The organism is Streptomyces sp. NPDC050732 (genome assembly GCF_040654255.1).
GTDB lineage: Bacteria > Actinomycetota > Actinomycetes > Streptomycetales > Streptomycetaceae > Streptomyces.
The window spans coordinates 56,092-113,762 of record NZ_JBFAHP010000026.1; the positions used below are offsets into that span (position 1 = coordinate 56,092).

The following is a 57,671-nucleotide window of genomic DNA, read 5'->3' on the forward strand; positions in this document are numbered from 1 at the left end:
AACGAGCTGGCGCTGAACCTCACCACCCAGGTCCGCGCCATCGCCGAGGTCGCCTCCGCCGTCGCCCAGGGCGACATGACCCGCGCCATCACGGTCGAGACGCGCGGCGAGGTCACCGACCTCAAGGACAACATCAACCTCATGGTGTCCAACCTCCGCGAGACCACCCGCGCGAAGGACTGGCTGGAGTCCAACCTCGCCCGTCTCGCGGGCCTGATGCAGGGCCACCGCGACCTGATGGAGGTCGCCGACCTGATCCTGCGCGAGCTGACCCCGCTGGTGAACGCGCAGTACGGCGCGTTCTTCCTCGCCGACCCGGACACCGCGGAGAGCCCGGCGCCCACCCAGGTCACCGCGAAGGGGCTCGCGTTCATCGCGGGGTACGGCGCGGCACAGGGATCGGTCGTCGACACCGGCGGGATGCCCGCGCAGGGCCTGGTGCGCCAGGCCGCGCTGGAGAAGAAGCGCATCCTCGTCGAGGAGGTCCCGCCGGACTACATCAAGATCCATTCGGGGCTCGGCGACGCGGCCCCGGCCACCGTCGTGATCATCCCGATCCTCTTCGAGGACAAGCTGCTCGGCGTGATCGAGCTGGCCACGTTCTCCCGCTTCTCCGACGTCCACCTGGCGTTCTTCGACCAGTTCGTGAACACCATCGGCGTCGCCATCAACACCATCATCGCCAACTCCCGTACGGAGTCGCTGCTCGGCGAGTCCCAGCGCCTGGCCACCCAGCTCCAGGAGCGGTCGGACGAACTCCAGCGGCAGCAGGCGGAGTTGCGCCGCTCGAACGCGGAGCTGGAGGAGAAGGCGGCCCTCCTCGCCACGAGCTCGCAGTACAAGTCGGAGTTCCTCGCGAACATGTCGCACGAGCTGCGCACCCCGCTCAACTCCCTGCTGATCCTGGCGCGGCTGCTCTCCGACAACCCCGACAACCACCTCTCCGACCAGGAGGTGCAGTTCGCGACGACCATCCACCGCTCCGGCTCCGACCTGCTCCAGCTCATCAACGACATCCTGGACCTGTCGAAGATCGAGGCAGGCCGGATGGACGTACGCCCCAAGAAGCTCCCGCTCATCAAGGTCCTCGACTACGTCCACGCCACGTTCCGCCCGCTCACCCTCGACCGGGGGCTCGCCTTCGACGTGTCGGTCGGCGAGGACGTGCCGCGCGAGATGTTCTCGGACGAGCAGCGCCTCCAGCAGATCCTGCGCAACCTCCTGTCGAACGCGGTGAAGTTCACCTCGGCGGGCAGCGTCGAGCTGCGGGTCAGCCGCGTCAAGGAGACCGCCCGCGACCGGCTGGTCCACGACAACGACGACCTGCTCTGCTTCGAGGTCAAGGACACCGGCATCGGCATCCCGCCCGAGCAACTCCCAGTCATCTTCGAGGCGTTCCAGCAGGCCGACGGCACCACCAACCGCAAGTACGGCGGCACCGGCCTCGGCCTCTCCATCAGCCGCGAGATCGCGGGCCTGCTCGGCGGCCGTATCACCGCGGAGAGCGCCCCCGGCCAGGGTTCGACCTTCTCGCTGTACGTTCCCGTGGTGCATCCGGGCCACGGCGCGGCCGCCGTCGCGTACGCGGCGACGCACACGCAACACCTGCCGGAGCCGATGGAGCAGGCCGCGCTGCGGCCGCACACCAGCCTGGAACCCGACGACAGCTGGCCCACGCCCACCAAGCTGGAGGAGTGGAAGGAGGGGCGCGCGGGCCGCATACTCCCGGGCCGCAGGGTGCTCATCGTCGACGACGACATCCGCAACGTCTTCGCGCTCACCCACGTACTGAGCCGCGTCGGCATGCCCGTCCTGTACGCGGAGAACGGCCGTGAGGGCATCGAGACGCTGGAACGCAATCCGGAGGTCGACATCGTCCTGATGGACATCATGATGCCGGAGATGGACGGCTACGAAACCATGGCCGCGATCCGGCGCAGTCCCCGCTGGCGGGGCCTGCCGATCGTCGCCCTCACCGCCAAGGCCATGCCCGGGGACCGCGAGAAGGCCATCGCCCAGGGCGCCACCGACTACGTACCGAAACCCGTGGACGTGGACCAGCTGCTCGGCGTCGTCTGTGCCCTCCTGGACCCCGCGGGCTCAGCGACCGCCGAGCGGCCCACCGCCGCCGAATCCCCCGATCCAGAGACCGTCGCTCCGGAACAGCCGAGCACCCAGGGAGAAAGCGCTGTTCCGCCGGCAACCGAGTGAGGCACCGTGACCATGAGTGCAGAGGCCACTACCGACAACCGCGCGAGCATCCTCCTGGTCGACGACATGGAGGACAACCTGATGGCGCTCGAAGCCGTCCTCGGATCACTGAACGAGCCGCTGGTGCGCGCCCGTTCGGGCGAGGAGGCCATGAAGGCGATTCTGAGGCAACGATTCGCCGTGATCCTCCTGGACGTCCGCATGCCCGGCATGGACGGCTTCGAGACCGCCTCGAACATCAAACGCCTCGACCAGACCAAGGATGTGCCCATCATCTTCCTGACGGGCACCGACAACGACGCGGGCTACGCCTTCCGTGGCTACGCGACGGGGGCGGCGGACTATCTCACCAAGCCGTTCGACCCCTGGGTGCTGCGCGCCAAGGTCACCGTCTTCCTCGAACTGCATCGTAAGAACCGGCAGTTGGAGCGGATACTGGCTCGCGAGCAGCGCCAGTTCGACGAGCTGGCCGCACGGCTCTCGGCGATCGAGACCCATATGGCCGCGAGCAGCCTCAAGGACGTCCTCGAACTGCGCCGCCATGTGACGCACATGGAGGAACTCGTGCAGGAGATGCGCCGCGGCCGGGACACCTAGGACCTCTGCGGGAAGCCCCGGCCGCGCACGACAGGCCCCCGGACCCCGGGCCGCGCGCCCCTCGCCTGCGCTCTGACTTCGCGCTCAGGCCTCGCGCGAACCCGCGTACATCTCCTCGATCAGGTGCTTGTACTCCCGCTCGACCACCGGACGCTTCAGCTTCAGACTGGGCGTCAGCTCGCCGTGCTCGACATCCAGGTCGCGCGGCAGGAGCCGGAACTTCTTGATGGTCTGCCAGCGCTGCAGGCCTTCGTTGAGCTGCCGCACATAGTCGTCGATGAGCTCGACCGTCGCGGGAGCCGCGCACACCTCGGCGTAGGACTTGCCCTCCAGGCCGTTCTCCTTGGCCCACTCCAGGATCGCGGGCTCGTCGAGGGCGATCAGGGCGGTACAGAAGTTCCGGTCGGCGCCGTGCACGAGAATGTTGGACACGTACGGACACACGGCCTTGAACTGGCCCTCCACCTCGGCGGGCGCGATGTACTTGCCGCCGGAGGTTTTGATCAGGTCCTTCTTGCGGTCCGTGATCCGCAGATAGCCGTCGACGGACAGCTCGCCGATGTCCCCGGTGTGGAACCACCCGTCGGACTCAAGGACCTCCGCGGTCTTGTCGGGGAGGCCGTGGTAGCCCTCCATGATGCCGGGGCCGCGCAGCAGGATCTCGCCGTCGTCCGCGATGCGCACCTCGGTGCCGGGCAGCGGCTTGCCGACCGTGCCGGTGCGGTAGGCCTCGCCGGGGTTCACGAAGGAGGCCGCGGAGGACTCGGTCAGGCCGTACCCCTCAAGGATGTGGATGCCGGCGCCCGCGAAGAAGTAGCCGATGTCGGGCGCGAGCGCGGCGGATCCTGAGACGGCGGCGCGCAGCCGGCCACCGAAGGCGTCGCGCAGCTTGGAGTAGACGAGGGTGTCGGCGGCCTTGTGCTTGGCGCGCAGTCCGAAGGGCACCGACGCGGTGCCGGTCCTGCGGAAGTTGTCCTGGCTGACCTTCGCGTACTCGCGGGCGACCTCGGCCGCCCACAGGAAGATCTTGTACTTGGCGCCGCCGCCCGCGCGCGCCTTGGCCGCGACACCGTTGTAGACCTTCTCGAAGATGCGGGGCACCGACGCCATGTACGTCGGCTGCACGACCGGCAGGTTCTCGATGATCTTGTCGACGCGGCCGTCGACGGCGGTGACGTGCCCGAGCTCGATCTGGCCCGAGGTCAGCACCTTGCCGAAGACGTGCGCGAGCGGCAGCCACAGGTACTGCACGTCGTCCGGGCCGAGGAGGCCGGTCGCCGCGATGGCCTTGGCCATGTACGACCAGTTGTCCTGCGGCAGGCGCACGCCCTTGGGGCGGCCGGTGGTGCCGGAGGTGTAGATGATCGTGGCGAGCTGATCCTTGCTGATCGCCGCGATCCGCTCCTTGATGAGCTCCGGGTTCTTCTCCAGGTGCGCGGCGCCGCGGGCCTCCAGGTCGGCGAGCGTGAGCACCCAGCCGTCGGGGTCGCCCTCGACGGGGTCCGCGCCCTTGGGGTCGAGCACCACGACGTGCCGCAGTTCGGGCAGGTCGGCCCGCTTCTCGCGGGCCTTGGCGAGCTGCGCGGCGTCCTCGGCGATCAGCACCCGGCTGCCGGAGTCGGCCAGGATGTACGCCGATTCCTCGGCGTTGGTCTGCGGGTAGACGGTCGTGGTGGCGGCGCCCGCACACATGATGCCGAGGTCGCAGAGGATCCACTCGACGCGCGTGGACGAGGCGAGCGCGACCCGGTCCTCCGAGCGCAGGCCGAGCTCGATGAGTCCGGCGGCGATGGCGTGGACGCGGTCGGCGGCCTGTGCCCAGCTGAGCGACTTCCAGTCGTCGGGGCCCTCACCGGAGGCCGCCGGGACGGGGTAGCGGTAGGCCTCGGCGTCCGGTGTGGCCGCCACGCGCTCCAGGAAGAGATGCGCCACGGAGGGCGGACGGTTCTCGATCAAGGTCTGTGTGTCGCTCACGACATCCTCCGGGCCCACGACGGTGCGGCGAACTGGCTGGCGGCCGCTTCTTACGTCTGCTGCTTACGGCTGCTGTTACGACTGCTTCTCATGTCCCTGCGGCTACTTGTTTAACTTGCGAGTAACCTACGAGTGGTGATCAGAGTAGAGCTCCGACGCCTCGTGCGTAAGGGGCAGCTGCCTGTCACTTCCTACAGACACCCAAACGGAATGAGCAGGCCCGCCGCAACGCGCCGCGGGCCCGGTGCGTGTGCGCACCGGGCCCGCGTGGCGGCCGCTCACCCGCGGCAGGGGCGACTACTTCTTGGCCTTGCCGGGCCCGCTGTCGTCGCTGGAGAGCACCGCGATGAAGGCTTCCTGCGGCACCTCGACGGAGCCGACCATCTTCATGCGCTTCTTGCCCTCCTTCTGCTTCTCCAGGAGCTTGCGCTTACGGGAGATGTCACCGCCGTAGCACTTGGCGAGGACGTCCTTGCGGATGGCGCGGATGGTCTCGCGGGCGATGACCCGGGAGCCGATCGCGGCCTGCACCGGCACCTCGAACGCCTGGCGCGGGATGAGCTCGCGCAGCTTGGCGACGAGCCGCACGCCGTACGCGTACGCCGCGTCCTTGTGCGTGACGGCGGAGAACGCGTCGACCTTGTCGCCGTGCAGCAGGATGTCGACCTTGACGAGCTGCGCGGACTGCTCGCCCGTGGGCTCGTAGTCCAGCGAGGCGTAACCGCGCGTCTTGGACTTCAGCTGGTCGAAGAAGTCGAAGACGATCTCGGCGAGCGGCAGCGTGTAGCGGATCTCGACGCGGTCCTCGGAGAGGTAGTCCATGCCGAGCATGACGCCGCGCCGGTTCTGGCACAGCTCCATGATCGAGCCGATGAACTCGCTGGGCGCGAGGATCGTGGCGCGCACGACGGGCTCGTACACCTCGTCGATCTTGCCCTCGGGGAATTCACTCGGGTTGGTGACCGTGTGCTCGGTGCCGTCCTCCATGATCACGCGGTAGACCACGTTCGGAGCGGTGGCGATGAGGTCGAGCCCGAACTCGCGCTCCAGGCGCTCGCGGATCACGTCGAGGTGCAGCAGCCCCAGGAAACCGACGCGGAAGCCGAAGCCGAGCGCGGCCGAGGTCTCCGGCTCGTAGACGAGCGCGGCGTCGTTGAGCTGCAGCTTGTCCAGGGCCTCGCGCAGGTCCGGGTACTCCGAGCCGTCCAGCGGATACAGACCCGAGAAGACCATCGGCTTCGGGTCCTTGTAGCCGCCGAGGGCCTCGGTGGCGCCCTTGTGCAGGGAGGTGATCGTGTCACCGACCTTGGACTGACGGACGTCCTTCACGCCGGTGATGATGTAGCCCACCTCACCGACACCGATGCCGTCGGCCGAGGTCATCTCCGGCGAGGAGACGCCGATCTCCAGGAGCTCGTGGGTGGCGCCGGTGGACATCATCCGGATGCGCTCACGCTTGTTGAGCTGGCCGTCGACGACTCGCACGTACGTCACGACGCCGCGGTAGGAGTCGTAGACCGAGTCGAAGATCATCGCGCGGGCGGGCGCGTCCGCGACGCCGACCGGCGGCGGGATCTCGGCGACGACCTTGTCGAGCAGCGCCTCGACGCCCATGCCGGTCTTGGCGGAGACCTTCAGCACGTCCGCGGGGTCGCAGCCGATGAGGTTGGCGAGCTCCTCGGAGAACTTCTCCGGCTGGGCGGCCGGCAGGTCGATCTTGTTCAGTACGGGGATGATCTTGAGGTCGTTCTCCATCGCCAGGTAGAGGTTGGCGAGAGTCTGCGCCTCGATGCCCTGGGCCGCGTCGACGAGGAGGATCGTGCCCTCACAGGCCGCGAGCGAACGCGAGACCTCGTACGTGAAGTCGACGTGGCCCGGGGTGTCGATCATGTTGAGGATGTGCGTACTGCCCTGGTCCGGGCCCTCGTTCGGGGCCCAGGGCAGACGCACCGCCTGGGACTTGATCGTGATGCCGCGCTCGCGCTCGATGTCCATCCGGTCGAGGTACTGAGCACGCATCTGCCGCTGCTCCACCACCCCGGTGAGCTGGAGCATGCGGTCGGCGAGCGTGGACTTGCCGTGGTCGATGTGCGCGATGATGCAGAAATTGCGGATCAGAGCCGGGTCGGTACGGCTCGGCTCGGGCACATTGTTAGGGGTCGCGGGCACGCAGGGTCCTGTCTCTTGAGGCGCCTGTAGCCTCGGGTCGGATCTATACGTAGCTTCCATCGTCCCATGGGTGGCGCACTGCGCTCGGTTTGGGCCGGTCCGAGGGCGGCTGGTACCGTGGACAGCTGTGTCTCGTAGCCCTCTCAAGCGTCGAGGCGCGTGTCATCAAATTCATCTGCAGTACCTCTGCAGTACCTGAACCTGAAAAGGCTCTTTCGTGGCGAACATCAAGTCCCAGATCAAGCGGATCAAGACCAACGAGAAGGCGCGTCAGCGCAACAAGGCGGTCAAGTCTTCGCTGAAGACCGCGATCCGCAAGGCCCGCGAGGCCGTTGCCGCCGGTGACGCCCAGAAGGCCGCCGAGCTCACGCGTGAGGCCACGCGCCAGCTCGACAAGGCCGTCTCCAAGGGTGTCATCCACAAGAACCAGGCCGCCAACAAGAAGTCGGCGCTTGCGACGAAGGCCGCGGCTCTCAAGGGCTGAAGCCCCTACCCCGGCTGATGCACGTCCAGTGCGCCGGGGCGCTGATCAATCCTCCCGCGAGGGTAATTCGAGCCCTCTACCTCGAATCGCGGACAGACCACGCAGTACGCCACGCTGCGCCAACGCCCCCGGACCCACTCCGGGGGCGTTGCTGTGTCTGAGGGGCGGGGGCACCCCGCCGGGGGCGCGGGGAACTGCGCGAACAGCCACGGGCTACCCCGCAGGGAAGAACAGCCAGGTCACGGGCTACCCGCAGGGGAAGAGACCGCCGACCTGCGCGGAACACTGGCGGCGCACTGGCGGCGCACTAACGGCGACCGGAGCGAGCCGCCCGGGCGATGGCGACCACGGCCTTCTCCAGCGCGTACTCCGGATCGTCACCGCCACCCTTGACGCCCGCGTCGGCCGCCGCGACGGCGGTGAGCGCGGCGGCCACACCGTCCGGCGTCCAGCCCCGCATCTGCTGACGGACGCGGTCGATCTTCCAGGGCGGCATGCCCAGCTCACGGGCGAGGTCGGCGGGGCGCCCACCGCGCGCGGAGGAGAGCTTGCCGATCGCCCGGACACCCTGCGCGAGGGCGCTGGTGATCATGACGGGGGCGACCCCGGTCGCGAGGGACCAGCGCAACGCTTCGAGCGCCTCGGCGGCCCGGCCCTCGACGGCCCGGTCGGCGACCGTGAAGCTGGAGGCCTCCGCACGGCCCGTGTAGTACCGCCCGACGACCGCTTCGTCGATCGTGCCCTCGACGTCCGCCGCCAGCTGGGAGACCGCCGAGGCGAGCTCCCGCAGATCGCTGCCGATCGAGTCGACGAGCGCCTGGCACGCCTCCGAGGTCGCCGAACGGCCCAGGGTCCGGAACTCGCTCCGCACGAACGACAGCCGGTCCGCGGGCTTGGTCATCTTGGGACAGGCGACCTCGCGCGCGCCCGCCTTGCGCGCGGCGTCGAGCATGCCCTTGCCCTTCGCGCCGCCCGCGTGCAGCAGGACGAGGGTGATCTCCTCGACGGGCGATGCCAGATACGCCTTGACGTCCTTGATCGTGTCCGCCGACAGATCCTGCGCGTTCCGCACGACGACGACCTTGCGCTCGGCGAAGAGCGACGGGCTGGTCAGCTCGGCGAGGGTGCCGGGCTGCAGCTGGTCGGAGGTGAGGTCGCGCACGTCCGTGTCCGCGTCGGCCGCGCGGGCGGCCGCGACCACCTGCTGCACGGCGCGGTCGAGGAGGAGCTCCTCCTGCCCCACGGCGAGCGTGAGGGGAGTGAGCGGGTCGGACGCGGCGGTATCTGTCTTCCTGGCCATCGCGGTCAAGCATCCCACGCGCCACTGACACCCCGCCCCGAGCCGCCCGGCCCCTGTCGGAGAATGGACCGGTGAACGACGTACGACATGTCCTGGTGCTGCCCGACCGCGATGCCGCGGAGACGGTGGCCGAAGAGCTCCCCGACCGTTTCGGCGTGACCGAGGAACCCCAGCTCGTCCGCGACGCCCTCGCCGGCGAGGACGACGCCGAAGACGCCCAGTGGCTCGTCGTGGTCGAGGACCCCGGCTCCCGCCTGGACCCGACGGCCCTCGACGCGCTGGCCGCCGAACACGAGGGCTGGCTGGAGGCCCCGTAGGGGAAGGCCGGCCGCTCTTGGTCAGCCGGTCCTGGTCAGCGGGTCTTGGTCAGCCGGTCTTGGGGATGACCTGGATGTCGAGGTCGATCGTGATGCTGTGCCCGACGGCGGCGATACCGCGCGCGAGCATCGTCTGCCAGGTGATCGTGAAGTCGTCGCGGTGCAGTTCGGTGGTGGCGCGGCAGGCGACGCGGGTCTCCCCTTCGAGGCCCTTGCCGATACCGAGGTACTCCGTGTCGAGCGTGACCGTACGCGTCACGCCGTGCAGCGTCAGGCCGCCGGATATCGCCCAGCGGCTGCCGCCCTTGTGGACGAAGCGGTCGCTGTAGAACTCCATCGTCGGATAGCGCGCCACGTCCAGGAAGTCACCGGACCGCAGGTGGTCGTCGCGCATCTGGACCGCGGTGTCGATGGAGGCCGCGTCGATGACGACGTGCATCGCGGACTCCTCCATCCGCTCGCCCAGCCTGATCGCACCCGCGAAGCTGTTGAACCGCCCGTGAATGCGGGCGAGCCCGATGTGCCGCGCGGTGAAGCCGACCGAGGAGTGCAGCGGGTCGATCTCCCAGTCGCCGGGCTCGGGGAGCGCCGGGGGCGGGGCGACCTGGAGCGTGACGTCGCCGAGCGAGGCGTGCGCGTCCTCCGCAACCGTGGCGCTCGCCCGGTACGGAGTGAAGCCCTCCGCCGAGACCGCGAGGCGGTAGTCCCCGGCCGGAACAGCGGTGACGAACGATCCGAAGGGGTCCGTGCCGCCGCTGACGACCTTGCGGCCCATGGCGTCGCTGACGGCGAACTCCGCGTTCCGCACGGGTTCGTTGACCGGGTCGAGCACCCGGCAGCTGAGCACTCCCGCGCTCGACGGAACCGTGAGCGCCGACAACGGTCTCGTCCGTCCAGCCAGATTCATACGGTTTCCCAGCCAACGGCCGAACACGTGCGACACACCCCCGCCTTGCTTGACAACACCACAACACCTGCAAACTGCAACGAAGAGGCATTCGATCACCGTTGCGGCTTTCGATGCAACACGGACCCAGATCACGGGAATGCTGCCGATGCGCCGCGAAGTGTCGCGACTGGCCCGAATTGGCCCTCCTTCCTTCATATCTTGCCTGCTCAGGGCGGGGTTCCCCGCGGTAGCCGCCCCTGCCGTGCAGGTGGGGTGACATGCGTCCACGGGGCATCCGGGGGTGGCCCGTCCCTGGTCAAGGCGGCCGGGTGGCCACTTCGAGCCGTGGTGTCGACCGGGAGCCCGACCCCACCACCGCGATCGCCCCCTGCGTGTCCGTGCGCACCACCTGCGCTCCCCCGGCCCGCAGCGCCGCCAGGGTGACGGGCGCCGGATGTCCGTACGAGTTGTCGGCGCCGCAGGAGATCAGGGCCAGCCGCGGCGCCGCCCTGCGCAGGAGCTCCGGGTCCTGGTGGGCGGAGCCGTGATGGGCGACCTTGAGCACGTCCACGGAGGCGAGCGACGCGGCCGCCGGGGTGCGCAGCAGGGCTCGCTGGGCGGGCGGCTCCAGATCCCCGAGGAGCAGCAAGGTCAGTCCGCCCGTCCGCACGAGCAGGGTGACACTCGCGTCGTTCGGCCCCTCGGGGCGCGGCACCGGTGCCGCCGTGGGCCACAGCACCTGCCAGTCCAGGGGACCCGTGCGACGCCGCTCCCCCGCCGCGGCCGGGACCACCGGCACACTCGCCGCAGCGGCCCGTTCCCGCACGAACGCGGCCTGCTCCGGCGGCTCCTGGAACCCCGTCGTCTGGATCTCTCCCACCGCACGCCCTCGCAGCACTCCCGGCAGGCCCGCGACGTGATCGGCGTGGAAGTGTGTGAGCAGGACGAGCGGCACGCGCGTGATCCCGAGCGAACGCAGACAGCGGTCGACGGCCACCGGGTCGGGCCCCGCGTCGACCACCACCCCCGCGCCGTCGCCCGCCGCGAGCACCACGGCGTCGCCCTGCCCGACGTCGCACATCACCATGCGCCATCCCGGTGGCGGCCAGCCTGCGATCACCCGGGTGACGGGCGGAGGCTGGACGATCAGGAGGAAGAGGAGCGCGGCACAGGCCGTGGCCGCCCAGGGGTGCCGCACGATCCTGCGTCCCACCAGGGCGAGGGCCACGGTGGCCACCGCGAGCAGGAGTCCACCGCGCCAGCCGCCCGGCCAGTCGACCCCGCTCCCGGGGAGCGCCGCCCCGGTGCGGGCGATTCCCGCGATCCACTCCGTGGGCCAACTCGCGCCCCAGGCCAGGGCCCGGGCGACGGGCATCGCGACCGGCGCCGCCGCGAGTGTCGCGAAGCCGAGCACGGTGGCGGGCGCGACCGCGAACTCCGCGAGGAGGTTGCACGGCACCGCGACCAGGCTCACCCGGGCCGCGAGGACCGCGACGACGGGTGCGCACACCGCCTGCGCCGCGGCCGCGGCGGCCAGCGCGTCGGCGAACCGCGGCGGGATCCCCCGGCCGCGCAGCGCGGCCCCCCAGCGCGGTGCGAGGGTGAGCAGCGCGCCGGTGGCCAGGACGGAGAGCAGGAATCCGTAACTCCGGGCCAGCCACGGGTCGTACAGGACGAGGAGCAGAACCGCCGTGGCGAGTGCGGGGATCAGTGACCTGCGCCGCCCGGTGGCGATGGCGAGGAGCGCGATCAGCCCGCACGCCGCGGCCCGCAACACGCTCGGGTCCGGACGGCAGACGATCACGAACCCGAGGGTGAGCGCCCCGCCGAGCACCGCCGTCGTCCGCAACGGAATGCCCAGCTTCGGTGCCAGACCACGCCGTTCGGCCCGCTGGGCGCTGCCCTGCGGTCCGATGAGCAGGACCAGGACGATCGTGAGGTTCGCACCGCTGACGGCGAGCAGATGTGTGAGGTCGGTCGCCCGGAAGGCCTGGTCCAGCTCGGCCGGCACCCGGGACGTGTCCCCGATGACGAGCCCGGGGAGCAGGGCGCGGGCGTCGGCCGGCAGACCGTCCGTGGCCTCGCGCAGTCCGCCCCGCAGCCGGCCCGCCAGCCGCTGCGCACCGGACGGCGCCCCGACCACCCGCGGCGCCCGCTCCCCCGACACCCGGAGCACCGCCGCGACCCGGTCCCCCTCCGGCAAGGGCGGGGCCAGCCGGGCCCGCACACGCACCCGGGTCGACGGCAACAGCGCGAGCCAGGCCTCCTCGGGCCCAGCCCTCTGTCGCGCGTTCTGCCCCGCACGCTTCGTGCTGTGCCTCGCGGCCGCGTCACCCCGGCCCGCGTCTTTCGCGGAGTCCACGCTGCCCGTCCGCACGACGACCAGGACCGGCGTTCGCGTCGTGGTCGTCGTCCCGTCCGCCTCCCTGACCCGCACGACCTCGGCGTCCAGGACGACCGCGGGGGGCATCGTGTGCGCACGCGCGACGGGAGGCCGGGAGCGCCGGGGATCGGACGTGATTTTGAACTCCGCTTCCACTTCCGCGTAGTCGCCGGCCAGCACGGGGACGGGGCCACGGTGCAGGTCCGCGCCGTGCAGAGCCGCTGAGGCGGTCGCCCCGGCGGCGCAGAGCAGAACCGCCGCCGCCGAGAGCCTCCCCCACTGCCGCCGCCCCGCCGCCCGCCCGGGCCGCCCGGCGCCCCGCACCCGTCTCCCCCGGACGGTCCACGTCACCATCAGCGCTCCGGCCGCGAGCACGCAGACCGCCACCGTGGCGACCGCCCACCGGGGCGGGGCGTCCAGCATCAGTGCCGCCGCCACCCATGCCGCGAGTGCGGGCGGCACAAGGCGGAGGTCGGCCGGGCCCTCCTGCCGGGGGTTCGAGGCGCCGAGCCGGTGACCCGACGCGAGGTGAACTGCCGCGCGCGTCATGGCCGTACGAGATCCTGGATGTCGGCGAAGCGCCGGTCGCCGATGCCGTTGACCTCGCGGAGTTCTTCGACGGTGCGGAAACCGCCGTGCTCAGCTCGGTAGTCGAGGATGTGCTGCGCCAATACGGGGCCGACGCCCGGGAGTTCGTCGAGCTGCTCGGCGGTCGCCGTGTTCAGGCCGATCGGGCCGGTGGCGGCCGCCCCGCCCCCTCCTGCCGCACCCGCCGCGCCTCCCACTCCTGCCGCCGCACCCGCGCCCGCTGCTCCTGCGCCCGCACTCGCCCCGCCGGCTGTGGCGGCTGCTCCCACCACCACCTGCTCGCCGTCCATGAGGAACCGCGCCCGGTTGAGGCCGTCCGTCTTCGTGCCGGGCCTGACCCCGCCGGCGGCCCGCAGGGCGTCGGCCACCCGGGACCCGGCAGGCAGCCGATGCACCCCGGGGCGGCGGACCTTCCCGCTGACATCCACGACGATCACGCCCGCGGGGCCACCGGCGGCCGCCGCACCACCCGGGCCGCCCGCACCGCCCCCGCTCTCCGCGGCCCGTCCCGCCTGCGCCGGAGGGCCCGGCGACGGAACCGGTTCCGCGTCCCGGTCGGCGGCGGCGCCCGCCGCGCGCACCACTTCGGGCGGCCGCACGGGCTGGGTCCGGCCCGACCAGAAATGCTGCGCCGCGAACACCGCCGCGACGGCGAGGACCACGACGAGAGCGACCACGCCGCGCCGCTCCAGACCGCACCGCGACTGCAGCCACACAGGCAGCCGCTCCCGCAGGGCGAGCCCCATCCGCTCGCGCCGCGAGGGGCCCGACCGCGGCTCCACCTCCGCGTCGGGCGGCTCCCCCACCTCCGCCTTCGCCTCCGCTTCCCGCGCCCATCCGGGCACGGGCATCGGGGCGCGCGGTACTGATCCGCCGCCGACCGGAGCCCCGCCCACCGGCTCGGCGTCGGCAGCCGCCACGTCCAGCCGCGGAGAACGCGGCGACGGCCGCGACGGTGTTGTCTGTGGCGGCGGCTGCGGCTCGGCGAAGAGGCTTTCCGCCCGCAGTCGGACCGCCTCCGCCGAGGCGACCGAGGCGGCCGAGGCAGCAGAGGCTCGCCTGCGGCGGGCCCGCTCACGGGCCTGACGGTGGTTCGCCCGGCCGTCTGACGCGGGCGCGCGGCCCGGGCCGCTCGTCGCGGAAGCTGTCCTGGAAAGTGATCGAATCGCCATGCCGACGACGTTAGGCACAGCGGGAGAAAGTTGTTGATCTTGCTCAATTTCCGTGGACTACTCGGCAGTTGTGGATATCTCCGTCACCCGCACGAGGGATTCCAAGGCCGAGCCGCACCTCACCGCGGCGAGACCACGGCTCCCAGCAGCCCCGGCCCGGTGTGCGCCCCGATCACCGCGCCGACCTCGCTGACGTGCAGCTCCGCGAGGCCCGGCACCCGCTCCCTGAGCCGCTCGGCGAGCACCGACGCCCGCTCCTGCGCCGCCAGGTGGTGCACCGCGATGTCGACCCGGCCGCTGCCCGCGCGCTCGACCACGATCTCCTCCAGCCGGGCGATCGCCTTCGACGCCGTCCGCACCTTCTCCAGCATGTCGATGCGGCCGCCGTCCAGCTTCAGCAGCGGCTTGACGGCGAGCGCGGAGCCCAGCAGCGCCTGCGCGGCGCCGATGCGGCCGCCCCTGCGCAGATAGTCGAGGGTGTCGACGTAGAAGTACGCGGACGTGCCGGCGGCCCGCTTCTCCGCGGCCGCCACCGCCTCCTCCACCGAGTCGCCCGCCTCCACGGCCTGAGCCGCCGAGAGGGCGCAGAAGCCGAGGGCCATCGCGACCATGCCGGTGTCCACCACCCGCACCGGCACCGGCGCTTCCTTCGCGGCGAGGACCGCGGCGTCGTACGTACCGGAGAACTCGGCGGACAGGTGCAGCGAGATGATGGCCGTGGCGCCCGCCTCGGCCGCCTTCCGGTACGTCTCGGCGAAGAGCTGGGGGCTGGGCCGGGACGTCGTCACCGACTTCCGCTTCTGCAGCGCGAGGGCGAGCGAGCGGGCCGAGATCTCGGTGCCCTCCTCCAGCGCCTGATCCCCGAGGACGACGGTCAGGGGCACCGCGGTGATGCCGTGCCGGTCCATCGTCGGCTGCGGCAGGTAGGCCGTTGAATCCGTGACGATCGCGACATGGCGGGACATGAGCTGGAGATTACCTGTCTGCGCCGCCGGGTGGCAGCCCGGCCCCCGCGCACCCGGCTCCGGGGCAGCTCCATCCGTCACGGGGCGGTCGTCGGAGCTGTCTCCGAGCGGTCAGGGCTGTCACCGGGCGGGTCAGGTCGTGCTCTCGGGCTTGGTCTTCTTCTCCCACGGATACGTCGGCCTGGCGGTGGGCGGGGTGATCGCGGGCCGTGTCGGCTCCTGGGCCGTCTGCCGGGTGGACCCGGACGGCTCGGACCAGGCCTGTTCGGCGTCCTTGCCGGCGTCCGCCGCGGGCTCGGGCCACGCGGCGGGAGCCTCGGCCGGCGACGGCTCCGTCGTCCAGTGCCGCAGGGCGCCCGCCTCCATGTCGATCTGTGTGCTCAGTGCGTCCAGGTCGTCGTTGGCGAAGCGGCGGGCCCGGTCGCGCGCCGACCAGCGCAGGGAGTCGGCGGCCTTCTTGATCTGCTCCGTGCGCTCCCGCATCTCGGGGAGCCGCTCGGCCAGGGCGGCCTTGTCCGGGTCGCGCTCCAGGCGCCGGAGTTCGTCGTCCAGCTCGTGGCCGTGGACGCTGAGCCGGTCGAAGAGCTGCAGGGTCTCCTTCAGCGACGCGTCGTCGGCGGCGCCCGCCTGCAGAACGTCCTGTGTGGCGCGCATGGAGGTGCGCAAGGAGAGGCGCAGCTGGGCCAGTTCGGCGGCGGGGCCGACCGCGAAGCTCTTCGCCCGCAGCGTGGTGTCCTCCACCGTCCGGCGGGCCTCCTGGATGGTGCGGTCCACGCCCCGCTTGGCCGCCCTGACCGCCTTCACCGTCAGATAGACGCCCAGTACCAAGAACAGCACGAAAAGCAGCGCCACGACTGCGCCCACGGCTCCCATGACGCTCCTCTCCGCATCCGGTCCGGTGCGCTCAAGCGATGTCCGCTCCAGCGACTCCTCCACCGTAAACGGAGAAGGCAGGCCGGAGGTTCCAGCGGAACCCCCAACCTGCCCGTAAGGGAATACCCCTATGCCGCTACGCGGGAACGATGTTCACCAGCTTCGGCGCCCGCACGATCACCTTGCGGATGCCCGCGCCGCCCAGCGCGGCCACGACCCTCTCGTCGGCCAGCGCCACCTTCTCCAGCTCCGCGTCGGAGATCGACGGGGGGACCTCCAGGCGCGCCTTGACCTTGCCCTTGATCTGCACGACGCAGGTCACGGACTCGTCCACGACGTATGCCGGGTCGGCGACCGGGAAGTCCTGGTGGACGACCGAGTCGGTGTGGCCCAGCTTGCGCCACAGCTCCTCGGCGATGTGCGGGGCCAGCGGCGCGATCAGCAGCACCAGGCGCTCCGCGACGGACCTCGGCACCGTGCCGCCCACCTTCGTCAGGTGGTTGTTCAGCTCGGTGATCTTGGCGATGGCGGTGTTGAACCGCATGCCGTCCAGGTCCTGGCGGACGCCGTCGATCGCCTTGTGCAGGGCGCGCAGGGTGGCCTCGTCGATGTCGGCCTCGGCGACGTCCGCGACGGTGACCTCACCGGTCGACTCGTCGACGATCAGGCGCCACAGCCGCTGCAGCAGGCGGTACTGGCCGACGACCGCGCGCGTGTCCCAGGGACGTGACACGTCCAGGGGGCCCATCGCCATCTCGTACAGGCGCAGGGTGTCCGCGCCGTACTCGTCGCAGATCTCGTCCGGCGTGACCGCGTTCTTCAGGGACTTGCCCATCTTGCCCAGCTCGCGCTTGACCGGCTCGCCCTCGAAGAAGAACGTGCCGTCGCGCTCCTCGACCTCGGCGGCCGGCACCGGGAAGCCGCGGCTGTCCCGGTAGACGTAGGCCTGGATCATGCCCTGGTTGTACAGCTTGTGGAACGGCTCGGCGGACGAGATGTGGCCCAGGTCGAACAGGACCTTCGACCAGAAGCGCGCGTACAGCAGGTGCAGCACCGCGTGCTCGGCGCCACCCACGTACAGGTCGACGCCGCCGGTCGGCTGCCCCTCGCGCGGGCCCATCCAGTACTGCTCGACGGCGGGGTCGACCAGCTGCTGGTCGTTGCGCGGGTCCAGGTAGCGCAGCTCGTACCAGCAGGAACCGGCCCAGTTGGGCATGGTGTTGGTCTCGCGGCGGTAGCTTCGCGGACCAGTGCCGTCGCCCAGGTCCAGGGTGACGTTGACCCAGTCCTCGTTGCGGGACAGCGGCGTCTCCGGAGAGGTGTCCGCGTCGTCCGGGTCGAAGGTGCGCGGGGAGTAGTCGTCGACCTCCGGCAGCTCCAGGGGCAGCATCGACTCGGGCAGCGAGTGGGCGATGCCGTCCTCGTCGTAGACGATCGGGAAGGGCTCGCCCCAGTAGCGCTGGCGGCTGAACAGCCAGTCGCGCAGGCGGAAGTTGACGGTGCCCTCGCCGATGCCGCGGGTGGCCAGCCAGCCGGTGATGCGGGCCTTGGCGCTCGCCACGTCCAGGCCGTCCAGGGAGACCTCCTCGTTCGAGGAGTTGATCAGCTTCGCCTCGTACGAGGAGAAGGCGTCGTCCCACGTCCGGGTGTCGGTGCCCCGGCCCGCGGCGGAGCCGCTGTCAGACGCTGTGGACGGATCGACCACGCAGCGCATCGGCAGGTGGAAGGCGCGCGCGAAGGCGAAGTCGCGGCTGTCGTGCGCCGGGACGGCCATGATCGCGCCGGTGCCGTAGCCCATCAGGACGTAGTCGGCGATGAAGACGGGGACCTGCTCGCCGCTGACCGGGTTGGTGGCGTAGACGCCGGTGAAGACGCCGGTCTTCTCCTTGGCGTCGGCCTGGCGCTCCACGTCGGACTTCGACGCGGCGAAGGCGCGGTACTTGGCGACGGCCTCGGCGGGCGTGGCGTGTCCGCCGGTCCACACCTCGTGGGTGCCCTCGGGCCAGGCCGCGGGGACGACCTTGTCGACCAGGTCGTGCTCGGGCGCCAGGACCATGTAGGTGGCGCCGAACAGGGTGTCCTGGCGGGTGGTGAAGACGGTGATCGCGTCGCCTTCGGTGCCCACGGGGAAGTTCACGCGGGCGCCTTCGGAACGGCCGATCCAGTTGCGCTGCTGCAGCTTGATGGCCTCGGGCCAGTCCAGCGCGTCCAGGTCGTCCAGCAGCCGGTCGGCGTACGCGGTGATGCGCATGTTCCACTGGCGCAGCTTGGCCTTGAAGACGGGGAAGTTGCCGCGCTCGGAACGGCCGTCGGCGGTGACTTCCTCGTTGGCCAGGACGGTGCCCAGGCCGGGGCACCAGTTGACGGGCGCGTCGGAGGCGTAGGCCAGGCGGTACTGGCTCAGCACGTCGGCGCGCTCGGCGGCGTCCAGCTCGCTCCACGCGCGCGTGGTGCCCGGTACGGCACGGTCACCGCTCTCGAACTGCGCGACCAGGTCGGCGATCGGGCGGGCCTTCGCGGCGTCGGCGTCGTACCAGGAGTTGAAGATCTGGACGAAGATCCACTGGGTCCACTTGTAGTACTCGGGGTCGATCGTCGCGAACGAGCGCCGCTTGTCGTGCCCCAGGCCCAGTGCGCGCAGCTGGGCCTTCATGTTCTCGATGTTGGCCTCGGTGGAGACCCGCGGGTGGGTGCCCGTCTGCACGGCGTACTGCTCGGCGGGCAGGCCGAAGGCGTCGAAGCCCAGGGTGTGCAGGACGTTGTGTCCGGTCATGCGCTGGAAGCGCGCGAAGACGTCCGTGGCGATGTAGCCCAGGGGGTGGCCGACGTGCAGGCCCGCTCCGGAGGGGTACGGGAACATGTCCATGATGAACTTCTTGGGCTTGCCGACCAGAGCGGTCTCGGCCTCGCCCCGCGCGGCCATGTCACCGCTCGGGTTCGGCGCCTCGTAGGTGCCTTCGGCGTCCCAGAAGTCCTGCCAGCGTGCCTCGATCTCGGCGGCCAGAGCGGCCGTATAGCGGTGCGGTGCGGCCACCTCGGAGGCGGCAGCAGAATTCGTCTCGCTCATGATCCTCAAAGCTCCATCGATCGTCTCTGCCTACGGAATCGGCCTGCTGGGCCAAATAAAAATGCCCCTCGCACAGGAGGGGACGCCGCGCCGATTCCGACCGCGATTCACCGGCGGTCGGGACTGATCAGCGCGGCCCGCTAAGCAGAAGGCGTACGGCACGCATGGCGTCAGGGTACCGCAGCCCTCCCGCGGCCCGCGACGAGCTTCCATCCATGCCGCCCGGGCGTCCGGGAACCCGGCCGATTCCCGACCCTTGGCCATGGGTTACTCCGCGTACCGCCCACTATCGGGGCAACACCAAGATCGTGTCGCACTTTGATAACAACGCAATAACTCAAATCCCGTACCCACCGGTATGGAGCGACTTAGCATGCGGCGGGACCGAACCATTTCGGAGCCGCCCCCATGAACTCTCTGCACCTCCACCGCAAGAGTGCTCTGCTCGGTACCGGAGCCCTGCTGCTGATACCCCTGCTCGTCCTCACGGGCAGCGACGGCCTGCGGGCCGCCATCGACTTCACCACCGGCGTCCTCTCCCTGGTCTGCCTGACCGCCGCCGTCGTCTGGGGCCTGGTCGCCACGGACCGCCTGTTCCTGCATCCGCGCCAGCGCCTGCTCGCCCAGGCTGTGCACCGCACCACCGCGATCGCCTCCGTCGGCTTCCTGCTGCTGCACGGCACCGTCAAGGTGGCACTCGACCACGTGTCGCTGTTCGGCGCCCTCATGCCGTTCGGGCTCGGCGTCTCCGGCAGCGCCGGACTCATCGGCCTCGGCTCGCTCGCGGGCATCCTCATGATCGCCACAGCCGTCACCGGCGCCCTGCGCAGCGCCTTCGCCTCTCCCGCGCGGATCGCCTCGCGCTGGCGGGCGCTGCACATGCTCGCCTATCCCGCCTGGTGCGCGGGGCTGGTCCACGGCCTGTACGCGGGCCGCCCGCCGAAGGGGTGGGTGGTCGCGCTGTACGCCCTGTGCCTGGCCGGGGTCGCCGGTGCCGTCGCGCTGCGCGCGGCGCCGCGCCCGGTCAAGCGGAAGGTCGCCGCCCGGGTCCTCGCCCTGCTCGAACCGGAGCGCGACGCCTCCCTCCGGGCGGAGCCGCCCGCGCGGGACACCGTCTCCGCCCCGCTGCCCGGCACGACCGCCCCCACGCCCTCTCCAGAGCCGGTCGCCGGCATCTCGGCGGCCTACCGCGCGCTGGCCCCGACCGCTCCCCCGCACCCCACCGTCCCCCCACCCCGCACCGACCCCACCGGCCGCTGGCCCGCGCCCTCGCCGCCACCACCCGCCGAGTCGCCCTACATCGCGCCTCCGCCCACGTACGACACCACCCCCCAGCCCTTCTACGACGCCTCGTACGACGCGCCCCTCGACCCCGCGTACGACAGCGGCCCCGCCACCGAACCGCTGCCCGGGCCCTTTCAGGCCCCCGGCGCGGGCGAGCCCTGGAACGCCGCCACCGGAGGCCACCCGTGAACGCCCCACTGCCCGATGTCCCGGAAGTCCGCGTCGTCGGCCTGCCCCTGCTCACCTCCGGCTTCGACCTCGTCGAACGCCTCGATCTCGCCATGCACCTGAAGGTCCACGGCCCCCTGGAACCCATGGCGGGCGAACCCCTCGCCCGCCTCGCCGAGCACATCGCGCTGCGCGGCCGGGGCGGCGCGGGCTTCCCGTTCGCCCAGAAGCTGCGGGCCGTCGCCGACGCGGCGATACGCCGAGGCGTACGCCCCGTGGTCGTCGTCAACGGCAGCGAGGACGAGCCCGCCTGCCGCAAGGACACCGTCCTGATCAACCGCGCCCCGCACCTCATCCTGGACGGCGCCCTGCTCGCCGCCGAGGCCCTGGGAGCCCGCACGCTGATCGTCGGCGTGACCCGCGACTCCACCGAGGCCTCCATGCGCACCGCGCTGGCCGAGCGGGGCCTCGGCAACCGGCGCGGCCCGGCCCTCCGCGCGCGCGTGCAGCGCAATCCCGTACGCATGGTCACCGGAGAGTCCTCCGCGCTCGTCCGCTCGGCGGACGGCGGACCTCCCCTGCCACCGGGCCGCAAGGTGCGGACGTCGGACTCCGGAGTGGGCGGCGCCCCCACTCTCCTCTCCAACGCGGAGACCTTCGCGCAGCTCGCCGTCGCCGCCCGGGCGGGCGCCGAACGCTACTGCCGCACCGGCCTGCGCGACGAGCCGGGCACGGTCCTGTTGACCCTCTCCGGAGCGGTCGCACGGCCGATGGTCGTCGAGGTCCCCACCGGAGTGCCCCTGCGGTACGTCCTCGAACTCGCCGGCGCACCCGCGCTCCCGCAGGGCGTGCTCACGGGCGGCTATCACGGCAAGTGGCTCGACGGCATGACGGCACACGACGCGGTCGTCTCACGCGCCGCCCTGGACGCCTGCGGCGGCGCACTCGGCGCGGGCGCGATCCTGCCGATCGGCGCGGGCACCTGCCCCCTCGGGGAGTCGCTGCGCGTCGCGCACTGGCTGGCCGCCGAGAGCTCGGGACAGTGCGGCCCCTGCTACCTCGGGCTCCCCGCGGCGGCCCGCGGCCTCGCCGACGTTCTCCAGGGCGGCGGGCCGACCGCTCTGGAGGCGCTGCGCGAGGTGACCCGGGCCGTGAAGCGGCGCGGCGCGTGCAAGCACCCGGACGGCTCGGCGGCCTTCCTGGAGTCGTCGATCTCGGCGTTCACGGACGACCTCGCGGCGCACGTCCTGGGCGGCGGCTGCGGCCGCCCCGTCCAGGGAGTCCTGCCCCTCCAGGCAGACGCGCCCCGGGCGGAGGCACCCAGCGGCCGCAAGCTCGCCGTCGACTGGACGCTCTGCCAGGGCCACGGGCTGTGCGCGGACATCGTCCCCGAACTCATCCAACTGGGCCCTGACGGCTTCCCCTCGGTGGCGGAGGCGGCCGTACCGCGCTACTCCGAAGCGCGCGCCACCCGCGCGGTGCGCCGCTGTCCCGCGCTCGCGCTGCGCATCGAGGAGGCCCCGAAGCCGGCCCTTCCGGCACCCCGGACGCTGCCGGCCGCGCTCCCGCCGGGCCGGGGCCGCCGAGCGCTCGGCAGCGGAAGGCAGTAACGGCGACGAGAGGACCATGACAAGAAGGTCATGACAACGAAAGAGCGGGCCACCCGATCCGGGTGGCCCGCTCATATTCTGTGGAGCTAAGGAGAATTGAACTCCTGACCTCCTGCATGCCATGCAGGCGCTCTACCAACTGAGCTATAGCCCCTTGCTTGTCCGCCCGGTTTCCCCGGCGGCTCCGCCAACATTACACGGTCATACCCGTGCTCCACCAAATCGTTTCCGGTCTGGGCGGATACCGTCCGAAACGCCCGGTACTGTCAGCCTTCGTGACCGTGCCCGTGCCCGTGACCGCGCTCGCCGCCTCCCGTCGCCGGGTGCCGCTGGCCGCCGGGGGCTGTCTGCTCTCCCTCACGGCCTTCTGGCTCGCGCAGCGCGCCGCCGACGTCTCGATGATCGACCTGATGGTCTACCGGGCCGAGGGCGAGACCGTGCGCGCGGGCGGCGACCTCTACGCGCTGCGCGCCACCGACGCCCAGCTGCCCACCACCTACCCGCCGTTCGCCGCGCTGCTCTTCACCCCGCTCACGCTCCTGGACCCGGCGGACATGCGCACGCTCGCGACGCTGGGCAACCTGCTGCTCCTGATCGTCTTCGTGCACCTCTCCCTGCGACTGGTCCATGGCGAGCGGCACGCGCGCGTGGAGAGCGTCCTGTGGGTGTCCGCCGTCGCCGTCTGGTGCGAGCCGGTGTGGACGACGCTGCGCTACGGGCAGATCAATCTGCTGCTCGCCGTCCTCGTCCTGTGGGACCTGACCCGGCGCCCCGGACACCACTGGGCGGGCGTGGGCATCGGGGTGGCGGCGGCGGTCAAGCTCACGCCCGCGCTCTTCGCGGCGCTTCTGCTGCTCACGGGGGCCGCGGAGGCGGTGCGGCGCGGGCCGTGGCGGGCGGCCGTGCGGCACGCGGGCGTGGCGGCCGTCTCCTTCGCCGGTGCGACGGCCCTCGCGGCCGCCGTCCTGCCGTACGACTCGTGGCGCTTCTGGACCCGGATGGTCTTCGAGGCGGGCCGGGTCGGGTTCGCCGAGGACACCGCGAACCAGTCGCTGCGCGGCGTCCTGGCCCGGCTCCTGCACACCGGGGAGCCCGGTGCCCCCTGGGCCCTGGCCGCCGCCGCGGCCGGCGCGCTCGGCCTCGCGGTCGCGGTCGCCGCCGCACTGCGCGGGGAGCGCGCCCGGGCCGTCCTCGCCTGTGCGGCGACCGCGCTCCTGGTGAGTCCGGTGTCGTGGTCGCACCACTGGGTGTGGTGCGTGCCGATGGTGCTGCTCCTGGGCGCGGAGGCGGGGCGCCGGGGCGGCCGGTGGCGGTGGGCTGCCGCCGGGGCCGCGTCCCTGGTCTTCTGCTCGTACGCCCTGTGGTGGGTGCCGCACGGCGAAGGACGGCTCGAACTCGCCCAGAACCACGGCCAGATGGTGCTGTCCGCCCTCTACGTGGCGGCCGCTTTCGCGTTTCTCCTGGTGACGGCAGCGGCGGTCACGCGGTCGCGAACGAGTAGAACCGTTTGAGCGTGCAGTGTTCGTCCAGCAGCCGACCGTAGATCGGCTCCCCTTCGAGCTCGCGGTACGTCTCGATGGGGTCGCCTTTTATGATCAGCGCCCGGGCGCATTCCTCGCACCAGTACTGATACTCCTGGTTGACCGGTTCCATGTCGCGGACGATCGGTGTGCCACTGCCGCACCAGTCGCATTTCCGCCTGTGTGCACCCATCGATCAGCTCCAGCTGTGGCCGCAGGCGGTGCATACGTACGAGATTCCGCCGTTGTCACCGAGCACTTGAGCGACGTGGGACGAGCCGCAGGAAGGGCAGTCGAGGAGCGTGCGGGGCACGGGCCGTTCTCGTACGTCCGCCGCTTCGGAGAGGCGGTCGACCTCTCCGAGGATGCTCGCAGGCATCGCGCTCTCCCTCCCGTCGGGCTGCGTCCCCTTCCGGCCGTCCGATTCTGCCACGCTCCGAGCGGCCTGGTCAGCGACGCATCCGTACCAGTCCGGACACGACACCCGGTGGCAGGCGACGGGCGGCGGCAAAAGAAAATCCCGCCCCCTGGTGGGGACGGGATTTCCGGGACTGTGGAGCTAAGGAGAATTGAACTCCTGACCTCCTGCATGCCATGCAGGCGCTCTACCAACTGAGCTATAGCCCCTTGCGTTCTTCCCGCTCGGCGGGCGAACAAGAAGAACTTTAGCCTGCGACCAGCCCGAATGTGAAATCCGGGTCGGGAAGGTCAGTCGTCGTCGCCGAGCACCGGTTCCGGCAGCGTGCCGGCGTTGTGCTCCAGGAGGCGCCAGCCCCGCGCGCCCTGGCCGAGGACCGACCAGCAGCAGTTGGTGAGGCCGCCGAGCCCCTCCCAGTGGTGGGGCTCAAGGCCGAGGAGGCGACCGATCGTGGTGCGGATCGTGCCGCCGTGGCTGACCACCACGAGCGTGCCGTCCGCGGGCAGCTTCTCGGCATGGCGCAGGACGACCGGCGCGGCCCGGTCGGCCACCTCGGTCTCCAGCTCGCCGCCGCCCCTGCGCACCGCCTCGCCGCGCTTCCACGCGGCGTACTGCTCGCCGAAGCGGGCGATGATCTCGTCGTGCGTCAGGCCCTGCCAGTCACCGGCGTACGTCTCCCGGAGGGACTCCTCGTGGGTGACGGGGAGGCCGGTGATCGCGGAGAGCTCGGCGGCCGTGGCCGCCGCGCGCCTGAGGTCGGAGGCGACGATGGCGTCCGGCTTCAGGGAGGCGAGCAGGCGGGCGGCGCGCTTGGCCTGGGCGACGCCCGTCTCGGTCAGCTCGATGTCCGTGGAGCCCTGGAAGCGGCGCTCCAGGTTCCAGGCCGTCTGGCCGTGCCGCCACAGGATGATCCGGCAGCCGCGGTTGCTCACCCCAGTTCCCCGTCCAGGTCGGCCTCCTCCGCGGCCCGCTGCTCGGCGTGCTCGGCGGCCTTGCCGCGGGTGGCCTTGGCGTCCTCCGGCAGGGCGATCTCGGGGCAGTCCTTCCACAGGCGCTCAAGGGCGTAGAAGACACGCTCCTCGCTGTGCTGGACGTGCACCACGATGTCCACGTAGTCGAGGAGGATCCAGCGGGCGTCGCGGTCCCCCTCGCGGCGGACCGGCTTGGCGCCGAGCTGCTTGTTCAGCTGCTCCTCGATCTCGTCGACGATCGACTTGACCTGGCGGTCGTTGGGAGCGGAGGCGAGCAGGAACGCGTCCGTGATCGACAGCACGTCGCTGACGTCGTACGCGATGATGTCGTGCGCGAGCTTGTCGGCAGCCGCCTGGGCGGCGACGTTGATGAGCTCGGTGGAGCGGTCCGTGGCGGTCACTAGAGAGCTTTCCTTCGGCTGGTGGATACACCCCAAGGGTCTCACGGACCGCCGACAGCGCCCCAGACGATTACGTCACCGCCCGGGGCGCCTCCTGATCTAGCCGGTCCGGTAGTCCTGTCCGAGCACTACGGAGACGTCGGCGTTCGCCGCCGTCTTCCCCTTGCTGACGGCGCTCGCGGGCAGGCCGAGGGTCTTCGCGACCTCGGTGGCCTGCGCCTTCTTGCTCGCGTCCGCGTAGGTGACCTGCGAGGTGGGCCGGGCCGCGGAGCCCGTGCCGCCGTCGATGAAGGTGTAGCCGCCGTTGACCAGGGAGACCCGGGCGTCCTCGCCCGCCGCCTTCTTCCCGGAGGCGTTCCGCACGCCGACCCGCAGGGCCGCGCCCTTCTCCGGGCTCTTCACCGTGCCGCCGAGGACGTCCTTGACCACGGTCTCGCCGGCCTGCTCGGTCAGCGTGCCGTCCTGCCGCACCGGCAGCAGCGACGTCTTGTAGTCGCCGCCCTTGGCGCGGTCGGCGAGCTTGGCGAGGAAGGCGCCGAGGTCCTTCTCCGCCAGCGAGGGGTCGAGGATCTGCGCGAGGGACTGCACGGTGGTCGTGGCCGCCTGCGGGTCCGAGGAGAGCTTGCGCAGGACGCCCTGCATGACCTCTCCGAAGCGGTTCAGCTGGTCGGTCTCCGTCTCGCCGGGCGCGCGGTAGGTGGCGTACGCGACGGCCATCGGCCCGCTCAGCGTCTGCTGCTCGCCCTTCTTCACGAGGGGCGCCTCGCCGTTCTTCGCCTTCGGGTCGGGCACGTCGGTGTTCGTGTCGATGTCGATGTTGCCGACGAGTTCGACGAGGTTGTTCAGGTACGGGGTGTCGAGCCGCCAGGTGCCCTCGACCTGGGTGCCGAGCACCGTGTCGATCGACTCGCGGGTGCCGGTCGAGCCGTCGTCGTCGACGGACTTGCCGAGCGTCGTCGCCGTGCCGTTGTCGTCCGTCACGGCGAGGGAGTTGGGCAGCAGGACGGTGGCGCCCTGCTTGGTCGTGGTGTTGTTCACCAGGAGCGCGGTGGAGGTGCCCTTGCCCTTGGTGTTGTGCAGGTGCAGGACGATCACGTCGCGCTTCTGCGGTCCTGTCGCCGCGGCCGCGCCGTCCTCGCCGCCCGACCGGCCGGGCAGCATGCCCGCGAACCACAGGTAGCCGACGCCGCCCGCGATCACCAGTGCGAGGGCCACGACGAGCGCGACGACCCGGGAACGCCCGCGCCGCTTGGCCTCCTCGCGCCGCTCGGTGCGGCTCTCGGTGAACTTCAGCCAGTCGATGACGTCTTCGGAGTCCTCGTCCGGCTCCTCGATGAAGGAGAACTGCTCGGTCTTGTACTCGGGCTGCGACGTGCTCGGCTCGGGCTGCGGCGCACGCGGCTCCGGTGCACGCGGCTCCGGTGCACGCGGCTCCGGTACGGGGGCGGGCGCCGCCGCACGAGGCCGGGGCTGCTGCTCGTGCTGCGGTTGCTGCTGCTGAGGGACCCAGGCGGTGTCGTACGAAGTCGCCGTGTCGTACGAAGTCGCGGCGGCGCCCTGTGCGTCGTACCCCTGCGCGCCGTACCCCTGCTGCTGCCCGCCGGCATACGGGTCGTACCCGTACCCCTGGTACTGCTGAGGCACCTGCGGCTGCTGTGACTGCTGAGGCTGCTGCTGCACCAGCTGGTACACCGGCTGCCCGTACTCGTCGTACCCGACGACCTGGTACTGGTCGGCGGCGTACTCACCCGCGTACTCGCCCGCATACGGGTCGCTGCCCGCATAAGGGTCGTACTGTCGGTCGTTCACCGGTGCCCCTCTCGGCTCATTCGCCGCGGTACAGCTCACGCTTGTCGATATAACGCACCACACCGTCGGGCACCAGATACCAGACCGGGTCCCCCTTGGCGACCCGCGCGCGGCAGTCCGTGGACGAGATGGCCAGGGCCGGCACCTCCACCAGCGAGACACCGCCCTTGGGCAGCCCGGGGTCGGCCAGCGTGTGGCCGGGCCGGGTGACCCCGATGAAGTGCGCGAGGGAGAACAGCTCTTCCGTGTCCCGCCAGGTGAGGATCTGGCCGAGGGCGTCGGCGCCCGTGATGAAGAAGAGGTCCGTGTCGGGGTTGAGGGCACGCAGATCGCGCAGCGTGTCCGTGGTGTAGGTGGCCCCGCCGCGGTCGATGTCGATGCGGCTGACCGAGAACTGCGGGTTCTCGGCGGTCGCGATGACCGTCATCAGATAACGGTCCTCGGCAGGTGACACCTGCTTGTCGCTCTTCTGCCACGGCTGGCCGGTGGGCACGAACACCACCTCGTCGAGGTGGAACTGCGCGGCGACCTCACTGGCCGCCACGAGGTGTCCGTGGTGGATCGGATCAAACGTTCCGCCCATGACGCCCAGGCGGCGCTTGCCGTTGCTCACCGGACCGGTAGGCATGTCCTGCTCTCCCATGCGTGCAGACCCTACCGGCCCGGTCGAGGGGCCCTGCTCCGGTCCCGGGACCTGTCCTAGCGGTCCCGGTTGAAGAGGGTGGTGATCCACAGGAGGAGCATGAGGACGACGAAGGCACCGCCGCCGGTGAGGAGAGGGCTGAGGCTTTCGTGGTTGCCGCCGTGCTCGCCGCCCTCGGAGGCGAGAGTGACCAGCTGGGCGGCGTTGCTGTGGAGGCTCATCTCAGGCAGGACCTATCCGGAGGTGGGATGGACATAAAGATTTCCGGCCCATCGTAAGCGGGGGCCTCGCTCCGGCTCACGCCGACTCAGCCGTTGCGGTCGTCGGCTCCCTTGTCGGTCGTACCTTCGGTGCTCTCTGGAGGGGTACGTTCCGCGCCCTGCTCGGCCGTACGCGTCCCGTTGTCGGCTCCCTGGCGGTAACCGCGCAACAGGAACCAGCCGACCAGTACGCATCCGACGACCATGACGATCAGCACGATCCGCAGCAGATTGCCCGGTCCCTGCTGCTCCGCGGCCTTGGCCGCCTCCGTGAGCCAGGCGACCCCGGGCTTGTGCTGACTGTGCTCCATGACGGAAGACTCCTTCTGTGTGCTGCCCTGTCACGGTATCTCCGCCTAGGCTGGGGCCCACCTCGGGGGCACGAGAGGACGAGACATGGGGGATGCGGCATGACCGACGACAACCACCGCGGCGGGGGCGGCGAGGGCGGCGAGGGCCACGAGCGCGTGCCGAGCCGGCAGCGCAGGCGCTTCCCCGGCATCTCGTCACGGGCCTACGAGCACCCGGCGGACCGCTCGGCCCTGGTGGCCCTGCGCAAGCTGACCGGCTTCGACACGGTCTTCAAGGCGCTCAGCGGCCTGCTGCCCGAGCGGAGCCTGCGGCTCCTGTTCCTGTCGGACTCCGTGCGCGTGTCCGACGCGCAGTTCGCGCACCTCAACACCATGCTGCGGGACGCCTGTTACATCCTGGACCTGGAGAAGGTCCCGCCGATGTACGTCAACCAGGACCCGAATCCGAACGCGATGTGCATCGGCCTCGACGAGCCGATCATCGTCGTGACGACGGGCCTGGTCGAACTGCTCGACGAGGAGGAGATGCGGGCGGTCGTCGGCCACGAGGTGGGCCACGCCCTCTCCGGCCACTCCGTCTACCGCACGATCCTGCTGTTCCTCACGAACCTCGCGCTGAAGGTCGCGTGGATCCCGCTCGGCAATGTCGCGATCATGGCGATCGTGACGGCGCTGCGCGAGTGGTTCCGCAAGTCCGAGCTGTCGGCGGACCGCGCGGGCCTGCTGGTCGGGCAGGACCTGAAGGCCTCGATGCGCGGCCTGATGAAGCTCGCAGGGGGCAACCACCTCCACGAGATGAACGTGGACGCGTTCCTGGAGCAGGCCGAGGAGTACGAGGCCGGGGGCGACCTGCGCGACTCCGTCCTGAAGATCCTGAACGTCCTGCCGCGCACGCACCCCTTCGCCACGGTCCGCGCCGCCGAGCTGAAGAAGTGGGCCGAATCGCGCGACTACCAGCGCATCATGGACGGCCACTACCCCCGCCGCGACGAGGACAGGGACACCTCGGTCTCCGACTCCTTCCGCCAGTCGGCCTCCGCGTACGCCGACGACGTGCGCAACAGCAAGGACCCGCTGATGAAGCTGGTCAACGACATCGCGGGCGGCGCGGGAGACCTGGGCGGCAAGCTGCGCGGGAAGTTCACGGGCCAGGGCGGCGGTTCCGGCACCGGCTCGCCGACCGACGACAAGCAGCCGTAACAGCCCCGGTCGCAACCGTCACGACGGAGACAGCGAGGGCTGGGCCGACGCCGCCAGCGATCCGCACAGCGCCGTCGCGTCCCCCGTCGCGTACGGATCCGTGCCCGCCGGGCCCGCCGCCTTCGCCTTCTGCCCGGCGAGCAGCGGGCGCAGGTGGTTCGCCGTCTCGCCCCCGCAGGCGAGGGGGCCCGCCTGGGTGGCGGAGGTGACCAGCTCGGCCCGGTGCATCCGCAGGTCGTCGCGGTCGAAGCGGAAGCGCAGCTCGCGGCGGACGGTGAACAGGGACGCCTCGACGCGGTCCCCGCCGGCCGTCTTGCCGGCGGGCCGCACCGCGTACACGAACGTGTGGTCCGAGGTGACCTCCAGCGCGTTCTTGCCGGCCTCCTCGACCCGCATCGTGCCCTCGGTCCTGACCCGCTTGTCGGCGAGCGCGGTCTTCGCCGGGTCGAACCGGACGAGCCAGCCGGTGGCCGCGTGCCGTCCGTCGGCCGTCGGGTGTGCGAAGCTCCGGTCGAACTGGGCCAGTTGGCGCGGGTCGACCAGGATGCGCACGGAGCGCGCGGAGCCGCCGGTGAGGATGTCCGGGGCGAGCGAGGACGCGACCAGGTAGTCCTTGGCGGTGACCAGCGCGGCCATCACCTGGCTGTCCGAGAAGTGTGAAGTGCGGCGCGCGCCGGGGAGGTTGATCCCTGCGGCGCCCACCCGGAGCTGTGCGGCCGGGCTGCGTGCGTAGAGGTCGGGGACGCTGGTCGAGCCGGGCACGCGGCCCGTGGGGGCCAGCGGTATCACCGTCATGCGCAGCGGTTCGGGACGCTTGGCCGTCGGGGAGTGGTAGGGGTTCCGTACGCCCATGTAGATCGCCGTGCCGAAGGCGACGGCCATCAGGACGGCGAGGACCACGAGTTGGCGGGAGAGGCTCCGGTGGAGTCCCGGGCGCCGGCGCACGGCGCGCGTGTGGTCGCCCATGCGCTCCTGTGCGGAGAACTCCTGGAGGCGGGCAGCGCGCACGAACGATTCGTCGAAGACAACCGACCCGTACTCGTCCTCGCCACCGCCGGGAGCGCCCTCGGGTGTCCCTGCGGGTGGGTCTCCTGGACCGCCCATACCTTCAGAGTAGGTCTCCGGGACGCCTGGTAAACGCCCTGGTACACGACAAGTTCGGTCAACTCTTCACGGCGTGCGCGGCTCGGCGGGGACCGCCGACCTGCCGAACTCGGCGGAGACGGAGGGGCTGGGCGGCGCCTCCTTGCCGGCGCCCTGCCCGACCTCGGTCGAGGCGGGGGCGGGCACCTGGTCCTGGCGGCCCGAGGACGCCCCTCGGTAGACGGCGGTGAAGGCGAGGGCGACCATGCCGACGCCCATCACGAGGGCGAGCATCCAGGCGATGGGGCGGTGCCAGCGGATCTGGCCGGGGTGGCGGCCCGGGCGGCCGTACCCCTCGCTGCGGGCGATGTGTTCGTAGGCGTCGTCGAGGTCGTCGCGGCCGAACTCGCTGCCGTCGTCGGGGCCGAAGCCGTCTTCATAGAGGTCGTCGTCCGCCGCGTCGGGGCCGAGGCCTCGGGTGCGCGCCCGGCGGGCCTCGGCCTCGGAGGCCTCGGCGCGCGCCTGGGCGGCGGCCAACAGCCGCTCCACCGCGGTGGGTTCGTGGATCTCCGCGGCCCGCACGAAGTCCTCGTCGAAGACCACGGAGGCGAACTCTTCGTCCGCACCCCCGCGGTCGCGGTCGTCGTCGGGCTCCCAGCCGTCAGGGAACGACGGCGTGCCCCCCACGTCCTCCGGCACCCCTCCAGCGTAGCCCTGGAAGGGGCAATTTGGGCAGCCGGAAAGGGAATTCAGCGGATGTGACCGTCGCCCGTCACGATGTACTTGGTGGAGGTCAGCTCGGGCAGGCCCATCGGGCCGCGCGCGTGCAGCTTCTGCGTGGAGATGCCGATCTCGGCGCCGAAGCCGAACTGTCCGCCGTCGGTGAAGCGCGTCGAGGCGTTCACGGCGACCGTCGTGGAGTCCACGAGCTGGGTGAAGCGGCGCGCGGCCTGCTGGGAGGTGGTGACGATGGCCTCGGTGTGCCCGGAGGTCCACAGCCGGATGTGCTCGACGGCCTGCTCCAGGGTGTCGACGACGGCGGCCGCGATGTCGTACGAGAGGTACTCGGTCTCCCAGTCCTCGGTGGTCGCGGGCACGACGGTGGCCTTGGAGGCGTCCCCGTAGCCGAGGACGCGCTCGTCGGCGTGCACGGTCACCCCGGCCTCCGCGAGGGCGTCCAGGGCGCGCGGCAGGAACGCGTCGGCGATGTCGCGGTGCACGAGCAGCGTCTCGGCGGCGTTGCAGACGCTGGGGCGCTGGGCCTTGGAGTTGATCAGGATGTCGACGGCCATGTCGAGGTCGGCGGCGGCGTCCACGTAGACGTGGCAGTTGCCGGTGCCGGTCTCGATGACGGGGACGGTGGACTCCTCGACGACCGTCTTGATCAGCGAGGCGCCGCCGCGCGGGATGAGGACGTCGACGAGGCCGCGGGCGCGCATCAGCTCGCGCACGGAGTCGCGGTTCTCGCCCGGGACGAGCTGGACGGCGTCGGCGGGCAGTCCCGCGCCGTGCACGGCGTCGCGCAGGACGCGCACGAGGGCGGTGTTCGAGGCGTACGCCGACGACGAGCCGCGCAGCAGGACGGCGTTGCCGGACTTGAGGCAGAGGGCGGCCGCGTCCACGGTGACGTTCGGCCGGGCTTCGTAGATGATCCCGACGACGCCGAGGGGGACGCGGACCTGGCGCAGGTCGATGCCGTTGGGGAGGGTCGAGCCGCGGACGACCTCGCCGACCGGGTCGGGCAGGGCGGCCACGTCCCGCACGTCGGCGGCGATGGCGCGGACCCGCTCCGGGGTGAGGGTGAGGCGGTCGACGATGGACTCGCTGGTCCCGGCCTCGCGGGCGCGCTCGGTGTCCTTGCCGTTGGCCTCGACGATCTCGGAGGTCCGCACTTCGAGGGCGTCGGCGATCGCGAGCAGCGCGTCGTCCTTGGCGGCGCGCGGCAGCGGGGCGAGCGTGGCGGCCGCGCCACGGGCGCGGTAGGCGGCCCGGGCGACCGGCGAGAGGTTGTCGTAGGGCGAGACGGGAGAGAGCGACGTCATGCCCGCAGGGTAATCCCCGCGCGCGCGGCGTCCACCCGGTGTTCCAGTCCCCGAGACCGGCGCGGTGGCCCCGTGGGACGACGGCTCAAAAGGGATGCACGCCGACGGGAGCGGCCGGTAACGGACCGTAACCCTCTGCGATGCGCTGGTGGTATGTGTCGCGGCCGATCACTTCGAGCCCCACGATCTCCCACGGCGGCAGCTGGGCGCTCTGCCGGTGCTCGCCCCACAGGCGCAGCGCGACCGCGGCCGCGTCGTGCAGATCGCGGGCCTCTTCCCAGTAGCGGATCTCGGCGTGGTCCGGCGCGTACCTGCTGGTGAGGAGAAAGGGGTGGTCGTGGGCGAGCTGTTCGAGTCCTCGCCTGAGCTCGTCGAGCGGGGCTTCGGCGCCCGAGACGCTCAGCGTGACGTGCCACAGCCGGGGCGCCGCCGCGCTCTCGCCCTCCCGGCTCTCGCCCGCGTCGCTCTCCCGCGCGCCGGGCGGGTCGCTCTCGTACGCCGTTCCCGCGGCGACGCTCGTCAGCGTCCGCTCAGCCGAGCCGCGGGACGCCGCCCCTGGGCGTACTCGTCTCACGACGGCCTCCTTTACGCAATGGTGGTGCTGATACGCAACGGTCGTGCAGAACTGTCTTCAACAAAGTTGAGCAGGCCAAGCAGTCCCGCGGGGCGGTTTTGGGGAGTTTCACCTTCCGCGGAGCGGACGGCGCGGGCCGTCCGCGATGGTTTTCAGCCGGGGCGCGTGAGGTGCGCGGGGCGGGCGGTCCGACGCGACCTGGGGCTTTCCGGGGGCTATCCGTGCAGCAGGACGAGGTCGTCCCGGTGCACGACCTCCCGCTCGTACGCAGGTCCGAGTTCGCGCGCCAGATCCCGGGTGGAGCGGCCAATGAGCAGCGGGATCTCCTTGGCGTCGAAGTTCACGAGTCCGCGCGCCACCGCCCGGCCCGCGGCGTCCCGCAGCTCGACCGGGTCGCCCGCCGTGAAGTCGCCCTCGACGGCCGCGATACCGGCCGGCAGCAGCGACTTGCGGCCCTCGACGACCGCGCGCACCGCGCCCTCGTCGAGGGTGAGCGCGCCGCGCGGCTCGGAGGCGTGCTGCAGCCACAGGAGGCGGTCGGCGGAGCGGCGTCCCGTGCGGTGGAAGTACGTGCCGGTGGCGCGGCCCGCGAGGGCGTCGCCCGCCTGGCTCGCGGAGGTCAGGACGACGGGGATGCCGGCGGCCGCGGCGATCCGCGCCGCCTCGACCTTGGTGACCATGCCGCCGGTGCCGACGCCCGCCTTGCCGGCGCTGCCGATCTCGACGTGCGCCATGTCGGCGGGGCCCGTGACCTCGTCGATGCGGGAGGTGCCGGGCTTCGCGGGGTCGCCGTCATAGAGGCCGTCGACGTCGGAGAGGAGGACGAGGAGGTCGGCGTGGACGAGGTGGGCGACGAGGGCCGCGAGCCGGTCGTTGTCACCGAAGCGGATCTCGTCGGTCGCCACGGTGTCGTTCTCGTTCACGACGGGCAGCGCGCCCATCGCGAGGAGCTGGTCGAGGGTGCGCGAGGCGTTGCGGTGATGGGCCCTGCGGGCCATGTCGTCGGAGGTGAGGAGCACCTGTCCGACGCGTACGCCGTAGCGCGCGAAGGAGGCTGTGTAGCGGGCCACGAGGAGGCCCTGGCCCACGCTGGCTGCGGCCTGCTGGCGGGCGAGGTCCTTGGGGCGCCGCACGAGCCCCAGCGGGGCGAGCCCGGCGGCGATGGCGCCGGACGAGACGAGCACGATCTCGCGCTCGCCCCCGCCCGCCCGTCGCCCGCCACCACCCTCAACCGAGGACCTGCGGTCCGCCCCCATGATCCTGCTCTTCGCCAGTACGTCGACGAGGGCGTCGACACGGTCGGCGTCCAGGCCTCCCGCCGCGGTGGTCAGGGACGACGACCCGACCTTGACGACGACCCGCCGGGCCTCTGCCACTGACTGCCTTGCCGCTGCCACGCTCTTCCCCAACCCAACTGAACCGGTGCTCCGGATCTACGATCTCCGGACCTGCAATCTACGGGGCACCGGGAGACGTATTCGAGTCAGAGGCGAAAAACGGGCTCGGGGTTCAGTCTCCTTTGCCCCTTTATCCAGTGATTGGCGTCACGGAAGATTGCTAGGGAGCCACTGCGCGTCATACGGTCAGTGGTCGACTTCCCCCCAGTTTCCCTTCATCCCCCTTCATCCCCGCCAGGAGCCCAAGCCCGTGCCCTCTGCCGGACTCGCCCCCCGACGCATCGTGCAGCTGTCAGCGCTGTTCGCGATGTTCGCGCTCTTCGCGACACAGCTCGCGACCGCGCTGATCCCCATCGTCCCGGTGTTCATCGCCGCGGCCGCCGCGAATCTCGCGCTCGACATCTATCTGCAGTACAAGCAGCCGGGCCTCCTCTCCCTCCTTGGCAAGATCCGCTTCGACGTCACGGTGCGCCAGCTCCTGCGCGACATGCTGATCCTCGTCGGGCTGCTGCGCATCGACGGCATAGAGCCGCTGGCCGAGCAGTCGCCGCTGACCATCGCGCTGCTCGGCTTCTACGCCCTGCACTTCGCCTGCCAGGCCGTCGCCGTGCTCGTGCGCCGCACCCGCTCGCTGCCGATCGTCACCCGCAACATCGACGCGTCGGACCTGCATCTGACCGCGGCCCCGCCGCGGATCCTCTCCCGCCGCCAGGCCCACCGCCTGCTGACCTTCTCGGTCCCGACGACGGCCGGCCTGCTGCTCACCGCGGGCACCACCGACGCGTACTGGGGCGGCATCGGGCTCGCCGTCTCCCTCACCCTGATCGGCGCCGGCGCGCTCTACCTCGCCACCTGGCTGCTGCCGAAGAAGCGGGCGAAGAACGACCAGCGGGTCATCGAGTGGCTCGACGCGTGGCTGGCGGAGTACAAGCCGACCGTCGCCATGTACTTCTCCGGCGGCACCACGTCCGCGTACCAGGCGAACATGTGGCTCTCCACGCTCGCCGCGCTCGACGGCAAGCCGCTGATCGTGCTGCGCGAGCGGTTCATGGTGCAGAAGATCGACGCGACCGACGTCCCGATCATCTGCTTCCCGAAGGTCGCCACGATGTTCTCCCTGGAGACGTCGACGCTGAAGATGATGCTGCACCCGGCGAACGCCGCGAAGACCTCCCAGGTCCTGCGCATCCCCACGATCAAGCACGCCTTCATCAACCACGGCGAGAGCGACAAGCTCTCCTCATGCAACCCCTACGCGAAGGCGTACGACGAGGTGTGGGTGGCGGGCCCCGCGGCCCGCGACCGCTACCAGCTCGCGGACATCGGCGTGGACGACAAGGACGTGGTCGAGGTCGGCCGCCCCCAGCTCTCCCCGATCCGCCCGTTCTCCGGCGCGCCCACCGGTCCGTACACGACCGTTCTGTACGCCCCCACCTGGGAGGGCTGGGACGGCAACCCCGGCAACACCTCGGTGGTCCTGGCCGGCGAGAACATCGTCCGGGAGCTCCTCGCGGACCCGGGCGTGCGCCTCCTCTACAAGCCGCACCCGATGACCGGCTCGCAGGACCCGCGCGCGGGCGCCGCCAACGAGCGCATCAAGGCGATGATCCTCGCGGCGAACACGAAGCGCTCCGGCGCCCGTCCTGGCCCCGAGGCCGCCGCCGAACTGGCGCGGCGCACCGAGGAGCTGGACCGGCTGACCGCGCGGCGCTTCCGCAAGAGCGCGGACGAACAGGAGCGGATGATGCTCCAGGGCTCCCCGGACGGCGGCCAGCAGGCCGCCGTGGCCGCGGCGACGGCCGCTTGGGAGGCCGCGTTCTGGGCCTCCTTCCCGGAGTGGGAGCACCAGATCATCACGTCCGCGCGCCCGGCGATCTTCGCCTGCTTCAACCAGGCCGACCTGCTGATCAGCGATGTCTCCTCGGTCGTCTCCGACTGGCTGAGCAGCGAGAAGCCGTACGCCGTCGCCAACACCGCCGGCATGTCCGAGGCGGAGTTCCGCGCGAGCTTCCCGACGGCGTCCGCGGCGACGATCCTCACCCCCGAGGCGGACGGCGTGGCGGCCCTCCTGAAGGCCGTGCGCGCCCCGGAGCTCGACCCGCACGCCGAGGCGCGCGCGGAGCTCAAGGAGCACCTCCTGGGCCCCTCCGACCCGCCTTCCCTGGTCCGCTTCAACGCCGCGGCCCTCGCCCTGAGCGCCAAGGCCGACGCCCGCCGCGCCCGCATGACGTCCCGCATCGACGCGGACATCCCGGGCCAGCGCATCGCCGAGGAAGCGGCGGAGGAGACGGAGCAGGACCCGAACGAGTCGAACGAGCCGAACGGCGCGGAGGACTCGGTCACCGCGTGACCCCCTGAGCGGCAACGAGAAGGGCCCCGGAGCTTGTTTCCAAGCTCCGGGGCCCTTCTCTTTGTCGTACGCGCCTGCCCCGAAGTGCTAGAAGGGCTTGAAGTCGTCGTACTCCTTCTGCGCCTCGTCCCGCTCCGCGTCGCGGTCCCTGCGGCGCTGGGCGGCCGGCCTGGGCGCTTCCAGACGGTGGTCCTCGCCACGGCGGCCGAGCATCTCGGCGCCCGCCATCATCGTCGGCTCCCAGTCGAAGACGACCGCGTTGTCCTCGGGGCCGATGGCGACGCCGTCGCCGTTGCGCGCACCGGCCTTCATCAGTGCCTCCTCGACGCCGAGGCGGCTGAGGCGGTCCGCGAGATAGCCGACGGCCTCATCGTTCTGGAAGTCGGTCTGGCGCACCCAGCGCTCCGGCTTCTCGCCGCGCACGCGGTACAGCGGCTCGCCGCCGACCTCCTCGCGGGTGACCGTGAAGCCGGTGTCGTCGACGGCCTTGGGACGGATGACGATGCGGGTCGCCTCCTCCTTCGGCTTCGCGGCACGCGCCTCGCCGACCAGCTCCGCGAGGGCGAAGGACAGCTCCTTGAGGCCCTTGTGGGCGACGGCCGACACCTCGAAGACGCGGTAGCCGCGCTCCTCCAGGTCGGGCCTGACCAGGTCGGCGAGGTCCTGTCCGTCCGGTACGTCGATCTTGTTCAGGACGACGATGCGCGGCCGGTTCTCCAGGCCCGCGCCGTACTCCCGCAGCTCGGCCTCGATGACGTCGAGGTCGGAGACGGGGTCGCGGTCGGACTCCAGGGTCGCCGTGTCGAGCACGTGCACGAGCACGCTGCACCGCTCGACGTGCCGCAGGAACTCCAGGCCGAGGCCGCGGCCCTGGCTGGCGCCGGGGATGAGGCCGGGCACGTCCGCGACGGTGTAGACGGTCGAGCCCGCCGTCACCACGCCCAGGTTCGGGACGAGCGTCGTGAACGGATAGTCCGCGATCTTCGGCTTCGCGGCGCTCAGCACGGAGATCAGCGAGGACTTGCCCGCGCTCGGGTAGCCCACGAGGGCGACGTCGGCGACGGTCTTGAGCTCCAGGACGACGTCCCGGGCCTCGCCCGGCTCGCCGAGCAGCGCGAAACCGGGGGCCTTGCGGCGGGCGGAGGCCAGCGCCGCGTTGCCGAGGCCGCCGCGGCCGCCCTGGCCCGCGACGAAGGTGGTGCCCTGGCCGACCATGTCCGCCAGGACGTTGCCCTGCTTGTCGTAGACGACCGTGCCGTCAGGGACGGGCAGGACCAGGTCCTGGCCGTCCTTGCCGGAGCGGTGGTCGCCGGCGCCGGGCTGGCCGTTGGTGGCCTTGCGGTGCGGGCTGTGGTGGTAGTCAAGGAGGGTGGTGACGTCCTGGTCGACGACCAGGATCACGTCGCCGCCACGGCCGCCGTTGCCGCCGTCCGGGCCGCCGAGCGGCTTGAACTTCTCACGGTGGACGGAGGCACAGCCGTGGCCTCCGCTACCCGCGGCGGCGTACAGCTCGACGCGGTCCACGAAGGTGGTCATGGTTGGGTGCCTCCAGAAAAGAACGGAAATGTCTTACGTCTAACACGCGAAGGGCGGACCCTCTTCCCGACACCGGGAAGAGAGGTCCGCCCTCGCGAAGAACGTGTTCTACGGAAGCCTGGATCAGGCGACCGGAACGACGTTGACGACCTTGCGGCCGCGGTGGGTACCGAACTCCACCGCACCGGGGGCCAGCGCGAACAGCGTGTCGTCCTTGCCGCGGCCGACGCTCGCGCCCGGGTGGAAGTGCGTGCCACGCTGGCGGACCAGGATCTCACCGGCGTTGACGACCTGACCGCCGAAGCGCTTCACGCCGAGCCGCTGAGCATTGGAGTCGCGACCGTTCCGAGTGGACGATGCGCCCTTCTTGTGTGCCATCTTGTCTCAGTCCCTTACTTCGCAGCCGTGGGGATACCGGTGATCTTGATCGCCGTGTACTGCTGACGGTGACCCTGACGACGGCGGTAACCGGTCTTGTTCTTGTAGCGAAGGATGTCGATCTTCGCACCCTTGTGGTGGTCCACGACCTCGGCCTGGACCTTGATGCCGGCAAGGACCCACGGGTCGCTCGTCACGGCGTCGCCGTCGACAACGAGCAGGGTCGAGAGCTCGACCGTGTCGCCAACCTTGGCAGTGGAAATCTTGTCAACCTCAACGATGTCGTCGACAGCAACCTTGTGCTGACGACCACCGCTGCGCACGATGGCGTACACGCGGATCTCTCTCTCGCTCGGAACGGAACCCCTGCAGTCCAGCCGCCCGCGGAAGCGGAACGGCCTCTCTCACAACCCGGACACGGCCCGGTGCCACGAGAGGAAATAGGTTTACAGAGGGCGGACGTGCATAAGAACACGCCGACGGTCAAGGTTACGGGGCTGGTCCGGAAGGGTCAAACCAGCCCCGCGCCCCCGCTCAGGTGACCGGCTTCTCACCGTCCGGCGGCAGCGGCTTGACGCCCTTGCACAGGTCCGTCTTGTCCGCGCTCCCCGGCCAGGCCACGGCCCGCGTGCGGTCGAAGTGCGAGCGGTAGGTGTCGTGCACCGAGTCGTCGTCTATCTTGACGATCGCCTCGTCGTTCTCGCGCAGCGCGGGTGCCGTGTAGTTCTGCGACCCCGTGAAGGAGACCTTGTTCCGCTTGCCGTCGTACACGCCGTCGACCAGCAGGTACTTCGAGTGGATGATGTACGGCGTCGTGAGGCGGGAGCCGGGGTGCAGCGGGTCCCGGTCGTCGTTGTAGCAGCGCACGGACGGGCCGCCCGACGTGTGCAGCTGCTCCCAGGTGCCCGGGGTGCCGCCCTGGCTCTTGGCGCTGTCCGTCTCCGCGTACAGGATGCTCACCGAGCAGCCGGCCTTCTTCAGCGAGACGAGCTTGTCGGCGATCTGCTTCCGCGTGATCTTGAATATGGCGGCGCGGACCTTGGTGTGCTGCGTCACACCCGCGGAGTCCTTGTACGTGCACTTCACGTTGTTCAGGACGGAGTACATGGTGTCGGTCTCGTTGACCGTGCCGTTGCGCGGGAAGAAGTACGCCTTGTAGCGGCCGCTGCTGACCGTGCGGTAGTCCCAGTCCGCCCAGCGCTTGCCGAGCATGTCCGTGAAGTACTCCGCGTACGCGTCGTACATCGCGGGGTTGTCCGGCAGCAGCAGCGCGTCGTTGAAGAACTTCGTGTGCGCGGACGGCGTCGAGTTCGACGTGGTCTGCACGACCACGTCCCTGGCGCCCTCGACCTCCGAGAACAGCCAGAACTTGTTGTGCATGATCGACTTGCCGTAGCTCGGGTTGCCCAGACAGGACTTGCCGGTCGGGCAGAGGGACACGAACGACGACTTGGTCCGGTCCGTGCCGAGTGCCGACTTCAGCGTGTTGTACGAGGTGTTCGTCGGCCGGTCGCTCTTGCTGGTCTCGTCGAGCAGGACCTGGACGCGCACGCCGCGCCTCTTGGCGGCGACGAGCGCGTCCACGACCGGGGCCTCCCAGACGTGGTAGACCGCGACCTTGATCGTCGAGCCGGGCACGGCGGCGTTCGTCAGCTCGATCAGCCGGGTCCTGATGGCGTGCTGCTGGTCGACGGAGCCCTTGGGGTCGTTGAAGATCGGCCCCTCCGTCCAGGTCGGCAGCGGCTCCGCCGACGCGGTCCCCACGGAACCAGCGGCCTGGATTCCCGCCGCCGACAGGACCGTGGCCAGCGCCACCGCCTGGCGGCCGCCCTTGACCGGTTTCACGGCCCGGTGTCGTCCCGTGCCTCGCAGGCGCCCGTGCGCCATGTGTCATCCCTCCCCTGACGAAGGCGCGCAGTCTCCCCAAACGCGCGCACACGTCCCTGTTGGTTCATCAGACCGCATGAGTTTTACAGGTATCCCCCCGGAGCTCCAAGAACGGCCGTCCCACTTCACGCTTTCGGGGTGTGCGACGCCGTTCCCCGGACACGGCGGTGCCCCCCGCCCGGCGTTCTCGCCGTACGGGGGGCACCGGTCGCGAAGAGGTCAGTCCTCGCTGGTCGCGCTCGCGGAGACGCCGGACGGCGTCTGCTCCGCCGCCGCGGCCTTCTTCGCCGTCGCCTTCGACGCCTTCTTGGCCGTCGTCTTCTTTGCGGCCGTCTTCTTGGCCGCGGTCTTCTTGGCGGCCGTCTTGGTGGCCGCCGTCTTCTTGGCGGGCGCCTTCTTGGCCGCCTTGCGCGCCGTCTTCTTGGCGGGAGCGGCTTCCTCGGCGGGGGCCTCGGTCTCCGTCCCCGTCGTCTCGGCGGGCTTCTCGGCCGGCTTCTCAGCGGGCTTCTCCGCCGCCGGGACGACCACGATGGCCGCCTCCGCGGACGCGGTCGGCGCGGTGGCCTTGCGCACCGCACGGCGGCGCGGACGCGGCGGCGCGGCGTCGGCGGCGGGCGCCTCTGCGACGGGCTCGGACACCGGCTCGGTGACCGCAGGGGCGACCGGCTCGGCCTTGGGGGCCTCCACGACCACCTCGGCGCTGTCGGCGCCTTCCGCGGGCTTGGGCGAACCGGCCGGCGACGTCGCCTTGCGGACCGCACGACGGCGCGTACGACCCTTCGGCGCGGCGTCGTCCGCGGGAGCCGCGGGAGCCGCCGCAGTCGCCTCATGGGACTCCTGCGCCGCCTCGACGGCCTCGGGGCTGCCCACGATCGGGTCCTCGACGGCCGGGGCCACCGTGCGCGCGGTCTCGGCCTCGACGGCCGGGATCTCGGCGGCCTTGGCCTCCGCCTCGGCCTCGGCCTTCGCGGCGCGCTCCGCCCGCTCGGCGGCCTTGGCCGCCCGCTTGCCCGACTTCTTCGCGGCCTTCGGAGCGTCCGCCTTGGGGGCGTCCGCCTGCGGGGCGTCGGCCTGCGCGGCCTCCTCCTCGGGAGCGGACTCCACCCGGGGAGCGCCCGCCGGAGCCGACGCGCGCCGCGTGGCACGACGCCGCGAACGACCGCGGGAAGCGGCCGCCTCGGCCTCGGCCGCGCTGCTGTACAGCTCCTCGTCCGCGACGAACTCGGGCTCGGGCAGCGCCACCGGAGCGGCCACCTCGGCCGCGACCTCGGCCGCGGTCTCGGTCTCCGCCGAGTCGTCGGCCGACTCCAGCTCGTGCGTGTACTCGTGGTCCTGGTGGTCCGAGCCGCCGCGCCGCTTCTTGCGCTTGCCGCCGCCGCCCACGGAGGTGGGCTGCTCCATGTGCACGATGACGCCGCGGCCGTTGCAGTGCACGCAGGTCTCGGAGAAGGACTCCAGGAGGCCCTGGCCGACGCGCTTGCGGGTCATCTGGACCAGGCCCAGCGAGGTGACCTCGGCGACCTGGTGCTTCGTGCGGTCCCGCCCGAGGCATTCGAGCAGGCGCCGCAGGACCAGGTCCCGGTTCGACTCAAGGACCATGTCGATGAAGTCGATGACGACGATGCCGCCCAGGTCGCGCAGCCGGAGCTGGCGCACGATCTCCTCGGCCGCTTCGAGGTTGTTCCTCGTCACGGTCTCTTCGAGGTTGCCGCCCTGGCCGGTGAACTTGCCGGTGTTGACGTCGACGACGATCATCGCCTCGGTCTTGTCGATCACCAGCGAGCCACCGCTGGGCAGCCAGACCTTGCGGTCCAGTGCCTTCGCGAGCTGCTCGTCGATGCGGTACGTCGCGAAGACGTCGACCTCGGACGTCCACCGGGAGAGGCGGTCCGCCAGGTCGGGCGCGACGTGCGAGACGTAGCCGTGGATGGTCTCCCACGCCTCGTCGCCGCTGACGATGACCTTCGAGAAGTCCTCGTTGAAGATGTCGCGGACGACGCGGACGGTCATGTCCGGCTCGCCGTACAGCAGGCTCGGCGAGCTGGTGGAGATCGCCTTCGCCTTCTTCTGGATCTCCTCCCACTGCCCCTGGAGCCGCTCGACGTCGCGGCGCAGCTCGTCCTCGCTCGCGCCCTCGGCGGCGGTGCGCACGATGACGCCCGCGTCCTCAGGGACGATCTTCTTGAGGATGGTCTTCAGACGCGCGCGCTCGGTGTCGGGCAGCTTGCGGCTGATGCCGGTCATCGAGCCCTCGGGCACGTACACGAGGTAGCGGCCGGGCAGCGAGACCTGGCTGGTCAGGCGGGCGCCCTTGTGGCCGATCGGGTCCTTCGTGACCTGCACGAGGACCGACTGGCCGGACTTCAGGGCGGACTCGATGCGCCGGGGGCCGTTGGCCATGCCGAGCGCCTCGAAGTTGACCTCACCGGCGTACAGCACGGCGTTGCGGCCCTTGCCGATGTCGATGAAGGCGGCCTCCATGGACGGCAGCACGTTCTGGACCTTGCCCAGGTAGACGTTGCCGACGTACGAGGTGGCCTGCTCCTTGTTGACGTAGTGCTCGACGAGCACGTTGTCTTCCAGGACGCCGATCTGGGTGCGCTCGCCGTTCTGGCGGACGACCATCACGCGCTCGACGGCCTCGCGGCGCGCCAGGAACTCGGCCTCGGTGATGATCGGCACCCGGCGGCGGCCCTGCTCGCGGCCCTCGCGGCGGCGCTGCTTCTTGGCCTCCAGACGGGTCGAGCCCTTGATGGACTGGACCTCGTCGGCGCCGGTGCCGGGCTCGCGCTCGGTGTCCTTCGCGCGCCGCTCCCGCGGCTCGCGGACCTTCACGACGGTGCGCTCGGGGTCGCCGTCGGCCGGCTCGCCCTCGGCGGAGTCACCGGCGCGGCGCCGGCGGCGACGGCGGCGACGGCTGCTGCTGGAGCCGGAACCGTTGGACTCCGACTCCTCGGCGTCCTCCGCCTCCTGCTCCGCGCCGTCCTCGGCGTCCTGCTCCGCCTGCTCGGCGGCGACGGTGTCGTCGGAGTCGTGGGACTCATCGGAGTCGTCGGAGTCCTGGGCGTGGCGCGCGGACTCGTGCTGCTCGGTGTCCTGGTCGGTGGAGTCACCGCGGCGACGGCGACGGCCACCGCGACGGCGACGGCGGCCCTGGCGCTCGCCGGACTCCTCCGTGTCGTCGTCGGAGTCGGCCTGCTCGGCCTGGTCGGCGGCGTCCTCGGGCTCGTCGGCGGGCTGCTCGGCGGCGGCCTTGACGGGCTTGGCGGGCTCGCGCTCCTCGACGGCGGGCTGCTCGTCGGCGGCCCGACGGCGGCGGCGCCTGCGCGGCGTCGGCTCCTCCTCCGCCACGGGGGCGGGCTCGGTGCTCTCCTCCGCGGCCTCGGCGGCGGCCGCCGCGGCGGCGCTCTCCGGGGTCTGGAACATCGGCGCGGCGAACACCGGGGCCTGGAAGACGGCGACGGCCGGGCGGGGCTTGCGCCCGCCGTCCTCGCCGGACTCCTCGGCGCGCTGGGCCCTGCGGGCCTTGTGTCCCGACGGCGCGGAGAAGCCGGTGGCCGCGGTCTTGCGGGTGGCGCGGCGGCGACGCCCACGGGGCTCGTCGTCGGCGACGTCGGCGGCGGCTTCCTCGACCGGAGCCTTCTCGGCGGCGGCCGGCTGCTCGGCGAGCTTGGCGGCCACCTCCCTCTCGGCGGCCTGCGGCGCACCGGCGGGAGCGGAAGCGGTGCGCGTGGCGCGGCGACGCGTGCGGCCCTTGGGCGCGTCCTCCTCAGCCACCGGCTCGGCGACGGGCTCGGCCTGCGCAGGCGTCTCCTCGGCGGCCTGCGGCGCACCGGCAGGCGCGGAAGCAGTGCGCGTGGCGCGGCGACGCGTGCGGCCCTTGGGCGCGTCCTCCTCAGCCACCGGCTCAGCGACGGGCTCGGCCTGCGCAGGCGTCTCCTCGACGGCCTGCGGCGCACCGGCAGGCGCGGAAGCAGTGCGCGTGGCGCGGCGACGCGTACGACCCTTGGGCGCGTCCTCCTCAGCCACCGGCTCGGCGACCGGCTCGGCCTGCGCAGGAGCGTCCTCGACGGCCTGCGGCGCACCGGCAGGCGCGGAAGCAGTGCGCGTGGCGCGGCGACGCGTGCGGCCCTTGGGCGCGTCCTCCTCGGCCACCGGCTCAGCGACGGGCTCGGCCTGCGCAGGCGTCTCCTCGACGGCCTGCGGCGCACCGGCAGGCGCGGAAGCAGTGCGCGTGGCGCGGCGACGCGTACGACCCTTGGGCGCGTCCTCCTCAGCCACCGGCTCAGCGACCGGCTCGGCCTGCGCGGGAGTCTCCTCGACGGCGGCAGGCGTCTCGGCAGCGGCCTGGGGCGTGCCGGCGGGTGCGGAGGCGCGGCGGGTCGCACGGCGGCGTGTGCGCGGGGCCGGGGCGGCCTCCTCGGCGGTGTCCTGCTCCGCCGCGGCGGGCGCGGGGGCCTCGGCGGCGGGCTCCGTCACCTCGGCGGCCTGCGGGGCACCGGCCGGCGCGGAGGCGCGGCGGGTGGCGCGGCGGCGGGGGCGCGCGGCCGGTGCGGCCTCGGGCTCCGGCTCGGCGGCCGGCGCCGGGGCCTCGGCGGCCTCGGTGGTCTCCTCGGTCTCGTCGACCGCGGGAACCTCGGTGGCCGTGGCGTCCTCTTCGGCGGGGGCGGCCGTTGCGGCCGGGGCCGCGGCTTCGGCGGCGCCCGTCGGCGGGCCCGCCGGACGCGACGCGGCACGGCGCCTGCGGCGCGGCGGCAGGGTGTCGCTGGGGGTGTTGTTCGGCGAACCCTCAGTGGGGTCGTTCGGCTCAAGCATGCGGGCTGTTCTCCCGTCACGCTCCCGGGCGCCGCGCCTGGTCCGGTGATGTCCGCGGCTCGCGCTGTGCGCGGGGCCGCCATCCGGGGGCGTGGGCGCCGCACGGGAGCTCTATGTCTTGTCTCGCCGGTTCCGTACGCCCATGTGCGGACGGCCTGGCGAAAGTCTCGGTCAGTGCGCTGCCCGACCCAGGTGGCTCCCGAGTACGAGGGCTGCGCGTCGACGTACGTCCCTAACGGGGGCCTTCCGGCACCGGCGCCTTCGCGGCGGCAGGTACGGCGGCCGTGGGTGGGGCGGCCGTGTCTGCCTCGCGGTCGGGCGCGAGCGGGTCGGTCACCGTGCCGGTCTCTTCATCGAAAAGCCCCTGCGCCAGCCTGGTCACCGCTGCGGGGACCGGCGGCGCCAGGTCGGCCACAGCTCGGAGACCGGACAGGACGTCGTCAGGTCGTACGGCAGGTGTCACGTGCCGAACAACCAGCCGCAGTATCGCACAGGGCTTGTCGGTCGGCCTATCGGTGTCGTCGGCGGCTGGTTCGCCGTCGGCGAGTGCGAGGCTCACGACGGCCTCGCGTGCGTCGAAGGTGCGCATGCCGCTCTTCGTGCGGCGCTGGACCTCGACCTTGTCCGCTGCCGCGAAGAGCGCGGCGGCGCGCTCCGCCTCCGCGGGCTCCACGCCGACGAGCCGCAGCTCCCAGACGGAGGCCGTGAGGCGGTCGGCGAGTCCCGAGGTGCGGGACTCGACGGCGTCGACGATGTCGAGCCCGGCGGGCATCGACTCGTCGAGCAGCTCACGGAGCTTGTCGGGGTCGCGCGGCGCGGTGAGCGCGATCTCCAGGTACTCGGCCTCACTGCCCGTGCCGGTGGGTGCGGCATTGGCGTACGACACCTTCGGGTGCGGGGTGAACCCCGCCGAGTACGCCATGGGCACCTCGGCGCGGCGCAGCGCACGCTCGAAAGCGCGCTGGAAATCGCGGTGGCTGGTGAACCGGAGGCGGCCGCGCTTGGTGTAGCGCAGTCGGATGCGCTGCACCGCGGGTGCGGGCGGCGGGCCTACGGGCTGTCGCTTGCCCAGTGTCGTCAGTCCTTCATGAGTGCCGTCGTACTGCTACCTAGAGTACGTGCCTCGGGCGCGTCCGGTTCCCGCCGGGCCACCGGTACGGGCACCGGCTCCCTCGGGGCGCCGAAGAGCATCCGCCGTACGTCGGCCCTGGCCTGGCGCACGCTGTCGCGCGCGGACGCGAGGGCCTGCCGTGCCGTGCGGCCGACGCTCCGGACCGCCGCGGCGGCGGGCCGCCAGATCGCGTCGCGGACCGCGTGCCCGACGGGGGTGAGGATCGAGCGGTACGCCCATCGCACCGGCTCGACGAAGATCCACCGCAGGAGCTTGCCGAGGAACCGGCCGACGGCGAGGGAAATGTGCCCGGCGATCCGCCAGGCGTGTCCGAACGCGTCGCCGACCTCGCGCGCGACGACGGCGACCGCCCGCCCGATCGGGGCGAGCACCCACCGCCACACGGCGACGGCGGGCACGACGAGGATCCAGCGCAGCAGCGTCGCGATGCCGTGCCCGACCGGGGTGAGCACGGACCGGTACAGCCAGACCGCGGGCACCACGACCAGCGTCCGCACCAGCCAGGCGATCGCCACGCCGACCGGCACGACCACGTACCGCCACAGGCCCACCCACGGCCAGACGAAGACCGCCTTGAACAGCCACACCAGGACGGCGCCGATGCCGCGCCCGGCGGCGGCGGCCCCGGCACCCAACCGCCGGGCCAGCCAGGCGAGTCCGTGCCCGACGGGCGTCAGCACGCGCGCGTACAGCCACACCGCCGGGATGACGAAAAGGACCCGGCCGAGCCGGGCGATGCCGTGGCCGAGGGGCGTCAGCACGCGCGCGTAGAGCCACATCGCGGGGACCGCGATCAGCGTCCGGCCGAGCCAGGCGAGGCCCTTGCCGACCGGCACGAGCACATACCGCCACAGGCCCACCCACGGCCAGACGAAGACGGCCTTGAACAGCCAGGTCAGTACCGTGCCGATGGCGCGCCCGACGGGCCGCAGCATGGTGCGGTGGACGAAACGGCCGCACACGGCGAGCGCGTCCCACACGAGGCGTACGGGGACGACGAGCACGAGCACGACGATCCGCACCGGGATGCGGATCGCGACGGCGAGACACCCTTCGGCCTGCGGGGGCTGCCGGTCGGCCTGCCCCGGCAAGGGCTGCGGGGCAGCCTGGTGGGCAGGTCGCTTTTCCAGGTCCATGTCGTCCTAGACGCGTGAGAGTCCCGTTCGGATCCAGAACCGCAGCTTCCCGCCCCGTTCGTCCTCGAACGTGCCGCCCGCCGCCTCGATGACCTTGCGCGAGCCGGTGTTGTCGGTGTCGCAGGTCACCAGGACGGATTCCAGGCCGAGTCGGGCGGCGTACGGGAGGCAGCCGAGCAGCATCTGTGTGGCGTGGCCGCGGCGGCGGGCGGTGGGGCGCACGTCGTACCCGATGTGGCCGCCGTACTCGCGCAGGAAGCGGGTGGCGATGGTGTGCCGGATGGCGACGCGGCCGAGATAGTCGGCGCCGTCGACGTACCAGAGGGTGGTGACGGGGACGGAGTACGGCTCGGCGGGGTAGGCGGCGGCGCTGACCTCGGCGAGGTGGCGCGCGAAGACGGCGGGGTCGTGCCACTTCTCGCCGTAGTCCCGCAGGGTGCGGCCGAGCGTGGTGTCGTCGTCGTCCCCGCCGCGGCCCTCGGACCGGAATTCCTCCATCGCGGCGATGTAGGAGCGGTGCACGAGGGCCGTGGGCGGGACGAGCAGGGGCACGTACGCCTACTTGACGACCGTGAGGGGCAGGAGCTTCTTGCCGGTGGGGCCGATCTGGATGTGCGTGTCCATCTGCGGGCAGACGCCGCAGTCGAAGCACGGGGTCCAGCGGCAGTCCTCGACCTCGGTCTCGTCGAGCGAGTCCTGCCAGTCCTCCCAGAGCCAGTCCTTGTCGAGACCGGAGTCCAGGTGGTCCCAGGGCAGGACCTCCTCGTACGTACGCTCGCGCGTGGTGTACCAGTCGACGTCGACGCCCATCTCGGGCAGCGTCTTCTCGGCGCACCGCATCCAGCGCTCGTACGAGAAGTACTCGCGCCAGCCGTCGAAGCGGCCGCCCTCCTCGTAGACGGCGCGGATGACGGCGCCGATGCGGCGGTCGCCGCGCGAGAGCAGGCCCTCGACGATGCCGGGCTTGCCGTCGTGGTAGCGGAAGCCGATCGAGCGGCCGTACTTCTTGTCGCCGCGGATCTTGTCGCGGAGCTTCTCCAGGCGGGCGTCGGTCTCCTCGGAGGAGAGCTGCGGGGCCCACTGGAAGGGGGTGTGCGGCTTGGGCACGAAGCCGCCGATCGACACCGTGCAGCGGATGTCGTTCGAGCCGGAGACCTCGCGGCCCTTCTGGATGACCTTCGTCGCCATGTCGGCGATCTGCAGGACGTCCTCGTCGGTCTCGGTGGGCAGGCCGCACATGAAGTACAGCTTCACCTGGCGCCAGCCGTTGCCGTACGCGGTCGAGACGGTGCGGATGAGGTCTTCCTCGGACACCATCTTGTTGATGACCTTGCGCATGCGCTCGGAGCCGCCCTCGGGAGCGAAGGTCAGGCCCGACCTGCGGCCGTTCCTGGTCAGCTCGTTCGCCAGGTCGACGTTGAAGGCGTCGACGCGGGTCGAGGGGAGGGACAGGCCGATCTTGTCCTCCTCGTACCGGTCGGCGAGGCCCTTCGCGACGTCGGCGATCTCGCTGTGGTCCGCGGAGGAGAGCGAGAGCAGGCCGACCTCTTCGAAGCCGGTCGCCTTGAGACCCTTTTCGACCATGTCGCCGATGCCGGTGATGCTTCGCTCCCGCACGGGGCGCGTGATCATGCCGGCCTGGCAGAAACGGCAGCCGCGGGTGCAGCCGCGGAAGATCTCCACGGACATGCGCTCGTGGACGGTCTCGGCGAGCGGGACGAGGGGCTGCTTGGGGTAGGGCCACTCGTCGAGGTCCATGACGGTGTGCTTGGACACGCGCCACGGCACGCCGCTGCGGTTCGGGACGACGCGGCCGATGCGGCCGTCCGGGAGGTACTCGACGTCGTAGAACGCCGGGACGTAGACCGAGCCGGTCCTGGCGAGGCGGAAGAGGACCTCTTCGCGGCCGCCGGGGCGGCCCTCGGCCTTCCAGGCCCGGATGATCCCGGTCATGTCGAGCACGGCCTGCTCGCCGTCGCCGATGATCGCGGCGTCGATGAACTCGGCGATCGGCTCGGGGTTGAAGGCGGCGTGGCCGCCGGCGAGCACGATCGGGTGGTCGACGGTGCGGTCCTTGGACTCCAGCGGGATGCCCGCGAGGTCCAGGGCGGTGAGCATGTTGGTGTAGCCCAGCTCGGTGGAGAAGCTGAGACCGAAGACGTCGAAGGCGCCCACGGGGCGGTGCGAGTCGACGGTGAACTGGGGGACCCGGTGCTCGCGCATCAGGGCCTCCAGGTCGGGCCAGACGCTGTAGGTGCGCTCGGCGAGCACGCCCTCGCGTTCGTTCAGGACCTCGTAGAGGATCATGACGCCCTGGTTGGGCAGGCCCACCTCGTACGCGTCCGGGTACATGAGCGCCCAGCGGACGTCGCAGGATTCCCACGGCTTGACGGTGCTGTTCAGCTCACCGCCGACGTACTGGATGGGCTTCTGCACATGCGGGAGCAGAGCTTCGAGCTGTGGGAAGACCGACTCGGCAGACATCGCGAACCTTCATGAGCGGGCAGGGGTGACCATCAAGCGTACCCCGGCGTTCAGCCGCCCAGCGCCGCCCGCACCTTCTCCCCGGACGCCTCGGCCCACACCTCCGGCAGTTCGCGCTCCCGGTCGGCGCCCGCCGCCTCCTCCTGGCCGTACAGCAGCCCCCAGGTGAACGCGGACTCCCCCGCGAGATGCGCCTGGATCGCCAGGGCGCGTAGGGCCTCGCGTGCGACGACGCTGTCCTGGTGGTCGCCGAGCACGCTCTGCACGGCCTTCATCCGCCGGGCGAACCGCTTGGCGGGCTTGCCGAGCGCGGGCACCGCCGACTCACCGGTGTACCTGGCGCGCTTGGCGGCCTTGCGGGCGTCGTGCAGGGCGAGGTCGCGCTGCTTGCCCGGCGGCAGTTCCAGGGCGTGCTCGACGCGGGCGGCGAGGCGTGCGTAGTCCTTGAGGGCCGCCTTGGGCAGAGCTTTCGCGGGCGGGGCGGAGGCGGCGGGGCGCAGCGGGGGCGCGGCGAGCAGGGCGTCGAGCTTGTCCAGGAGTGCGAGGTAGCGCTTGCTGTCGAGGACGGCGACCGTCCTGCGCCGGGAGCCGGCGCGGCGGGCGACGCTCCAGATGCGGAGGCGTCCGCGCACCGGGCCGAGGAGGAGTGTCCTGGGCAGCGCGTCGATGCGGGTGGTGAGCCGCTCGGCGAGGACTTCCTGGTCGCGGTCGACGCCCAGTTCGCCCGCGAGCCACTTGAGTTCGTCGCCGATGGGGTCGGTGGCCGTCCGGTCGAGGAGCTTCCGGTACGACTTGAGTGCGCTCCGCATCCGTCGGGTGGCGACCCGCATCTGGTGCACGGAGTCGGGCAGGTCGCGGCGGACGGCGGGGTCGAGCGAGACGATCGCGTCGCGCTGGGCGCGGAGGTAGGCGAGGACGTGGTCGCTCGCGGTCCCCGGGCCTTCGCCGACGGCTTCGCGGACCACCTCGGCCACGGCTTCGCCCTTGCCGGCCTTCTTGCCGCTGCGGGTCGCGGTCTCGGGCCTGGCGCTCTTTGTCCCGCTCTTCTTCGGCGCGGTCTCGGCCAGTGCCCTGGCCAGCTTCGACGGCGAGGAGGAGCGTCGCGCGCCCGCCTTCTTCAGCTTCTTCTCGACCTTGTCGAGGAACGCGGGGTCGCCGCCGTCCGCCAGCTCCACCTCGGCCTCGGACCATTCGGCGGTGCAGGTGCCGGTGGCGCCGTCGAGCCGTTCGGCCCGCACCCCGTCGATGCTGACCTCGGCGAGCAGGGTGCCTTCGGCGTCGAGGAGGTGGCGCAGGTTCCTGGTGGACCGGAGCCTGACGACGGGGACCAGTTCGGCCTCGCGCACCCGGGAGCGCACGAGGCCGACGAGGGCGCGCGGCACCGTGTCCGAGAGCGGGGCGTGGATCTCGTCGCGCACGCCCTCCGCGAGGGACACCGGCAGTTTCAGGTGCCAGCCCGCGTCGTCGCCGCCGGTGCGCCGCCGCAGCGTGACCGAGCCCGCGGCGAGGCGCTGGTCAGGGGTGTCCCAGTAGACGGCGTCCAGCTCGACGACGCCCCTGTCGACGACGTCCTCGACCCCGGCGACGCCCGACAGGTCGGGCAGCGCCGCGCCCGCCCCGACGTCGTACTTCCGCTCGATCTCGCGCTTCGTCTCCGCCATGAATTGAATCTAGACGCGAAACGCGGGGCCAAACATGCCCGCGACGGGACTTCCGGCACCGCTTACGCGGACATCGGCCGCTGCACCTTGATCGACTGGAGCAGTCCGACGGCCACCCAGACCGCGAACATCGACGAGCCTCCGTAGCTCACGAAGGGCAGTGGGAGGCCCGCGACCGGCATGATGCCGAGGGTCATCCCGATGTTCTCGAAGGCCTGGAAGGCGAACCACGCGATGATGCCCGCGGCGACGATCGTGCCGTAGAGCTCGGTGGTCTCGCGGGCGATGCGGCAGGCGCGCCACAGGACGACGCCGAGCAGGACCAGGATGGCGCCCGCGCCCACGAAGCCAAGCTCCTCGCCCGCGACGGTGAAGACGAAGTCGGTCTGCTGCTCGGGGACGAACTGGCCGGTGGTCTGGGAGCCCTTGGTCAGTCCCGTGCCGGTCAGGCCGCCCGAACCGATCGCGATGCGCGCCTGGTTGGTGTTGTAGCCGACGCCGGCCGGGTCGAGGGCGGGGTTGGCGAAGGCGGCGAAGCGGGCGATCTGGTAGTCGTCGAGGACGCCCAGCTGCCATATGGCGATGCCGCCCGCGACGCCCGTGCCGAGCAGTCCGAACACCCAGCGGTTGGAGGCGCCCGAGGCGAGCAGCACGCCGAGCACGATCATCGCCATCACCATGACCGAGCCGAGGTCGGGCATGAGCAGGACGATCATTATCGGGACGGCGGCGAGGCCGAGGGCCTGCACCACCGTGCGGTGGTCGGGGTGCTCGCGGTCGCCCGCGTCGACGCGGGCCGCCAGCAGCATCGCCATGCCCAGGATGATCGTGATCTTCACGAACTCGGAGGGCTGGAGGGAGAAGCCCGCGATCACGAGCCAGGCGTGGGCGCCGTTGATGGTGGCGCCGAGCGGGGTGAGGACGAGCAGCACCAGGAAGACGGAGATGCCGTAGAGGATCGGCACGGCGGTGCGCAGGGTGCGGTGGCCGAGCCAGATCGTGCCGGCCATCAGGGCGAGCCCGATGCCGATGTTCATGACGTGCTTGAGCAGGAAGGCGTACGGGTCGTCGCCGACGAGTTCCGTGCGGTTGCGGGTCGCCGAGTAGACGAGCGCGGAGCCGATCACGGACAGCGCGAGGGCGCAGAGCAGTATCACCCAGTCGAGCCTGCGCACCACCGAGTCGCGGGCGAGGAGCCGCGACATGCCGGAGCGCTCGGGTCCGTACCCGGAGACGGAGAAGCCACTGCCGGTCATCAGTCCCGCCTCCAGTTCGCCGGGGCACCGGCCAGCTCCTGCTGCTCGGCCGGCTCCTTGGGCGGCTCGGGCTTGTACGGCTTGATCTTCGGGGAGTGGATGGAGCCGTCGCCCTTGATCTTGGGCAGGGACTTCTGCGGCTCGGGCAGCAGGGCCTTCTTCAGGTCCTGCTTGCCGTTCTCGTCCAGGCCGTAGATCGCGTCGTAGATCTTGCGGACGGCGGGTCCTGAGGCGCCGGAACCCGTACCGCCCTGGGAGATCGTCATGATGATCGAGTAGTCCTTGGTGTACGTCGCGAACCACGAGGTGGTCTGCTTGCCGTAGACCTCGGCGGTACCCGTCTTGGCGTGCATCGGGATCTTGTCCTGCGGCCAGCCGCCGAACCGCCACGCGGCCGTACCGCGCGTCGCGACGTCCGCGAGGGCACCGTCTATGTCCTTGCGGAGCTCGGCGTCCATCGGCAGCTTGCCGTGCGACTTCGGCTTGATCTCCTCGATCCGCCTGCCGTCGGCGCTGATGATCGCCTTGCCGACGGTGGGGTCGTACATGGTGCCGCCGTTGGCGATGGCGCTGTAGATCGTCGCCATCTGTATCGGCGTGACGAGGGTGTCGCCCTGTCCGATGGAGTAGTTGACGGAGTCACCGGCGCGCATCTTCATGCCTTCGAGGCAGTTCTCGTACGCGATGCGCTCGGCGTAGTCGCCGCCGCTCTTCTTGCCCTGCTTGCACCAGGCGTCCTTGTTGGCCTTCCAGTAGTCCTTCTTCCACTGGCGGTCGGGGACGCGTCCGGTGACCTCGTTGGGCAGGTCGATGCCGGTCTCCTTGCCGAGGCCGAACTGGTGGGCGGTCTTGTAGAACCAGTCCTTGGCGTCCTTCTTCGGCTTGTTGCCGCCGTCCTTGGCCCACTGGTCGTGCGACAGCTTGTAGAAGACGGTGTCGCAGGAGACCTCAAGGGCCTGGCCGAGGGTGATGGAGCCGTGGCCCTTGGACTCGAAGTTCTTGAAGGTCTGGCCGCCGATGGAGTACGAGCTGGGGCACGGGTAGCGGCCGTTGAAGTCGTAGCCCGCGTTGACCGCGGCGGTCGTCGGGATGACCTTGAAGATGGAGCCGGGGGCCGCCTGGCCCTGGATGGCGCGGTTGAGCAGCGGGTAGTTGGACTTCTTACCGGTGAGCCTGGCGTAGTCCTTGCCGGAGATGCCGCCGACCCAGGCGTTCGGGTCGTACGTCGGGTTGGAGGCCATGGAGACGATGCGGCCTGTCTTGTTCTCCATGACGACGACGGCGCCCGCGTCGGCCTTGTAGTTCTCGCCGGTGTTCTTGTCGAACTCCTGGCGCGCCTTCTTCATCGCGTCGTTGAGCCAGTACTCGGAGACGGCCTGCACGCGCGCGTCGATGCTGGTGACGACGTTGGCGCCGGGCTGGGCCGCGTCGGACTCGGCCTTGCCGATGACGCGGCCGAGGTTGTCGACCTCGTAGCGGGTCACGCCGGCCTTGCCGCGCAGCTGCTTGTCGTACGTCCGCTCCAGGCCGGAGCGGCCCACCTGGTCGGAGCGGAGGAACGGCGAGTCGGTGTTCTCGGCCTTCTTGATCTCTTCATCGGTGACGGGCGAGAGGTAGCCGAGGACCTGCGCGGTGTTGGACTTGCCGGGGGCGGCGTAGCGGCGCACGGCGGTGGGTTCGGCGGTGATGCCGGGGAAGTCCTCGGAGCGCTCGCGGATCTGCAGGGCCTGCTTGGGCGTCGCCTCGTCGGTGATCGGGATGGGCTGGTACGGCGAGCCGTTCCAGCAGGGCTGCGGCGTCTTGGAGTCGCAGAGGCGGACCTTGTCGGAGACCTCCTTGGGCTCCATCTCCAGGACGTCGGCGAGCTTGGCGAGGACCGCCTTGCCGTCGTCCTTCATCTTCATCAGGTCCGTGCGGGACGCGGAGACGACGAGCCGTGTCTCGTTGTCGGCCATCGGCACGCCGCGGGCGTCCAGGATCGAGCCGCGCACGGCGGGCTGGACGACCTGCTGGACGTGGTTGCCGGAGGCCTCCTCGGCGTACTCGTCGCCGTTGCGGACCTGGAGGTACCAGAGACGGCCGCCGAGGGTGAGGAGGAGGGAGACGACGAGGATCTGGATGATGACGAGACGGATCTGCACGCGGGGCGTGCGCCCCGTCTCGGGGATGTTGGTCACAGGCGCTTGACCCCCTTGATGCGTCCGGCGCGGGCGACGCGGGCCTTGGCCGCTTTCGCCCGCAGGCCGCCGCCGCGCTGGTCGCCGATGCGCAGTCCGGTGCCGGACGAGAGCCAGCCGGAGGAGACGTCGGCCGCCTTGTTGGCGGGTGAGTTCTCCCCGAGCGGGTCGTTGTCGGCGCGCCGGGCGAGCGCGATGATCAGCGGCACCGTGAAGGGCGCGAGCAGCAGGTCGTAGAGCGCGGCGGTGAACAGGAGCCCCACCAGGCCCACATGGCGGGCGGCGGTGTCGCCGACGAGGGAGCCGACGCCCGCGTACAGCAGCGTCGAGCCGATGGCGGCGCTGACGACCACGACGAGCGGTCCGGTGGCGGAGCGGAGTCTGCCGCCGTCGGGCTTGGCGAGGCCCGCGAGGTAGCCGATGACGCAGAGCACCAGGGCGTACCGCCCGGCGGCGTGGTCGGCGGGCGGGGCCAGGTCGGCGAGGAGGCCCGCGCCGAAGCCGACGAGGGCGCCGCCGACGTGGCCGTAGACGAGGGCGAGGCCGAGGACGGTGAGCAGCACCAGGTCGGGCACGGCGCCCGGCAGCTGGAGCCGGGCGAGGACGCTGACCTGGATGACCAGGGCGACGACGACCAGTGTGGTGGACAGCAGGATTCGGTTGAAGCGCATGGGTCCGGTCTCCTACTGCTCGTCGTCGGCGGCGCCGTCGGCCGGGGGCTGTCCCGGGGGGGTGGCCGTCACGGTCACCGTCGGGGTCGGCTTGGGCTTCTCGGGCTTCTTCGGCAGGACCGTGTCGCGCGGGTCCTCGCGGGGCGCCTCGACGACGACACCGACGATGTCGAGCTTGGTGAACCCGACGTACGGCTTCACGAAGACGTTGCGGGTGAGGTCGCCGCCGGAGGGGTCGACGCGGACGACCTCGCCGACCGGGACGCCCGGCACGAACGGCCGGTCCTTCTGCGAGCCGAAGGTGACGAGCCGGTCGCCCTTCTTGACCTCGGCCTTGCCGTTGAGCAGCTGGACGGAGAGCGGACGGTCGCCCTGTCCGGTGGCGAAGCCGAGCTCGTCGGTCTTCTCCATGCGGGTGCCGACGGTGAAGTCGGGGTCGTTGGCGAGCAGGACGGTCGCGGTGCCGGGGCCGACCGTGGTGACCCGGCCGACCAGGCCGTCGCTGTTCAGGACGGTCATGTCGCGCTTGATCCCGTCCTTGGCACCGGCGTCGATCGTGACGGTCCAGGAGAAGCCCTGGGCCGCTCCTATCCCGATGACCTCGGCGCCCTTGATGCCGTACTGTCCGGCGCCCGCCTTCTTGAGCATGCCGTCGAGCTGCCGTACGCGGCTGCGGTTGCGGTCGTCGCTGCCGAGCTTGGCCTTCAACGCGGCGTTCTGGCGCTCCAGTTCGGCGATGCGGCTGTGGCGCTCACCGGAGTCGCGGACCGCGCCGATGGCGTTGCCGATCGGGTCGACCGCGGAGGACATGCCCTCCTCGACCGGACCGAAGACCGTGGCGGCGGCCCGGCGGGCACCGTCGACCGGCGAGTCCTCACCGCCGCGGATGTCCACCGTGATCAAAGCGAACGCGATGGCGACCAGCAGCACAAGAAGCAGCCGGCTCTCTCGTGTGTCCCTCACGTGCGGCGGCGTGCCTTCCTCAATCGGATTCCGTGGAAACTGCGGGTTCCACGAGGTTCTGGGGAATTGTCGTGCCTTGCGGGAATTGTGTGTCTTGCCTCTATATCAACGATCCGCCGCACGAAGTGGCAGGCACTCGTACGGCGGATCTTCTCGCGTCAGATCATCTGCGCGGCTGGGCGTCAAGCACCTGCTGCAACGCCTCGAACTCCTCGACGCACTTCCCGGAGCCGAGCGCCACGCTGTCCAGCGGGTCCTCGGCGATGTGGATCGGCATGCCGGTCTCGCGGCGCAGCCGCTCGTCGAGGCCGCGCAGCAGGGCGCCGCCGCCGGTCAGCACGATGCCGCGGTCCATGACGTCGCCCGACAGCTCGGGCGGGCACTTGTCGAGGGTGGTCTTGACCGCGTCGACGATCGCGTTGACCGGCTCCTCGATGGCCTTGCGGACCTCGGCGGCGGAGATGACGACGGTCTTGGGCAGCCCGGAGACCAGGTCGCGGCCGCGGATCTCGGTGTGCTCGTCGGCGTCCATGTCGTACGCCGAA

General features: G+C 71.4%; 46 protein-coding genes and 2 tRNA genes (2 of these 48 only partly in view). 9 read left to right on the forward strand and 39 right to left on the reverse strand.

Features of this window, described 5'->3' with window-relative positions; all coding sequences use genetic code 11:
- A protein-coding gene (locus AB0H82_RS23465) for a HAMP domain-containing protein (protein WP_362995813.1) crosses the window boundary here: on the forward strand, positions 1-2,211 show its 3' portion. The gene continues 1,893 nt to the left of window position 1, outside the view; 2,211 of the gene's 4,104 nt are visible here — the last part of the coding sequence; its start codon lies off the left edge, out of view; its stop codon occupies positions 2,209-2,211.
- Positions 2,212-2,223: 12 nt separating this feature from the next.
- Positions 2,224-2,808: a response regulator gene (locus tag AB0H82_RS23470; RefSeq protein ID WP_362995815.1), complete on the forward strand. Its 585-nt coding sequence runs from the start codon at positions 2,224-2,226 to the stop codon at positions 2,806-2,808.
- An 84-nt stretch (positions 2,809-2,892) separates the two neighbouring features.
- Here the strand turns inward: AB0H82_RS23470 and AB0H82_RS23475 are convergent, their stop codons facing one another.
- Complete coding sequence (locus tag AB0H82_RS23475; protein WP_362995723.1) at positions 2,893-4,782, reverse strand: long-chain fatty acid--CoA ligase; 1,890 nt, start codon at positions 4,780-4,782, stop codon at positions 2,893-2,895.
- Between the two features lie 297 nt (positions 4,783-5,079).
- Positions 5,080-6,951 carry a translation elongation factor 4 gene (gene lepA / locus AB0H82_RS23480; protein ID WP_362995725.1) on the reverse strand — a complete coding sequence of 624 codons (1,872 nt, stop codon included), beginning with the start codon at positions 6,949-6,951 and terminating at the stop codon, positions 5,080-5,082.
- Between the two features lie 217 nt (positions 6,952-7,168).
- Between lepA and rpsT the strand changes: the two genes are divergently transcribed.
- Positions 7,169-7,435, forward strand: a complete 267-nt coding sequence (gene rpsT, locus AB0H82_RS23485) for a 30S ribosomal protein S20 (protein WP_362995727.1) — start codon at positions 7,169-7,171, stop codon at positions 7,433-7,435.
- Between the two features lie 307 nt (positions 7,436-7,742).
- On the opposite strand, the gene holA is transcribed toward rpsT, so the two are convergent.
- Entirely contained in the window at positions 7,743-8,735 is a 993-nt protein-coding gene (gene holA / locus AB0H82_RS23490; protein ID WP_362995729.1) for a DNA polymerase III subunit delta, read from the reverse strand.
- 71 nt (positions 8,736-8,806) lie between these two features.
- Between holA and AB0H82_RS23495 the strand changes: the two genes are divergently transcribed.
- Positions 8,807-9,052 (forward strand): hypothetical protein, encoded by a 246-nt coding sequence (locus tag AB0H82_RS23495; RefSeq protein ID WP_362995731.1) that lies wholly within the window; start codon positions 8,807-8,809, stop codon positions 9,050-9,052.
- 49 nt (positions 9,053-9,101) lie between these two features.
- Here AB0H82_RS23495 and AB0H82_RS23500 read toward each other — a convergent pair whose 3' ends face one another.
- From AB0H82_RS23500 to leuS, 6 genes are all read right to left on the reverse strand, one after another.
- Positions 9,102-9,986 carry a YceI family protein gene (locus tag AB0H82_RS23500; protein ID WP_362995817.1) on the reverse strand — a complete coding sequence of 295 codons (885 nt, stop codon included), beginning with the start codon at positions 9,984-9,986 and terminating at the stop codon, positions 9,102-9,104.
- Positions 9,987-10,257: 271 nt separating this feature from the next.
- The gene (locus tag AB0H82_RS23505) at positions 10,258-12,873 is read right to left on the reverse strand and encodes a ComEC/Rec2 family competence protein (protein ID WP_362995733.1); all 2,616 of its coding nucleotides are present in this window, start codon (positions 12,871-12,873) and stop codon (positions 10,258-10,260) included.
- On the reverse strand, positions 12,870-14,084 hold the full coding sequence (locus AB0H82_RS23510) for a helix-hairpin-helix domain-containing protein (RefSeq protein ID WP_362995735.1): 1,215 nt from the start codon (positions 14,082-14,084) through the stop codon (positions 12,870-12,872). Before AB0H82_RS23510 ends, AB0H82_RS23505 begins: the two co-directional genes overlap by 4 nt.
- Before the next feature lie 119 nt (positions 14,085-14,203).
- A complete protein-coding gene (locus AB0H82_RS23515; protein ID WP_362995737.1) occupies positions 14,204-15,049 on the reverse strand; it encodes a DegV family protein in 846 nt (281 codons plus the stop codon).
- 132 nt (positions 15,050-15,181) lie between these two features.
- Positions 15,182-15,922: a hypothetical protein gene (locus tag AB0H82_RS23520; RefSeq protein WP_362995739.1), complete on the reverse strand. Its 741-nt coding sequence runs from the start codon at positions 15,920-15,922 to the stop codon at positions 15,182-15,184.
- A 136-nt stretch (positions 15,923-16,058) separates the two neighbouring features.
- A complete protein-coding gene (gene leuS / locus AB0H82_RS23525) occupies positions 16,059-18,989 on the reverse strand; it encodes a leucine--tRNA ligase (protein WP_362995741.1) in 2,931 nt (976 codons plus the stop codon).
- Between the two features lie 408 nt (positions 18,990-19,397).
- Here leuS and AB0H82_RS23530 point away from each other — a divergent pair, with 408 nt between their 5' ends.
- On the forward strand, positions 19,398-20,462 hold the full coding sequence (locus AB0H82_RS23530; protein ID WP_362995743.1) for a hypothetical protein: 1,065 nt from the start codon (positions 19,398-19,400) through the stop codon (positions 20,460-20,462).
- Positions 20,459-22,051 carry an NADH-ubiquinone oxidoreductase-F iron-sulfur binding region domain-containing protein gene (locus AB0H82_RS23535; RefSeq protein WP_362995745.1) on the forward strand — a complete coding sequence of 531 codons (1,593 nt, stop codon included), beginning with the start codon at positions 20,459-20,461 and terminating at the stop codon, positions 22,049-22,051. The genes AB0H82_RS23530 and AB0H82_RS23535 overlap by 4 nt, the downstream gene beginning before the upstream one ends.
- 81 nt (positions 22,052-22,132) lie before the next feature.
- Here the strand turns inward: AB0H82_RS23535 and AB0H82_RS23540 are convergent.
- A tRNA-Ala gene (locus AB0H82_RS23540) sits at positions 22,133-22,205 on the reverse strand.
- Between the two features lie 121 nt (positions 22,206-22,326).
- On the opposite strand from AB0H82_RS23540, the gene AB0H82_RS23545 reads away from it, so the two are divergent.
- Complete coding sequence (locus tag AB0H82_RS23545) at positions 22,327-23,562, forward strand: glycosyltransferase 87 family protein (RefSeq protein WP_362995747.1); 1,236 nt, start codon at positions 22,327-22,329, stop codon at positions 23,560-23,562.
- On the opposite strand, the gene AB0H82_RS23550 is transcribed toward AB0H82_RS23545, so the two are convergent.
- From AB0H82_RS23550 to AB0H82_RS23590, 9 genes are all read right to left on the reverse strand, one after another.
- Positions 23,531-23,764 carry a hypothetical protein gene (locus AB0H82_RS23550; RefSeq protein ID WP_306334254.1) on the reverse strand — a complete coding sequence of 78 codons (234 nt, stop codon included), beginning with the start codon at positions 23,762-23,764 and terminating at the stop codon, positions 23,531-23,533. The two genes, AB0H82_RS23545 and AB0H82_RS23550, sit on opposite strands and share 32 nt — an antisense overlap.
- 3 nt (positions 23,765-23,767) lie before the next feature.
- On the reverse strand, positions 23,768-23,950 hold the full coding sequence (locus AB0H82_RS23555) for a hypothetical protein (RefSeq protein WP_362995749.1): 183 nt from the start codon (positions 23,948-23,950) through the stop codon (positions 23,768-23,770).
- A gap of 175 nt (positions 23,951-24,125) precedes the next feature.
- Positions 24,126-24,198 (reverse strand) — tRNA-Ala (locus tag AB0H82_RS23560).
- A gap of 81 nt (positions 24,199-24,279) precedes the next feature.
- A complete protein-coding gene (locus AB0H82_RS23565; protein WP_362995750.1) occupies positions 24,280-24,921 on the reverse strand; it encodes a histidine phosphatase family protein in 642 nt (213 codons plus the stop codon).
- Positions 24,918-25,361, reverse strand: a complete 444-nt coding sequence (gene rsfS, locus AB0H82_RS23570; protein WP_362995752.1) for a ribosome silencing factor — start codon at positions 25,359-25,361, stop codon at positions 24,918-24,920. The genes AB0H82_RS23565 and rsfS overlap by 4 nt, the downstream gene beginning before the upstream one ends.
- Positions 25,362-25,460: 99 nt before the next feature.
- Complete coding sequence (locus tag AB0H82_RS23575; RefSeq protein ID WP_362995754.1) at positions 25,461-27,170, reverse strand: LCP family protein; 1,710 nt, start codon at positions 27,168-27,170, stop codon at positions 25,461-25,463.
- A gap of 16 nt (positions 27,171-27,186) precedes the next feature.
- Positions 27,187-27,813, reverse strand: a complete 627-nt coding sequence (nadD, locus tag AB0H82_RS23580; RefSeq protein ID WP_356262450.1) for a nicotinate-nucleotide adenylyltransferase — start codon at positions 27,811-27,813, stop codon at positions 27,187-27,189.
- Positions 27,814-27,869: 56 nt separating this feature from the next.
- Positions 27,870-28,034: a hypothetical protein gene (locus AB0H82_RS23585; protein ID WP_362995757.1), complete on the reverse strand. Its 165-nt coding sequence runs from the start codon at positions 28,032-28,034 to the stop codon at positions 27,870-27,872.
- Between the two features lie 86 nt (positions 28,035-28,120).
- Complete coding sequence (locus AB0H82_RS23590; RefSeq protein WP_362995819.1) at positions 28,121-28,384, reverse strand: hypothetical protein; 264 nt, start codon at positions 28,382-28,384, stop codon at positions 28,121-28,123.
- A gap of 99 nt (positions 28,385-28,483) precedes the next feature.
- On the opposite strand from AB0H82_RS23590, the gene AB0H82_RS23595 reads away from it, so the two are divergent.
- Positions 28,484-29,584 carry a M48 family metallopeptidase gene (locus tag AB0H82_RS23595; protein WP_362995759.1) on the forward strand — a complete coding sequence of 367 codons (1,101 nt, stop codon included), beginning with the start codon at positions 28,484-28,486 and terminating at the stop codon, positions 29,582-29,584.
- Positions 29,585-29,602: 18 nt separating this feature from the next.
- On the opposite strand, the gene AB0H82_RS23600 is transcribed toward AB0H82_RS23595, so the two are convergent.
- From AB0H82_RS23600 to proB, 5 genes are all read right to left on the reverse strand, one after another.
- Positions 29,603-30,688 carry a hypothetical protein gene (locus AB0H82_RS23600; RefSeq protein ID WP_362995761.1) on the reverse strand — a complete coding sequence of 362 codons (1,086 nt, stop codon included), beginning with the start codon at positions 30,686-30,688 and terminating at the stop codon, positions 29,603-29,605.
- A 66-nt stretch (positions 30,689-30,754) separates the two neighbouring features.
- A complete protein-coding gene (locus AB0H82_RS23605; RefSeq protein ID WP_362995763.1) occupies positions 30,755-31,366 on the reverse strand; it encodes a hypothetical protein in 612 nt (203 codons plus the stop codon).
- Positions 31,367-31,416: 50 nt separating this feature from the next.
- Positions 31,417-32,709, reverse strand: a complete 1,293-nt coding sequence (locus AB0H82_RS23610) for a glutamate-5-semialdehyde dehydrogenase (protein WP_362995765.1) — start codon at positions 32,707-32,709, stop codon at positions 31,417-31,419.
- 85 nt (positions 32,710-32,794) lie between these two features.
- Positions 32,795-33,283 carry a hypothetical protein gene (locus AB0H82_RS23615; RefSeq protein ID WP_362995767.1) on the reverse strand — a complete coding sequence of 163 codons (489 nt, stop codon included), beginning with the start codon at positions 33,281-33,283 and terminating at the stop codon, positions 32,795-32,797.
- A gap of 215 nt (positions 33,284-33,498) precedes the next feature.
- Complete coding sequence (gene proB, locus AB0H82_RS23620) at positions 33,499-34,680, reverse strand: glutamate 5-kinase (RefSeq protein WP_362995769.1); 1,182 nt, start codon at positions 34,678-34,680, stop codon at positions 33,499-33,501.
- Positions 34,681-34,930: 250 nt separating this feature from the next.
- Here proB and AB0H82_RS23625 point away from each other — a divergent pair, with 250 nt between their 5' ends.
- A complete protein-coding gene (locus AB0H82_RS23625) occupies positions 34,931-37,030 on the forward strand; it encodes a hypothetical protein (RefSeq protein ID WP_362995771.1) in 2,100 nt (699 codons plus the stop codon).
- A gap of 87 nt (positions 37,031-37,117) precedes the next feature.
- Here the strand turns inward: AB0H82_RS23625 and obgE are convergent, their stop codons facing one another.
- The 15 genes from obgE to AB0H82_RS23700 all read right to left on the reverse strand — a co-directional run.
- Positions 37,118-38,566 (reverse strand): GTPase ObgE, encoded by a 1,449-nt coding sequence (gene obgE / locus AB0H82_RS23630; RefSeq protein ID WP_362995773.1) that lies wholly within the window; start codon positions 38,564-38,566, stop codon positions 37,118-37,120.
- Positions 38,567-38,689: 123 nt separating this feature from the next.
- A complete protein-coding gene (gene rpmA, locus AB0H82_RS23635; protein ID WP_362995775.1) occupies positions 38,690-38,944 on the reverse strand; it encodes a 50S ribosomal protein L27 in 255 nt (84 codons plus the stop codon).
- A 14-nt stretch (positions 38,945-38,958) separates the two neighbouring features.
- Entirely contained in the window at positions 38,959-39,279 is a 321-nt protein-coding gene (gene rplU / locus AB0H82_RS23640; protein WP_055566950.1) for a 50S ribosomal protein L21, read from the reverse strand.
- Between the two features lie 199 nt (positions 39,280-39,478).
- Positions 39,479-40,831 (reverse strand): phospholipase D-like domain-containing protein, encoded by a 1,353-nt coding sequence (locus AB0H82_RS23645; protein WP_362995777.1) that lies wholly within the window; start codon positions 40,829-40,831, stop codon positions 39,479-39,481.
- 219 nt (positions 40,832-41,050) lie between these two features.
- Positions 41,051-45,646, reverse strand: coding sequence for an Rne/Rng family ribonuclease (locus AB0H82_RS23650; RefSeq protein ID WP_362995779.1), 4,596 nt, complete (start codon positions 45,644-45,646; stop codon positions 41,051-41,053).
- A gap of 232 nt (positions 45,647-45,878) precedes the next feature.
- A complete protein-coding gene (locus AB0H82_RS23655) occupies positions 45,879-46,676 on the reverse strand; it encodes a TIGR03936 family radical SAM-associated protein (RefSeq protein WP_362995781.1) in 798 nt (265 codons plus the stop codon).
- A gap of 47 nt (positions 46,677-46,723) precedes the next feature.
- Positions 46,724-47,914 carry a hypothetical protein gene (locus AB0H82_RS23660; RefSeq protein ID WP_362995783.1) on the reverse strand — a complete coding sequence of 397 codons (1,191 nt, stop codon included), beginning with the start codon at positions 47,912-47,914 and terminating at the stop codon, positions 46,724-46,726.
- A 6-nt stretch (positions 47,915-47,920) separates the two neighbouring features.
- Entirely contained in the window at positions 47,921-48,466 is a 546-nt protein-coding gene (locus AB0H82_RS23665; protein ID WP_362995785.1) for a GNAT family N-acetyltransferase, read from the reverse strand.
- A 6-nt stretch (positions 48,467-48,472) separates the two neighbouring features.
- On the reverse strand, positions 48,473-50,398 hold the full coding sequence (locus AB0H82_RS23670) for a TIGR03960 family B12-binding radical SAM protein (RefSeq protein WP_362995787.1): 1,926 nt from the start codon (positions 50,396-50,398) through the stop codon (positions 48,473-48,475).
- A 50-nt stretch (positions 50,399-50,448) separates the two neighbouring features.
- Positions 50,449-52,059 (reverse strand): CYTH and CHAD domain-containing protein, encoded by a 1,611-nt coding sequence (locus AB0H82_RS23675; RefSeq protein ID WP_362995789.1) that lies wholly within the window; start codon positions 52,057-52,059, stop codon positions 50,449-50,451.
- A gap of 62 nt (positions 52,060-52,121) precedes the next feature.
- Positions 52,122-53,315, reverse strand: a complete 1,194-nt coding sequence (gene rodA / locus AB0H82_RS23680; protein ID WP_362995791.1) for a rod shape-determining protein RodA — start codon at positions 53,313-53,315, stop codon at positions 52,122-52,124.
- Positions 53,315-55,492: a penicillin-binding protein 2 gene (mrdA, locus tag AB0H82_RS23685; RefSeq protein WP_362995792.1), complete on the reverse strand. Its 2,178-nt coding sequence runs from the start codon at positions 55,490-55,492 to the stop codon at positions 53,315-53,317. The genes rodA and mrdA overlap by 1 nt, the downstream gene beginning before the upstream one ends.
- The gene (gene mreD, locus AB0H82_RS23690; RefSeq protein ID WP_362995793.1) at positions 55,489-56,163 is read right to left on the reverse strand and encodes a rod shape-determining protein MreD; all 675 of its coding nucleotides are present in this window, start codon (positions 56,161-56,163) and stop codon (positions 55,489-55,491) included. Before mreD ends, mrdA begins: the two co-directional genes overlap by 4 nt.
- Positions 56,164-56,175: 12 nt before the next feature.
- On the reverse strand, positions 56,176-57,126 hold the full coding sequence (gene mreC / locus AB0H82_RS23695) for a rod shape-determining protein MreC (protein WP_362995795.1): 951 nt from the start codon (positions 57,124-57,126) through the stop codon (positions 56,176-56,178).
- Between the two features lie 163 nt (positions 57,127-57,289).
- On the reverse strand, positions 57,290-57,671 hold the 3' end of the coding sequence (locus tag AB0H82_RS23700; protein ID WP_030362602.1) for a rod shape-determining protein. The gene runs 638 nt beyond the window's last position; the window shows 382 of its 1,020 coding nt (coding positions 639-1,020); the start codon falls outside the window, past its right edge; its stop codon occupies positions 57,290-57,292.

What these genes read in the sequence shown, in the direction of transcription:
- AB0H82_RS23470 (WP_362995815.1), top strand. Translation starts at nt 2,224, where the DNA reads ATGAGTGCAGAGGCCACTACCGACAACCGCGCGAGCATCCTCCTGGTC.
- holA (WP_362995729.1), bottom strand. Translation starts at nt 8,735, where the DNA reads ATGGCCAGGAAGACAGATACCGCCGCGTCCGACCCGCTCACTCCCCTC.
- AB0H82_RS23505 (WP_362995733.1), bottom strand. Translation starts at nt 12,873, where the DNA reads ATGACGCGCGCGGCAGTTCACCTCGCGTCGGGTCACCGGCTCGGCGCC.
- AB0H82_RS23510 (WP_362995735.1), bottom strand. Translation starts at nt 14,084, where the DNA reads ATGGCGATTCGATCACTTTCCAGGACAGCTTCCGCGACGAGCGGCCCG.
- AB0H82_RS23515 (WP_362995737.1), bottom strand. Translation starts at nt 15,049, where the DNA reads ATGTCCCGCCATGTCGCGATCGTCACGGATTCAACGGCCTACCTGCCG.
- AB0H82_RS23520 (WP_362995739.1), bottom strand. Translation starts at nt 15,922, where the DNA reads ATGGGAGCCGTGGGCGCAGTCGTGGCGCTGCTTTTCGTGCTGTTCTTG.
- leuS (WP_362995741.1), bottom strand. Translation starts at nt 18,989, where the DNA reads ATGAGCGAGACGAATTCTGCTGCCGCCTCCGAGGTGGCCGCACCGCAC.
- AB0H82_RS23530 (WP_362995743.1), top strand. Translation starts at nt 19,398, where the DNA reads ATGAACTCTCTGCACCTCCACCGCAAGAGTGCTCTGCTCGGTACCGGA.
- AB0H82_RS23550 (WP_306334254.1), bottom strand. Translation starts at nt 23,764, where the DNA reads ATGGGTGCACACAGGCGGAAATGCGACTGGTGCGGCAGTGGCACACCG.
- AB0H82_RS23555 (WP_362995749.1), bottom strand. Translation starts at nt 23,950, where the DNA reads ATGCCTGCGAGCATCCTCGGAGAGGTCGACCGCCTCTCCGAAGCGGCG.
- nadD (WP_356262450.1), bottom strand. Translation starts at nt 27,813, where the DNA reads ATGGGAGAGCAGGACATGCCTACCGGTCCGGTGAGCAACGGCAAGCGC.
- AB0H82_RS23585 (WP_362995757.1), bottom strand. Translation starts at nt 28,034, where the DNA reads ATGAGCCTCCACAGCAACGCCGCCCAGCTGGTCACTCTCGCCTCCGAG.
- AB0H82_RS23590 (WP_362995819.1), bottom strand. Translation starts at nt 28,384, where the DNA reads ATGGAGCACAGTCAGCACAAGCCCGGGGTCGCCTGGCTCACGGAGGCG.
- AB0H82_RS23595 (WP_362995759.1), top strand. Translation starts at nt 28,484, where the DNA reads ATGACCGACGACAACCACCGCGGCGGGGGCGGCGAGGGCGGCGAGGGC.
- AB0H82_RS23600 (WP_362995761.1), bottom strand. Translation starts at nt 30,688, where the DNA reads ATGGGCGGTCCAGGAGACCCACCCGCAGGGACACCCGAGGGCGCTCCC.
- AB0H82_RS23610 (WP_362995765.1), bottom strand. Translation starts at nt 32,709, where the DNA reads ATGACGTCGCTCTCTCCCGTCTCGCCCTACGACAACCTCTCGCCGGTC.
- obgE (WP_362995773.1), bottom strand. Translation starts at nt 38,566, where the DNA reads ATGACCACCTTCGTGGACCGCGTCGAGCTGTACGCCGCCGCGGGTAGC.
- rpmA (WP_362995775.1), bottom strand. Translation starts at nt 38,944, where the DNA reads ATGGCACACAAGAAGGGCGCATCGTCCACTCGGAACGGTCGCGACTCC.
- AB0H82_RS23645 (WP_362995777.1), bottom strand. Translation starts at nt 40,831, where the DNA reads ATGGCGCACGGGCGCCTGCGAGGCACGGGACGACACCGGGCCGTGAAA.
- AB0H82_RS23650 (WP_362995779.1), bottom strand. Translation starts at nt 45,646, where the DNA reads ATGCTTGAGCCGAACGACCCCACTGAGGGTTCGCCGAACAACACCCCC.
- AB0H82_RS23660 (WP_362995783.1), bottom strand. Translation starts at nt 47,914, where the DNA reads ATGGACCTGGAAAAGCGACCTGCCCACCAGGCTGCCCCGCAGCCCTTG.
- AB0H82_RS23670 (WP_362995787.1), bottom strand. Translation starts at nt 50,398, where the DNA reads ATGTCTGCCGAGTCGGTCTTCCCACAGCTCGAAGCTCTGCTCCCGCAT.
- AB0H82_RS23675 (WP_362995789.1), bottom strand. Translation starts at nt 52,059, where the DNA reads ATGGCGGAGACGAAGCGCGAGATCGAGCGGAAGTACGACGTCGGGGCG.
- rodA (WP_362995791.1), bottom strand. Translation starts at nt 53,315, where the DNA reads ATGACCGGCAGTGGCTTCTCCGTCTCCGGGTACGGACCCGAGCGCTCC.
- mreD (WP_362995793.1), bottom strand. Translation starts at nt 56,163, where the DNA reads ATGCGCTTCAACCGAATCCTGCTGTCCACCACACTGGTCGTCGTCGCC.